Origin of the sequence: Psychrobacter glacincola, from assembly GCF_904846075.1 — a bacterium.
GTDB classification, from domain to species: Bacteria; Pseudomonadota; Gammaproteobacteria; order Pseudomonadales; family Moraxellaceae; genus Psychrobacter; species Psychrobacter glacincola_C.
In genome coordinates this window covers 979,507-1,037,177 of sequence record NZ_CAJGZH010000002.1, presented here as the reverse complement: position 1 = coordinate 1,037,177, position 57,671 = coordinate 979,507, and the positions used below count along the sequence as shown (strand labels likewise).

Genomic DNA, 57,671 nt, shown 5'->3' with positions numbered 1-57,671 from the left:
ACAGATGCTATTACAAGCGCAAGAGTAGAGTGCTTCATCAATGTCCTCGGCAATAGGTATAAAATAAGTAATGACAGTATAAAAAGTTTATCAATAAATCTAAGCGTATTGAATATAAAAATGAGTATTGATTCTAATGATCTTTACTTTTTTGGCTAAATTTGTTCTTAATAATATGAATTTAGCCAAACATCACTATTAGAACCTCTAATAGCGATATAAGTATCAAGTATCGGTGTAAGAATCATAAGCATCAAAGCTGTAGCCAAACCACAACCTTGATTAGTAAAGTTAACGAGTAATTATAAACTATCGGGATAACCCCACAGTCAAGTAGTTGAGCGCAGGATTTATGGTTAGAAATCGTAATATCAGCTTTTGTGAATGCATTAAATGCTGTCATGGCAAGCGCCATCTTCATTAACAGCTAATGTACAGTCATACAATGGTCAGTGAGAAATAATTGTAAACTTTTGTGAAAATAGCATAACCATATAGATTGTAAGGTCTTTAATGAATGATAAATAAGGTTTGCCAACAAAACAAAAACTTTAGCAACTATTAACTGTGACCATTAACACAATTACTCATTAATGGTCTTTATCAACAGCTAATGGCTGCTAGCCGCAAGTATTGACAGCTGTTATGACGATACTGACTACAGCAAGCGCGCGCTAGCCAATTCAGTCAATTGATATAAGCCTGTGCGATAACGATTGTCAGGTAGCGTACTCAATGCTTGTTGCGCCAGCTTGGTTTCTTCCCAAGCTCGCTGCTTACAGTAATCTAATGATCCTGAGCGGCGCACTAACTCAATAAGCTGCTCAGCGTTCGGTGTCTTTCCAGTTTGTACAGCGACACGCAACTGCTCATAGCCTTCGATGTCGCTGTCTTTTAACAGCTCAAGCGCTTTTATGGTCGGTAGGGTAGGTTTACCTTCAGCAAGGTCGTCTCCTAGGTTTTTTCCCATTACCTCACTATCACCACTATAGTCGAGCACATCATCGATAATTTGAAAAGCATTGCCAAAGTGCTGACCAAAATCGCCTAAAGCCTGCATATGCTCTATTCTGTCTTGTAAAATTGCAGCGCCTTGAGTCGCCATCATAAACAGCCGCGAGGTTTTACCATCAATAATGCGCAAGTAATCCTCTTCTGTCGCGGCAGGGTTGTGCTGATGCTGGAGCTGCAATACTTCGCCTTCAGCGATATCGCAGGTGCCATCTGAGAATACTTGCAACAGTGGCAAGCTTTGGAAACCAACTAATAAATTAAAGGCGCGAGCAATCAGATAGTCACCGACCAGTACCGCGGTGGCATTATCCCACGTGGCATTAGCAGTCGGCTTACCACGGCGCTGTCCTGACTCATCAATCACATCATCATGAACCAAGGTCGCTGTATGCAGCATTTCAGTAATAGCGGCTAGATGCATGGCTTTTTCTGAGGGCTTGTCCTCAAACATGCGTGCACATAACAAGGTAATCAGCGGGCGCATACGTTTGCCACCAGCATTGATTACATGCTGCGAGACGCTCATTACCAGCTGAACTTTGGAATTAAGACTACCGAATACTTGCTTGTCCATAATCTCAAAATCATCCGCCACGATACTTTGAATATCCGCATAATTAGGCGTTGATTGAGTCATTGAATCTGTTTTATGTGAAGGGATGCTGGTCATAATAAATAGTCATATTAATAAGAATAAAGAGAATTTTTTATAGCCTTAGTTTTATAGATAGGTAAGGCATTATTTTCTATAATAGCATAGCTATGCTTTTAGATTGTGGGTTAAAACGTGCCTAAAACATCGCGCCTATCTTTTAGATAAGATTTACTATATATAGAAATTGACATAAAAACTGTAAAAATTGGCTGAAATGTCACTAGAATTAATGGTCATTTATCGGCGACGTTTAAGGTCATTTAAGAGATGTATAAAAGGCTGTAAGTCGCTGATTATATAAGTTATAATAGCCGCTATTATTATATAGTGTTTTTTTGTTGGGGTAGCATCTTAGATGCGCTCCTAATCAGCAGTAGATATAATAAAAAGTGAGGTGGTTATTCGTGTAACTGCCTTACAAAAACCAGTCAAACAAGTGAGATAGACGGCTTGCTTTTATGAGCAAAAAGCCGTAAAATCTTGCCTTTAATTTTTCCCTGTCGTGTTCGTCGTAAAAGCGTTGGTATAACATCAGCCACGGCACACGGGTTAAACGGAGTCATACAATGTACGCAGTAATCAAAACTGGTGGTAAACAGCACCGTGTAGTTGTCGATGAGTTGCTTAAAGTTGAACTACTAAAAGCAGAAACTGGCGCAACAATTAAATTCGAAGATGTATTGATGATTGTTGACGGCGAAACTGTCAAAATCGGTCAGCCTATCGTTGAAGGTGCTAGCGTTGAAGTTGAAGTGGTTGAACATGGTCGCGGCGAAAAAATCCGTATCGTTAAGCATAACCGTCGTAAGCATTATCACAAAGAGCAAGGTCACCGCCAATGGTATACCTTGTTAAAAATCAAAGCTATTAATGCCTAATTATCCACTTAGCAATTACTGCTAAATAGTGCACTAAATGCTTAAGAGTTATCGCATCAGCGATAAGTCAAATTAACAAGGAGATTTTCCCATGGCACATAAGAAAGCTGCCGGTTCAAGCCGTAATGGTCGTGATTCAAACCCAAAAATGCTAGGCGTTAAAATCTTTGGTGGCCAAGCTATCACAGCTGGTAACATCATCGTTCGTCAACGTGGTACAGAATTCCACGCAGGCGAAGGCGTTGGCATGGGTCGTGACCATACTTTATTTGCACTGAATGACGGTGTGGTAAAGTTTGCGACCAAAGGTAAGTTCAACCGTCGTTATGTAATGGTTGAAAGCGCATAATTGCCCATCTAGGTTGTTTTAGTCAAAGACTAAAATAATCCGATGACTAAAAAGCCTCTATTACCGTTTGGTAGTAGGGGCTTTTTTTTAGTTATTTTCGTAGTGGTTATGGATACTAAATTGGCTTAATGCTGCTAAACAATCTTAGTAAATAACGTTAGGAAATAATGAATAGGTAAAAAACTCACCATCCATGCGGTTTATTATTGTGTAGCCACTTATGATCGCAAAAATGGTCAAAAGAGTAGTTACAAGCGTGTATGGCAGCGGTAGTAAAGATTGCAAATCATGACTAGGCGTGTAATAAAAAAACTGGCACACTGTTGTCATTGTTTATAAGCACCCGTTTTATGGTTGCTAGATAAACATTTATGGAAAACAAAAAAATTAATAAGATGTCTTATTTTTAAGCGACAATTTTTAAGCGATTATGCATTTTTAGAGAGGATTTATGATGACTTTATTAACCAACAAAACAACTTTAAAACAAAAAATGATGAGCGGTGCTTTAGCTGGTGTATTAATGACATCGCTTGGTGTTGCAGCCCCGATGATGGTATTGACACAATCAGCTACTGCTGCACCAGCTGATAATTTGACCGCTGCCAAACGTTTAAACAAGCTGCTGACAAATACCAAAAGCATGACGGCTAACTTTAGTCAAACGACGAAAGGTGCCAACAGTGGTACTTTTACGGGTACGATGAGTGTACAACGCCCAAATAATTTCCGCTGGGAAACAAAGTCGCCGTCACAGCAACTGATCGTCGCTAATGGTAACTCCATGTGGGTTTATGACAAGGATTTAGAGCAAGCGACTAAGCAAAACGTTGACAGCCAAGTTGGCAATACGCCAGCACTGCTGTTATCAGGCGACCCAAGCCAAATTGACAAGAATTTCAAAATTACCCAGCCATATGATAATAAAAATTACTACGTGCTGTACCCAAAATCAGACAGTGCCAGTTTTAAGAGCTTATCAATGAGTTTTAGTGGTGGGAAGCCAGTAATGATGGTGCTAAATGACAGCCTTGGTCAAACCACTTCCATCAAATTCAGTGGTATCAAACTAAACCCAAGCATCAGTAGCAGTCAGTTTAAGTTTACACCACCAAAAGGCGTTGATGTTATCAATCAATAATAGGTCGTTAGCGAGAGCCAATTATTAAAGGCTAATCAACGACTTTATTGATTAAATAAAAAAGACAGATCCTATGCGGTCTGTCTTTTTTTGAATGAAGATTCTCTAGAGAATAATGCTAAATCTCTTCTATACTATGTTTTAATTGCTTAATGATTTTTAAAGGCTTCACGCTCTAAAGGCTTAAGACATCGCTTTGATGGCGCTTACATCTGGCATCGGTGGTAACTCGCTCAACTCACTCAGTCCAAAGGCATCTAAAAATTGTGGCGTGGTATGTAGCAATGCTGGGCGACCCAATGTTTCCTTGTAGCCCTTCTCTTCAATCCAGCCTTTATCGAAAAGCTGGCGCAATATATTGCTCGATAGCGTGACACCGCGCACGTGCTCTATGTCGCTACGAGTCACTGGCTGCTTGTAAGCAATCACACTAAGCGTCTCAAGTAAGGCTTGGCTCAAGCGTTCTTGGCGCTGCGGGAAGACGCGTTGAATTAAAGCACTATAGTTATTCGCGACTTGCAGTCGATAACCGCTGGCAGTTTCGTGCAAGCTTAGCACGCCCATATCCAAGCGCTGTCTTAGTAGCGCCAAAGCCTGTGTTAGCTCTTTAGCCGTTAAAGAAAGGTGTTTTCTTAAGACAGTGGCGGTTAGGGGCGCTTCTGACGCATGTAATAGCACTTCAATATGCTTGCTTAAGTCTTCTAGATGCTGTCGCTGCTCATCGGTCAATGACAGTAAAGCGCTAGATAATGAGGATGGTTTGTCATGATCTTGCTTGGTATTGTCAGTATCTGTCATTAGAAAGCGACTCTTTTTAAATGATAATGTGTATCGATATTTATAGGAATAGACAGGTCGATAATAACTATGCCAACCACTGCAACGTTAAGGGTTTAATATGACTGTCTTCAGCATCATTATTGTCAGTGGTAGGGTGACTTTCTAAATCAGCATTTATAATACCAACCAACTGTCGTTTTATCAGCTCTAGTATGGCGACGAAGCTGACAACCACACCTATTTTACCTTGTGTTTTATCTAGTAGCTCATAAAAAGAGTGCTCACCATCCGTACTGAGCTGTCGGCTAATACTGGCAATACGATCAGCAAGGGGAACAGCGTCGACTTTAATGGTATGCATTTGATAATCGGGCTGCAGTTGCATTTTAAATAAGCTGTCAATCAAAAGGTTTGGCGAATAGCTAGGTAGTTCCGCATTCATGACGTCTTGACCGGGCATACTGACCATGGCTAAAAACACATCACGCTCAAGACGCACCAGATTATCTAAGCGTTGACTGGCTACTTTGATTTGCGCATATTCTTCAAGGCGCTCAATCAGTTCTGCTTTTGGATCACGCTCATCGCTCGGAGTTTCAGGCTTGGGCAGCAATAGCTCGGTTTTAATGGCAATCAACGTGGACGCCATCAACAGATAATCGCCTGCCAATTCAAAATGCTCGGTATCTAATTCGCTGATGTAAGCCAAATACTGCTCCGTTATGGGTAGTATCGGCATTTGGGTCAGATCAACATTATTTTTTTTGACCAAATATAGCAAGAAATCTAATGGTCCGGCAAACTGCTCAAGCCAAATGGCAAAGGCTTGCGGCGGCACATAGAGATCTTCTGGTAGATGTTGTACGGATGTCTGGTAAATGCGCAAAGACATATCATTAATAAATGAGCCGTCTTGTGCGCGCTTAGTATCTAAAGAATCAGAGGCTTGAGGTACAGTTAGAAGAAGAGCGGCTTTTGGTAAAGCCGCTTGTTCATTTTTTAGCTTAGTCTGCACGCTTAATATCCATCTTGGCTAACATAATCAAATGATTATTTAATTTTGGCAAGTGGACGTATACCAATCGCACGACGAGTCTTGTCTAGTTGCTTACGGCTATGACGACGGGCTTTATCTGCACCCATTTGTAAGATTTCTTCTAGCTCCTTTGGGTTAGCCATAAGATGCTCATAACGTGCGCGGAAGGGTGCTATTTCCGTATTTATTTTCTCAAACAGGGCTTGCTTGGCATCGCCCCAGCCGATACCAGCGGCGAACTGCGCGCGCATATCAGCAATTTCTGTAGGAGTAGCAAAGGCTTTGTAAATCTCAAAAATAGCCGAATCGTCAGGATCTTTTGGCTCAGCAGGCAGTTGTGAGTTGGTCACAATTTTCATGATGGCTTTATGCATCTGTTTTTCTGCGCTAACTTGTGGATTAGAATCACCAAATAGCGGAATGGTATTGCCATAGCTCTTGCTCATTTTGCGACCATCCAAACCCGTTAGTAATGGGATATCGTCATCTACAACGGCAGATGGTAAGGTAAAGAGCGTTTTATAGCGATGATTAAAGGTACCAGCAATATCACGCGCCATTTCGACATGCTGAATTTGGTCGCGACCAACAGGTACATGTGTGGCATTAAACATCAAGATATCTGCTGCCATGAGTACAGGGTAGCTAAACAATCCCATATTAATACCTTGATCAGGATCGACGTCTTCTTTTTTCATATTAATATCAACAGCTGCTTTATAAGCATGAGCACGATTCATTAAACCTTTGGCACATGAGCAGTTCAAAATCCAAGCAAGCTCTGGTATTTCCGGCACATCTGATTGACGGTAAAAAGTGACGCGCTCAGGATCCAGACCACAGGCAAGCCAAGTCGCTGCAATGGCTTTGGTCGATTCATGAATAATAGCAGGATCATAACAGCCGATAATGCCATGGTAATCTGCTAAAAAAAAGAATGCTTCGTCATCACTGTTTTGGATAGACTGAATGGCTGGACGAATCGCGCCAACGTAATTTCCTAAATGCAAGGTACCCGTCGGTTTGATGCCCGTCAAAATGCGCTTGGCTTGCGTTGAGTGATCAGGAGCTTGGTTGTCAGAACTTTGGTTATCAGAAATATGAGTGTTATTCATGGTAAATCCATTATTTGGTTCATCAAGGTTTTATTTATAAAAGTTTTGTTTTTCAATTTGTTATAAATTCATTGTTATTTATATGTAGGTAATATAAAAAATATAAGCTGCAAAGTATAGCAAATTTTCTGGCGATCTTTCGTAGCAATACACGCTTACTTATAGATATCAGTACGACCATCAGGACCATTTTTGAAACGACGATGGAACCACATCCACTGAGTGGGATCAATACGAATCAACCCCTCTAGCAACTCATTGACTCGCGTCGCATCAGCCAATTCATCGTTACTTGGATAGTTTTGAATTTCTGGGGTAATCGTTAGATGATAGTGCGGGCGTTTGCCTTTGGGTAAACTGTCTGGTGTCTGCCGGTAAGTATGCAGCGCCATTAATGCGGGTGGATGTGCCTTGTCGCCTAGCTTTGCCATGCGCCGTGATGCTGTAATAGTCGCTGCTGGCACACCAAAGAATGGTGCCATGACGCCTTGTTTTAGACCATAATCTTGGTCAGGTGAGTACCAAATCACGTGACCAGCTTTAATTGACTCAACAAAACTGCGCATGTCACGACTGGCTATTTGCTTGCTAAGAATACTGGCACGACCATTATAAACAAACCAATCAAGTAGCGCGTTATTCTGCGGTCGATACATCCCATCCATCGGAAAAAATTGCGTACAGAGCATGCCGCCCAGATCAAGCATCGTATAATGAGCGCCCAGTAAAATGACAGGACGACCCTCATTCTGTGCATTGACAACGTGCTGTAATCCCGAAATTGAAACGGTACGAGTAAAAACATTTGGACGATACCAAGCACATAAAGTTTCAAACACACCAATGCCCTGATTGACAAAGACTTGTTTTGCCATCAATTCGCGCTCGACGTCTGGCTTTTCTGGAAAAGCCAGTTTCAAGTTGATAAGCGTATCACGCCGACGTGAGCCTGCTATTTTATAGATAAATATGCCAAGCTGACGTCCCAGCCAAAACTGCCAACGTAGCGGCAAATATATGATGGGTAAGATCATTGCTGCCAATAGCCAAATGCCCCAATATTTAGGCAACAAAAACTGCCATTGAAAAGGCTTTTTTTCGATGGGTGCTGTGCGCTTATGATTTTGGGTAATCGTTGGCATGCCAGCAGGTATCGCTGGGGACTTAGCAGGCTGCTGCGTACTTGGCGGTGGCAGGCTGCTTTTGGTAGGTGGTTTGCTGGGGTCGTATTGTTCAGGCGCTTTCATAAAATTGTTACTAATAATGAAAAGTTATCATCATGATGGGGTAGTCAGCATTGCTTTGCAAGGTGGTTTACGCACAAAATCACGAGCAAATGCAAAAGTCATCAGCCATAAAAAAACCTTATAAGCTGCGGACAGCTTATAAGGTTTTGCAAATCTACTCTTTTCTTTAAGATTGTGACTGTCGCTCTGAGATAAAGACAACAGCCACAAAAAGATAAGAGATAGCTTTGATTAACGTTTCGAGAATTGTGGACGCTTACGTGCTTTACGTAGACCCAATTTCTTACGTTCAACTTGACGTGAGTCACGAGTAACAAAGCCAGCTGCTTTTAGTGCAGGTTTGTTGGCTTCGTTTAGCTCAATCAATGCACGCGTGATGCCGTGACGGATTGCGCCAGCTTGACCACTAATACCGCCACCTTTTACAGTGATGTAAAGGTCATAAGCAGTAGGTGAGTCAAGTAATTCTAGAGGCTGACGAACAACCATACGTGAAGTTTCACGGCTAAAATACTCATCAAGTGGCTTACCGTTAACAACGATGCTACCAGTACCTTTAGCTAAAAAGACACGAGCAGTAGACGTCTTGCGGCGACCAGTTCCGTAATTGCGTTCCATAAGTATATCCTTAGATGTCTAGTTCTTTAGGTTGCTGTGCAGTATGTGGATGTTCAGTACCCGCATATAGCTTCAGCTTCTTGATCATCGCATAGCCAAGAGGGCCCTTTGGAAGCATACCCTTAACTGCTTTGTGTAGAACATCTTCAGGCTTATGTGCAAGCAACTTACTGAAGTTGGTTTCCTTGATACCACCTGGGTAGCCACTGTGACGATAGTATTTTTTATCTTGCGCTTTTTTACCCGTTACCGTGATTTTATCAGCATTGATGACAACAATGAAGTCACCAGTGTCAACGTGCGGCGTAAAAGAAGGCTTATGCTTGCCACGTAAGCGACTAGCGATTTGAGTGGCTAAGCGACCAAGGGTTTTGCCGTCAGCATCTACGACATACCAGTCATGGGTCACTTCAGCTGGTTTTGCACTAAGTGTTTTCATGATAAAACCTTAAAATTAGAATTCGTTGAGAGTTTAGCTGGGAACGGGGCTCTCAAAAAACAGACTGCACATTATAAGCAGTAGTGCCTACGCTTGCAAGCTGCATTGGGGTTTATTTTCGCCTTATATACATTAAACTGCAGCGTTGGCCAGTTTTTAGCGGTTCTAAACATTTGTAAAATTTGTTAACGGCTTTCATTAACTAGGCAATTATGACGATGATAAACGATAAAGTCCAGCAACAACTTGTCCAACCTTGGTCTGTTTCACACATTCAAAGCGGATTATTTGCTGAATAGTACCTGATTGGATATCTGGATTTTTATTAAGCGTCTCTTCCAGTTGCTTCAATTGGCTCTCTAAATCTTTATCCGCTTCTAGATAAATCAGGGTTTCACTATCAATTAACGACTGGGTAATCAGTGCTATTAAAATAGGTTGCCACAGATCTTGAGCATACGGTGGATCGATGAATACAATATTGAAAGGGCGCGGAACAATCTGCTCTTGCATCAATACTCTTTCTGCGGTGCCTTGGATAATTTGATGGGTATCAGCGCTCAGATGCAACTGTTCAGCACTTTGACGCAGCATATTATTTTGCGCAGGATTTATTTCGATAAAGGTGGCGTGCGCGGCACCACGAGACAGTGCTTCAAAACCTAAGACACCGCTACCAGCACAGCTATCAAGCACATAAGCGCCATGAATATCAGGAAGTAGCCAGCTAAACAGCGTCTCTCGCAAGCGATCTGGGGTAGGACGTAGACCCTCTGCGTCGATAAAACGTACAACACGGCGTTTAAACTGACCACCAATGATCCGCACGTCGCCCGCAGCTATATTTTTGCTCTTATGATTGTTCCTATGCTCGCGGCTGCTTATAGATTTTTTCATAATATTTATATTTACCGTATCTCGTTTAGCGTACTTTTACTCAGAGGTCGTGGTGGCTGTGGCTGCTTCCACCTCTGCCTTTTCTTCTAGCGCTTTTTCTTCTTTTTCACGCTGGGCATCACGCATCAATTTTTCAAAAGCTTTTTGGCGCTTGATGACTTTTAGTTGATCAGCCGTTGGTGGCAAGATAGGGTCGTTTTTGCGCTGTAATATCCAGTAGTCAAATAGTGCGCGACCGATAGGTGCAGCTACCACGCTACCACCGCCACCATTTTCGACCAGTACTGCAAGCGCAATCTCAGGATTTTCTACGGGTGCAAAACCATTGAACCACGCGTGATCCCAATGGCGTTTGTCTATGGCAGATTTATCATAGCGTTTGCCTTGCGCAATGGACTTGACTTGCGCAGTACCCGTTTTACCCGCAATACGATAGCGCGGCGTATAAATCCCACGTCCGGTACCTGCCTTGACGGTTTCTTCCATCGCATCGTGCATACGTAGCCAGTCAGACGGTTTGCCGTTATATTCGATTTTACCATCAGGTTTGGTGATTACGTTAACTTGTGCTGCACCATCGCTACTTTTTAGTAGATGCGGAGTAATGTGATAGCCTTTGTTCGCTGTCATGGCGGTTGCATTTGCAATCTGTAATGGTGTGGCTAAGAAATAACCCTGCCCGATACTGACTGAGATGGTTTCGCCCGGCAACCAGCCTTTATCATAGGTATCTTTTTTCCATTTTGGTGACGGCATAATTCCTGATTTTTCATTGGGCAAATCAATACCTGTTGGTTCACCAAATCCAAAACGTGCCATCCAATCATGTAGGCGCTGAATACCCATCTCATAAGCCAATTTATAATAATAGGTATCCACTGACATCACGATAGATTTTTTAAGATCTACCGTACCGTGACCACCACGCTTCCAGTCACGGAATCGATGTGAGTCTCCTGGTAAGCTAAAGTAACCGGGATCATAGATAGTGGTTTCCCAATTGCGCAGCCCATAATGAATGCCGCCTAAGCCTTCAAAAGGTTTAATCGTAGAGCCGGGTGGGTATGTCCCTTGTAGCGCACGATTATAGAGCGGCTGATCCAAATCTTCACGCAGATTGCCATAATCTTTAAAGGAGATGCCTGAGATGAAAGGGTTGGGGTCATAGCTTGGATTACTGACAAACGCCAATACATCACCATTTTTTGGATCGATTGCCACGATAGCGCCGCGACGACCGTCTAGCTGCTGCTGGGCGACTTGCTGTAAGCCATAATCCAAGCTCAGCGTAATGTCATTACCAGCTACGGGTGGTTTAGTGTCTAATTGACGCAAAATATTGCCAAGAGCATCGGTTTCTACCGACTGATAACCCGGTTGCCCTAGCAATATATCCTCGTAATAATCTTCGATACCGATTTTACCGATAAGGTCAGTGCCAGCGTAGCGATCTTTGTCAATGCGTTTGGTTTCTTTATCATTGATACGCCCAACATAGCCGATGACGTGTGCAAATAGCTCGTCATAAGGGTATGAACGTGTCAGCTTGCTTTGAATGGTCACACCGCGAAAAAAGGGTTTACGCTCACTAAACTGCGCCAATTGGGCATCGGTTAAGTCAATTTTAATGGTCACAGGATCGTTTTTGCTTTTACTCAGTCGCGCTAAAATATCGGTAATATTCTCATCTGTTAGCTCAAAAATAGGCGCAAGCAAATTTAGCGTACGCTCTGGATTTTCGACTTCATCAGGGCTTAACATGGCCGTAAATACGGGCTGGTTGTCTGCCAATATGATCCCATTGCGATCATAAATATAGCCGCGGCTGGGCGGTGCAGAGATCAGTTTAATACGGTTATTGTCTGCTTGCGTCGTATACTTATCGTGCGCATAGACTTGCAGGTAACCATAACGCACGATCAAGCCACTCAATCCAATGAATATCAGAATTCCAAGGATAATAATACGACTGGTGAAAACACGATTGACCTGTTCAGTATTGGGGGTTAGCGGTTTATTCATAGAAAGTAAGAGCCCAAACGGTCAGTGAGTCAATAAAAGAGAGTAAAAGGGCAGGGTCGTTCACCAAAGTGCGGCGAGCATAAAGGATAATAATAAGAATTTCAATTACATGGACTGATATGAGTTGAAATAATAATCCCTCAATCTATATACAGCGATGTGCGGTCATACAATCACAAATTATAACAGAACAAATGAGCCGCCGCAGTACACCGCCATTTATTTTGTGGTCGTTATTATCTAAAGCGCCTGTAGATGATATTAATATTGTTACTATCGAAAGTAATAGTAAAACGTGTCATCCCTAGTCACAACTTACCTAGGCTCGACGTGTGCTAATGAATGGCAAGTATGCTAAAATCAGGCGATTTATTTGATAATAATTATCATGGGCAGAGCGGCTTTTTGTTAAGCGTTCTAATTTGCTAATCCTTTTTAATTAGCGACGACAATTAACCTGTCAGGGGCAAGATAAGTCATGGATGCAACTTCATTGTGGCAGACAATAGCTGAACACCCAGAGTTTTTTGCCATGCTGACTATTCCGCCTGTGACCGCATTTGTCACATGGATACACGTGTGGATGGCGCTTAAAATGCTGTTCTATCCGATTAAGTTTCGGGGTATTCGTATTCCAAACTTCCCGTTTTTTGGGTTGCCGGGTATTGGCTGGCAAGGTATCGTCCCACGAAAGGCTGGCAAGATATCAGGCGTTATCGTGGATCAAACGCTGTCAAAGCTTGGCTCGCTTGATGAGTTTTTTCAGGCGATGGAGCCTGAGCAGATGGCGGTATTTATCACGGATACCGTGGACAAAAACCTTGAAGCATTGATTGATGAAATTATGCTGGACCATTCGCCAGCGCTGTGGGGTAATCTGCCTTATGCGTTGAAGCGCCGTGTCTACGCTCAAGCGCATCAAGAGCTGCCTAATATCATGCAGTCTTTGGTGACTGACTTGACTCATAACGTCGAAGACTTGGTTGATATGCGCAAAATGATTGTTAACACGATGGAAAGTGATCGTCGTTTAATGGTCAATATGTTTTTGAAGGTTGGTCAAAAAGAGATCGATTTTATTTGGCATATCAGTGCTTTGATTGGTTTGGTCTTCGGTATTATCCAAATGTTTATATTTTTGGCGGTACCGCAGCATTGGACAGTGCCGTTTTTTGCCGCGATTTGGGGCTTTCTTACCAATTGGATTGCTATTTGGATGGTGTTTAATCCTGTAGAGCCGCGATTTATTCCTTATGTGAAGTTTTTTGCCGTCCAGAGTCGCTTTCCCTTTATTAGACCGCAATTACCACATATCGCCCAGTATCGTTTGCAAGGCGGTTTTATGAAACGCCAAGAGGAAGTTTCTGAGGTTTTTGCTGAGATTGTCGTAAAAGATTTGGTGACGCTTGAGAACATCATGAATGAGATGATGTATGGCGACCGTGCTGCGCAAACGCGTGAGTTGATGAAGTCGCATTTATATAAAGTGCTAGAGTCGCCAGTGATTAGTACGACACTGCGCCTAGGCTTGGGTCGCCGCGAATATGGACAGCTAAAAAACACCATCATTGATAAGTCAATTGTTGCGACAATGGTGCCATTGCGAGATCCTGAGCTCAATGAAAGCCGTGCCAGTAAAATTTTTGGGCTGTTTCGTGACCGTATTCGCGCGCTGACGCCAGATGAGTTTCAGAACTTATTACGTCCCGCTTTTCGTGAAGATGAGATGACGTTAATCGTGTTGGGTGGTTTGACAGGGTTTTTAGCAGGCTGGTTGCATCTGGTTTTAGTGTTTTTTCCTGCGATTCAGTAATGACGCATTTTTTATGTCTTTATACACATCGCATACAGAGTGGATACAGAAACGTGACAAGTTGACGCTAATGTACCTTGCTGTAAGCGCCCTCAGCTGCAATGGCTAATGGCGCTTTTATTATAAATAATACTAATAAAGACCAGCAGTATAAATACTCGTAGTAACGATTACTGGATACTTTCGAATATCCTAAAAAACCAATCCCTAAAATAAACAATGACCGTATTAAGGTAAACAAGGTTAGACCGTATGTTAATCACAGAATTGGGTTATTTTGCCTTGCTAGCCGCCTTTATATTGGCGATTTTGCAGGTGGTATTACCAACCGTCGGTATCATGCGTGACCACGTTGCATGGCAGCGTTTGGCACCAAGTCTGGCGTGGGCACAATTTGCTGCCATGATCACATCATTTGCCGCGCTGATGGCAGGCTTTTATTACAATGACTTCAGCCTCGTCTATGTCACTCAGCATTCTAATACGCTGTTGCCTTGGTATTATAAGCTGTCGGCAACTTGGGGTGGTCATGAGGGTTCATTGCTGCTTTGGATGACCATCATGGCTACTTGGTGTGCGCTGGTCTCTTACTTTAGCCGTGGTTTGCCACTGTCTATGCGTGCGCGAGTGTTGGTAATTTTGGCTGGCGTGCAGATGATGATGCTAGCGATGCTGATTTTTACCTCGTCGCCATTTGATCGTACATTGCCAAACTTACCTGTCGATGGTGCGGATCTAAATCCTGTGCTACAAGATTTTGGTTTGATTATTCATCCACCGATGCTGTATATGGGCTATGTGGGTTTGGTCGTGCCGTTTGCCTTTTGTATGGCGGCATTGTGGGAAGGTCGTTTAGATGCAGTGTGGACACGCTGGTCGCGTCCGTGGGCATTGGCGGCTTGGGGCTTTTTGACCGTTGGTATCGCACTAGGCTCATGGTGGGCCTATTACGAGCTTGGCTGGGGTGGTTGGTGGTTCTGGGATCCAGTAGAGAACGCTTCATTGATGCCATGGCTGGCTGGTACAGCGCTGCTACATTCGCTTGCCGTTACAGAAAAACGTGGTGTCTTTAAAGCATGGACGATTATGCTGGCGATTTTTGCTTTTGCACTCAGTCTATTGGGCACCTTTCTCGTGCGTTCTGGCGTTATTACCTCGGTGCATTCGTTTGCCGCAGACCCAACGCGTGGTCTGGTCATTTTAGTCATTCTCGGTGTGATCATCGGCGGTGGCTTGTTGATGTTTGCAGTACGTGGTTGGCGTTTAACGGTCGAAAGTCAGTATCAACTGATCTCACGCGAGTCATTTTTAGTCATTAACAACGTTATTATTTTGATTTCGACTTTGGTCGTACTACTCGGCACGCTCTATCCTATCATTGCTGACTCCTTTAATTTAGGTCAGGTGTCTGTCGGCCCTCCTTACTTTAATGCGCTATTTGTACCGCTCACGTGGCTGATATTAGTGGCAATGGGTATGGGCTCGAACATTCGCTGGAAAAAAGACAGCCGTCCGCTATTGGGCGCTGGTATGGTCATTGCAGCCAGTAGTTTAGTGCTTGCAGCAGTTATCACGTATTTTGTGAGCCCGTCTGCGATGCTTAATATTGGCGTTACCTTGGCGGTCAGTTTTTGGGTACTGCTATGGATGGTGGTTGATTTTAAAGACAAAACCAAAAACGCACCCAATTTTGTTAAAGGGTTACGCCAGTTACGTCTGAGCTATTGGGGTCAACAGACCGCTCATATCGGTGTCATTATTGCCGTCATCGGCGTCGCATTTACCAGTACGTTAAGTATTGAACGTGATGTCGCGCTTGGACCAAACGATAGTGTTCATGTTCAAGGCTATGACTTTACCGTTAAAGGCTTTCGTGAAGTCAAAGGCAGTAACTTTGATGCCACCCAAGCTGAGGTTGAAATCAGCAAAGATGGCCGTGCTGTGACTACACTGTATCCTGAAAAACGTAATTACATCATTAGTATGATGCCAGTCACAGAAGCCGCGATTGATGCTAGCCTCATGCGTGATGTTTATGTAGCACTGGGCGAACCTATCGCCGAAGATAGCAACGAATGGGCAGTACGTATTTATGTGAAACCGCTTATCCGCTGGATATGGCTAGGCGCTCTGATTATGGCGTTTGGTGCAGTACTGAGTATTCTTGATCATCGCTATCGTATTAAGAAAACCAAGACACCTGCACAAATTGCGGCGAATAAAGCAGGCTTTACCACCGTCGCCGATTTGGATGCGTCAGCATTAAAGACAGGGGATAATTAATATGAACACATCAAAGCAATCCCCTGAGCAAAATGTAAAGCAAGATAAGGTAGGTGGCACGAAAACCATGAACAAAAAGCAACTTAAGCTATGGTTTTTGATTCCACTGATCGTTTTCATTGGCTTAATCATCATGCTATATCTGCGTTTGGGTAAGCCGACGGATATCGTTACCAATACGGCACTTGAGCGCCCAGTTCCCGCTTTTGAGCTGCCTTTATTATCAGATACCAGTCGTATCATGACCAATGAGAATCTGCCTGATAAGCCCTTTTTGATGAACATTTGGGGCTCTTGGTGCCCAACTTGTATTATTGAGCATCCTTTTCTTATGCAACTAGAGGAGCGCGGTGTCAATCTGGTCGGGGTCAACTATAAAGATGATATTGGTGATGCCCTAGGCTACTTAAACCGAGGTGGCGATCCGTTCTCGATGTCCATTCAGGATTTATCTGGTCAGTTTGCTTTGGACTTAGGTTTGACGGGTGCACCTGAGACTTTCGTAGTCGATGGTAATGGTATTATTCGTCAGCACATCATTGGTGAGATCAATGAAAGCAACTGGCAAAGCCGTATTACGCCCTGCTTGATGGTGCTCAATGAAGCCAATAATAACAACGTCAGTCCAGATCCGACTCAGGTTGCGGAGGCGTGTAAATGATAGCCAATAAAATAACAGCTGTTACGTTAAAAGTAGCGAGCTTATTGATAGCTTGTTTAATAAGTATGGCAAGCTATGCTGCTATTGAGGTCTATGACTTTGATTCTGTGCAGCAAGAAGCCCAATATCGTGGTCTCATCGAAGAGCTGCGTTGCCCAAAATGTCAAAACCAAAATCTTGCAGGATCGGATGCGCCCATTGCTCAAGATTTAAAGCAAAAAACGTATGATTTGATAAAAGATGGTCGTAGTGATGGCGAGATTCGTGCTTATATGCAGGAACGTTATGGCGATTTCATCACTTATAAGCCGCCTGTCCGTCCATCAACGTGGATTTTGTGGTTTTTTCCGCCACTATTACTCATCAGTTTACTCATAGGCTGGTTCTGGCAAAGCAAACGACGTCAGCTTGTCGCTAGTGGTGAAAGCGGGGTAACGGTCAATAGTACGGCTGCTGCTCTATCTGCTGCCGAAAAAGCCGAGATTGATCGTCTGTTATCCCGTGCTTCGAGCGATGACAAAAACGACCATGATATTACAAGCCTCAAGGACAAAAAATGACCATATTCTCTACTGTGGGCTTATTTATTGCTCTAAGCTTACTCATCGCCCTAATACTCGCTGTTATTACTATCATGCCTTGGCTGCGAGCATCACGCTCGCCAGAAAAGCCTATGGACAATCAGCTGTTGGATATCAACGTTGCTGTGTTCCGTGAGCGTCTAGCAGAACTAAAAACAGATAAAGACAATGGCACGATCGATGACAGCCATTACCAGAACCAAAAACTGGAGCTTGAACGCCAGTTATTGGATGCTCAGCGTGAAGTCACACCGATGGTCGCGCCTGGTATCAAAAGCCGATTGATCATTACTGTCTGGGTGCCAGTCCTCGCGGCGATGGCGTATTTGATGGTCGGCGATCGTACGCCTGTGTTCGAGCTTTGGGCAGCTGAAGACAAAGTGGGTCAAGTGGCTGATGACTTGTTAACGGGTAAGATTGATCAGCCGCCTGCTTGGGCGATTGAAGATGGTCAACAGCTGATTAGTGCCATGCAGACCAATGTCTATCGTCACGCTGATGATCCAGATCGCTGGATGCGTTTATCAGAATTATTCTTATCATTAGAAGCGACGGATTCCGCAATTGAAGCCTTGTCGCGTGCTTATCGTTTGTCACCAGACAATGAAGAGATTGCAACCACTTATGCACAGATTAGCTTCTTTGCCAATAAAGGCCAATTAGACGCTAATAGTCGCCGAGTGCTACAAGACGTGTTGGCTAAAAATCCAGATCATGAGGGCGCGCAAATGCTCATGGCAATGGGTGAGGCACGGAGTAGTAATTTCGATCAAGCACAAGGCTGGATTAAGCGTCTACGTGACAGTATTGCGGCTAAATCTGGTGATCATACCAAAGCATTGGCGAGTCTAGATGAGCTAAGTGCTAATGTCACCGCTCAGCAACAGCAAGCCTCTGAAGGTGTTGAAGTGACTGTTAAAATTAATGCTAGCCTGCTGCCGTTAGTCAAAGCCGATGATGTGTTGTTTGTCGCCATACGTGATGTCAATGGTGGACCACCATTTGCTGCCAAACGTTTGCCGATCAGTGTTATCAAGCAAGGTGAAGCCAGCATTAGCCTAAGCGATTTGGATGCCATGATGCCTGAACGTACTTTGAAATCGGCGAGAGCGGATAAAGTTCAGTTGGCTGTCATCGCTCGTATCAGCCATAGTGGTACTGCCAGTGCAGAGTCAGGGGATTTGTCAGGTAATCCAGTGGTGATTAGTGCGGAACAAAATCAGGTCAATGTTGAAATTAATCAACAAATTCCATAGTATTTATATCTGTTGTTGTCAGCACCTCTGACGTAAGCGCTGTTGTCCGATACAGCAGCGCGCAACAGCATTATATGAACAGATAAGTCATGACAACTTATCACTGTAAATAATGAAAATACTTGAGCTTTGCCAAGCCACAAGGTAAGGTAGCTTGGCAAACAACCAATCCCTGAGTTTTATTAGTCCCAAAATCCTATCTATTAAGGAGAATCGTGTAATGATGCGTATTATTTTGCTAGGTCCACCAGGCGCCGGTAAAGGTACCCAAGCCCAGTTTATTTCTAAAGAATATGATATCCCGCAGATCTCAACTGGCGATATGCTGCGTGCAGCAATCAAAGAAGGCAGCGAGCTTGGCAAAAAAGCCAAAGACATCATGAATGCTGGTGGTTTGGTTTCTGATGACCTCATTATTAACCTAGTGAAAGAACGTATCGCTAAGCCTGATTGTGCCAATGGTTGTATTTTGGATGGTTTTCCGCGTACGATTCCACAGGCTCAAGCACTTGCAGATGCTGACGTTGCTATCGATCATGTAATCGAAATCAGCGTGCCGGATGACGAGATTGTCAAGCGTTTATCTGGTCGTCGCCAACATCCTGGTTCAGGTCGCGTTTATCACGTTGATCACAATCCACCCAAGGTTGAGGGTATCGACGATGTTACGGGCGAAGCATTAATCCAGCGTGAAGATGATAAAGAATCTACCATTCGTGATCGTCTAGCGACTTATCATGAGCAAACATCAGCGCTTGTTGGTTTTTATCAAGACAAGGCCAAAGAAGGTGCCGATGCCCCTAATTATGATAAGTTTGATGGCACGCAAGGCATCGATGAGGTTAAGCAACAAATTTTATCAGCGTTAAAAGGCTAATCATCGATTTTGAATAATTGATGATGAGATTGAAGACCCTGTTTATTAGCAGGGTTTTTTTATGTCTGATGGTTTTAACTGTATGTCTCACAATATTACTCAGTAGAACTCTCATTGCTCAACGATTTTTTTGAATAAGCGCTTAAACAGCATCCACAAAAAAGCCGCTCACTCGTGATGAGTAAACGGCTTTTTTATTAAAATATACTGCGAATAAAGCTAGCACATTTTTTCTTAAAACTTATGCATTACCTTCAGCATCAACTTGTGCTTGTTGCTGGCTTTGCGCGTAAGCTTGGTCAAAGTTGACAGGGGCTAGCAATAACTGCGGGAAGCTACCACGCGTTACGATGTCGCTGATGACTTCACGAGCATACGGGAACAAAACGTTCGGGCAGTATGCACCTAAGATTTGACCGATTTGGTCTTCTGGGATGTCTTTTAATAAGAAGATACCTGCTTGATGCACTTCAGCGATAAATGCCGCTTCTTCCGCATTTTTTGCTGTAACGCTCACCGTTAAGATGACTTGATAATGATCGTCATCCAGTTTTTCAGCGTTGCTAGACAAATTGATATCAAGCTCTGGGTTCCACTCTTTGGTGAACACACTAGCGCCTGGGACTTCAAGTGACATGTCTTTTACGTAGATACGCTCTAGTGCCAATTGTGGTTGTGCTTGTTCTTCAGCCATGATAAATCCTCTAAAAGTTGATCAAGTAGTTGGACAAACTGTCATTTTAATAAAAGTTCATTGTAATATAAATCGAGACAAAATCTGGATGTTTTTATTACTCTCTTTTATCTTTGCCGCTGTCTATCATTGCACAGGCAAAGACAGACAGCAACGAAAAGTAGCAGATTAACCTGCTAATAGCTCGTCAAGTTTGCCTTGTTGGTTCATTTGATTGAGCTCATCAAAACCACCGACAAAGGTCTCACCGACGAAAATTTGTGGCACAGTGCGATAGTTATTGGTTTTTTTCATTAATTCTTGACGCTCTTCGCGGCTCATATCGTGCATGCCAATTTCTTCGTAGTCAACGCCTTTAGTTTTTAAGAGTTGTTTGGCGTTTGAGCAATATGGGCAGATAGGCGTCGTATAAACTTTAACAGCGACAGTCATGGTAAATCCTTATTTATAAGTTTAGAAGGTAACCGTTTTATTATAAAAAGTATTATAAATAATTATTTGATAAAAATTCTTATAATCCGTTACCAGCAAGTAAATTGAAGATAGATTCGGTAATGCTCGTTATTAAAGTGGGGATGAGTAGAGCAAATTCAAGATGTTTGAGTATAAAAGCGCTGACGGTAGCATAAATGCCACAAACAAAAAAACACCTATCGATAAGGTGTCTTTTTTATTTGTGAATATTCAACGCGCCTCAATCATATACCAATTGATACGGGCTAAATATTTTTTAAACAGCAGTATAGCGGACTACTTATGTAGACTTGGTTTGGCTTTGCCTTTATTTTTAGGCTTTGCGTCTTTTAAACCAACCAATGGCATGCCCGCTGCTTGCCAGCCGCCGATACCACCTTCTAAGCGATAGACACTGTCCTTGCCGATCATCTGAATCGCCGCGCCTGCTTGCACACCCATATCACAAATGATAATCACTGGCTGCTCAATTGCACGGATTTCTTCTAAGCGGTCTTTAAGCTCAGTGAACGGTATGTTACGGCTGCCTTGGATGTAACCGGTCTCAAACTTCTTTTTGGCACGAATATCGATTAGCTGCGCGTTTTGCGAGTTAACCATCATACCTAAGGTATTGGGCGATATTTTTCTGCCACTACGTTTGTTTTCAATCGTAAAAAATAGCACGGCAAGTACGGCTAATATACCAAATAAAAACGGGTGGTTGCCCACAAATTCCAGCGCACGATCCAAACCATACCTCCAAAAAAATAAGTGTTCGGTTAAGCTGAGAAGACAGCCTAACGATACTGAACAAGGCGCTATTATACCGATTAGACCATCCATAGTAAACGGGCGATGGTCAACCAAGCGATTAACGAGTTATAAGGCAGCGATTACAATTAATAAGGCGGATACCAATAATGCCAATATTAATAGGGCTTAGTATCGGCCTCTTCTCTTAGGGTAACGAGGTTTTCCACACGGCGCTGCAATACCACGCCGTCAGCAACCGCTTGCCATAGGGCGCAGCCTTTGCTGTTGTGAGTATGACGACAATCACGGAACTGACAGTTGCCAGATAACGGTGCAAGCTCCACAAATCCTGAAATGATATCATCGGGTGTGAGATGCCAAATGCCGTATTCGCGGATACCTGGCGTATCGACGATACCGCCTTGGGTCAAGTCGGCTGGATTAAATGGTAATAAGCGACTGGTGGTGGTGGTGTGTTGACCAAGTTTTGAGTTATCAGAGATGATATTGACGCTTTGTGCCGATTCAGGTAGTAGTGCATTGATTAAACTGCTTTTACCGACACCAGATTGTCCCGCAAAAATAACCAGTTTTTTATCGATATAACGTTTTAATTCATCCAGCCCTTCTTGCTCATCACTATCCGCAACGTTTTCAGGGCAGTCGACTGAGGTGAGAACGCTCTCATAACCGAGAGAAGCATATTGTGCCAATAATTCTTTGGTATCGACGCCGTTTTCTTCTGCCAATAAATCGGCTTTATTAAGCACCAACAGCGGCTTTACGCCAGCATGATGACAGACGACCAAATAACGATCGATGAGGGTTGGCGCGGCAGCAGGTAGCGGCGCAAATACAATCGCCAAAATATCGACATTGGCGGCGACAGGTTTAAGTTTATGATAACGATCAGGACGCGAGACCAGAGAGGTACGCGGCTTGACCGATTCAATACGTCCAAAGCCCGTGTTAGGATCGGCACTCCAGCGTACTTGGTCGCCAGCAGCTAGCATCGGTAAGTTAGTACGCACATGACAACGCCAAATATCGCCTAATGCCAGCTCTTGCCAAAACGGCTCAGGATCATCGGGGGCAATCTCCGGCTGCACGGGTATCACCGCAGGCAAGCTGGTCACTTGTACTTCCAACTGCTTGCCATAATGCGCCATGACTACGCCATCCATCAAACTGTCATCGATGCTGTCTTGACTTGCCAGCTGTTGTTTGTCGATGCGACGAATCTGTTGCTTAGTCAGTTTGCGTTGCCGAATTAATGCCATGGGTTTTAAACCTATTAAAAAAATATTGCTAAGTGTAGCGTGAAAGTTTGATAACATACAGCCTAAAGCGCCTGCTGCAGACAGAGATTTTGTAACGTTTTAAGGGTTATAAATCAGTAGATGCAACGTTTTGCTACTTATGCATGAACATTGATAGGCGATTTATCTAATTAATATTGCTCCAAAGTTGTTCTAAACTTTATTGACCATAGGATATTTTATGAGTACCGGTGACCACCCCAACAAGATTAAAATTAGAAACCAAGGCAAAAAAGGGCTGGTATGGATTGACCTAGAAATGACCGGGCTGGATACCTTGAATGACGAGATTATCGAGATTGCTACCGTTGTCACTGATGAAGATTTAAATGTCCTAGCCGAAGGGCCAGTGTTCGCTATAAAAGTATCGGATCAAACGTTAAATAAAATGGATGATTGGAATACCAAGCAGCATGGTCAGTCAGGATTGGTCGACCGTGTCCGCCGTAGTACCGTGACATTGGCAGAGGCCGAAGCTGAGACGATTAAGTTTCTCAATAAATGGGTCGATAGTGGTAAGTCGCCAATGTGTGGCAATTCTATCTGTCAAGATCGCCGCTTTATGGCGCGTCAAATGCCGGAATTAGAAAAATTCTTCCATTATCGCAATCTGGATGTGTCGTCAATCAAAGAGCTTTGCTTCCGCTGGCGTCCTGATATTCTCAGAAACTTTGAAAAAGGCGGCAGTCATTTAGCATTAGATGATATTCGTGATTCTATTCGTGAGCTAAAGCATTATCGTCAGCATTTCTTTAAATTAATACCGTAAAGTAAGAGTTGAGCGACCAATAGTTTGACACTTAGATTCGCGTCAATCATGCAGTGTCATTTATATAAAAAGAGGTCTGTTGATAATTCAACAGACCTTTTTTATTGTTCAGAGGCGCTCAAAAAAAACGACATTAAATGAGCGACTTAAACTCAATCAATCTAAATTCAGCAGCAATACTATTAAAACTGTCATTTGAATGCTCGTCGCCTGTCACTGTGCCGACCACCGCACTGACTTTTGGCTGGCGGGTGTCTTTATCTAACAATCGCCAGTCGCCAAGCACGTAGCGTTTTTTATCATGAGTCGCGTGATAAATAGCTGGACGATGAGTATGTCCGTGCAGTAAAGCATCGCTATCGCTGATGGCTTGCAGCACAGCATCATCATTGACATCCATGATACGTGCTGCTTTATTGGCATTATTCTGCTGGCTTTTTTGCCGCATTTTATCGGCGATAGCCAAACGCTTTTCTAAAGATTTGTTGAGCAAATACCACTGGGTTAACCGATTACGCATGATTTTGCGAAAAAACTGATACTTTTTATCATCAGTACACAGCGCATCACCGTGCTCTAAGCGATAGCTTTGCTTACCGACAGTCAAAGTATACGGCTCATAAATAAGCTCGCCACCAAATAGATTGCAGAATGGCTGACCTAATAAAAAATCACGGTTGCCATGCATGACCAAAATCTCGCAGCCAGCTATGCGCAGTTTTTTTAATTTAACGATAAGCGGAGTGAGCCAATGACTTTGTCGTTCCTCGTCGGATAAAGACAAATAAAAATCATCACCGAGCCAAACTTCAAACCAATCACCTAAGATAAATAAGCGCTTGAGCGCAGGCAGAGCAAGGCAATCATCAAGCAGCGCCAAAAAAGCCTGCACTAAGGCAGGCTCTTCAGGCGATAAATGCAAATCGCTAATCAATACTTGCCGCACCTCATGAGGGCGGGTGGTAATTAGGTGGTCAAAACTTTGCATTTATCCTTATCCTCGTAATTTTAAACAGCAACGACTCATAAGCTTTTACAGACTTATCGCTACTGAGTAATAACTATTGAAGAATGATTACTGAGAGACAGTTATTTAGTAATAATAGTCGCTGAATTGATAACCACTGGCTCTTTTGGCACATCAGCATGCATGCCGAAACGACCAGTAGGTACGCCGCGCATTTTTTCGATGACATCCATACCGCTTGTTACTTTACCAAATACGGTGTAGCCCCAACCTTGCATATTTTTGCCAGAGTGGTTTAGGAAGTCGTTGTCTTTTACGTTAACGAAAAACTGGCTGGTTGCTGAATGCGGATCTTGCGTACGCGCCATCGCAATCGTACCAGCGTCGTTTTTTAGACCGTTGTCTGCTTCGTTTTCAACAGGGGCATTGGTCGCTTTTTCATTCATTTCAGCGTCCATTCCGCCGCCTTGAATCATAAAGCCGTCAATGATGCGATGGAAAATCGTACCGTCATAATGACCAGATTTTACATAGTTTAAAAAGTTTTCAACGGTTTTTGGTGCTTTTTCTTCATTGAGTTCGATAACGATCGCACCCATATTGGTGTCTAGTTCTACTACTGGTGGCATGTCTACCATGTGATATTCCTCTTTGATTGCAGCGCCTAAAATGACGCTGTTAAGTGGTGGCTAAAAAGTTGGTGATTAAAAAGTTATGGCTAGTCTAACGGCTTTTTTATCTCGTGTCATGTATCAGGCTGTTAATGCCTTTGCAAAAGCTGATAGAATAACGCAACTTTAGCTTTTTATTATCATTTTTAATAACTTGTTTTTAATGATTTGGTTTGAATTTTCCATGCTGCGTGATGGCACGTAGCATGAACTGACAATTTGCGTTAGGAGCAATGCCCGATGAGTGAACACTCAAGCAACAATGCACAAAAAGACGAACAAAAAAACGATTTTATTCGCAATATCATTCGTGACGATGTCAAGGCACAAAAATACCCACAAATCGTGACGCGCTTTCCGCCAGAGCCAAACGGCTACTTGCACTTGGGGCACGTAAAATCTATCTGCCTAAACTTTGGCGTGGCCGAAGAGTTTGGTGGTGTTTGTAACCTGCGTTTTGATGACACCAACCCAACCGCAGAAAAGCAAGACTTCATCGATAATATCGAAAATGATGTCAAATGGCTTGGATTTGAGTGGGCAGGAGAGGCGCACCATGCGTCAGGCTACTTCGACCAGTTGTATGCATGGGCTGTGCAGTTGATTGAACAGGGTGATGCCTATGTAGACTTGCAGTCACCTGAGCAAATTAAAGAAAACCGAGGCTCATTCAATGAGGCTGGCACAGCGTCACCACATCGTTCTGCCAGTGTTGAAGAAAACTTGACCCTCTTTAACGGCATGAAAGAAGGCAAGTTTGCGGAAGGCAAAGCCGTGTTACGTGCCAAGATTGATATGGCAAGCCCAAATATGAACATGCGTGACCCTGTCATCTATCGCGTCATGCATCAAGCGCATCACCAAACGGGTGATAAATGGTGCATTTATCCTATGTATGATTTTGCCCATCCGCTCTCTGATGCACTCGAAGGCATTACCCATTCATTATGTACGCTGGAGTTTGAAGATCATCGTCCATTTTATGATTGGGTCATTGACAAAATTGGCTTTGATGTACCACCGCACCAGTATGAATTTAGCCGCTTAAATGTCGATCATACCTTGACCAGCAAGCGTAAGCTTAAACAGTTGGTTGACGAAAATATCGTTAGTGGTTGGGATGATCCGCGTATGCCGACGATAGCTGGCATGCGTCGCCGTGGTTATACACCAGAGGGTTTACGTGATTTCTGTGAGCGTGTTGGTGTAACCAAAGTCGACAGCGTCGTTGACTTTCGCTTATTAGAATTCAGCATTCGCCAATCATTAGAGACGACCACAGGTCGTGGTATGGCGGTACTTAAGCCATTAAAAGTGACCATTACCAACTTTGCCGAAGCGGTCAGCAGTTGGGAGTCGCAAAAAGCGGACAGCGTCAATGCTCGCTTTGATGATGCTTCGCAAACCTTATGGCTGACGCAGCCGAACCATCCTAATGTCGATATGGGCGAGCGTGAAATCCCTTTCACTGAAGCCCTTTATATCGATCAAGGCGATTACGAGATTGAGCCGCCAGCAGGGTATAAGCGTCTATCGCCAGAAAAGCCAGAAATCCGTTTGCGTAATACCTATGTATTGGCAGTGACTGAGCACATTACGGATGAAGCGGGCAATGTGGTCGAACTAAAAGCGACGATTGATCCGACGACATTGGGTCAAAATCCTGAAGGTCGTAAGGTTAAAGGCGTGATTCATTGGGTATCAGCTAGCCAAGGCATTCCAGCAACGGTGCGCATGTATGAGCAGTTATTTAGTGTTGAAGACCCAAGTGGCGTCGCTGACGTCCATCAAGCATTGAATCCTAACTCGTTGACTGAACTCAATGCCGTGGTGGAACCGTCATTGGTGAATGCGGACGCTGGCACACGCTTCCAGTTTGAGCGTGAAGGTTACTTTATCTCTGATAGCGAAGACCATAGCACTGACAAACCAGTCTTTAACCAAATCGTCAGCTTGCGTGACAGCTATAAGCCAGCTTAATTTATCACTATTAACGGCATTAGCGCTTATTTGAAAAGCTACTGAACAATAGTAGTTTGCAAGCTTGCCCATTTCTAGTACGCTAGGGATGGGCTTTTTTGTGCATGATTATAAAGTGATTGATCGTAAGACTTGAGGAAATAATAATGGCAAAATTTTTAAACAGCAGTGGCACGACTTACCATTTAGAAGAATTGATTAAAAGTGCGTCTGATAGGTTGATTATCATCAGTCCCTATCTAAAGCTGAATGAGCGTATTAAAGAGCTATTAGAAGACCGTAATCGCCTAAAAATCGATATTCGCATTGTCTATGGCAAGAATGATTTGCACCCAGAAGAAATAAACTGGCTCAAAAATCTGACATTTATTCGTACCAGCTTTTGCAAAAATTTGCATGCGAAGTGCTACCTCAATGAAAACGAATGCATCATTACCAGTTTGAACCTTTATGAATTTAGTCAAGTCAATAATAATGAAATGGGCGTGCTGATTTATCGTAATGAAGATGCCAAACTATATGCCGATACTTATGAGGAGGCACAGCGCATTATTCGTATCAGCGATGAAGTGCGCATGTCGCTTGAAAAAGTGACCGAATCTGATGGTAGGACTGATAATACTGCTACTAACAGTCATACAATGCCCAGCAATAGTGCTAATACAACGGTCGCACCTACTGCTACAGAAGTGGCAACGCCTAATTATTCTAAATTAACGACGGCGAAGCTTGCCAAAGAGCTGGGTTTTAAGACCCAAGAGTTAAATGATAAGTTACTTGCAGCGGGCTATTTACAAGAGCAAGAAGGTGAGCTTACATTAACAGATGCTGGGCGTGCAGCAGGTGGTACCAGTAAAAAAGGTAAATTCGGTGATTTTTGTTTATGGGATTCTGGAATGGTGATTTGATTCATTCGTTAAGTCTATGCTAAGTTACCTAGTAATAAACAGAATAACCGCATTACAATCCTTCATAAGACAGTCATAACCAGTTTGCTAAGATAAAATAGAATTTTTGCTGACGTGCTTTGAGTTATTGTGTAATATCTGACAGGGCACGTTGATAATAAGAAGTACGTTGATAATAATAGAGCGCGTGAATATCTTTGGATATTAGTGCTCATCACTAACATAGCTAAGGAATTAAGCATGGCACATTTACGTTTAGGCGATATCGCACCGAATTTTGACGCTGCAACCACGGAAGGTGACATCAACTTTCACGAGTGGGCAGGCGATAATTGGGTCGTTTTTTTCTCCCATCCAGCTGATTTTACGCCAGTATGTACGACTGAGCTTGGCCGTGCTGCGGCACTGAATGGCGAATTTCAAAAGCGTGGTGTCAAGCCAATCTGTATCTCTGTTGATGGTATCGATGACCATCATGCGTGGGCAAAAGACATTGGTGAGACTCAAGGTACTGAGCTAAATTTTCCAATCATTGCTGATCCGAACAAAGAAGTCGCTGAGCTATATGACATGATGCATCCAAATGCAGATAGCACGCATACGGTACGCAGTGTCTTCATTATTGATCCAAATAAAAAAATCCGCTTAACGCTGACTTATCCTGCGAGCTGTGGTCGTAATTTTGACGAGATTATCCGTGTCATTGATGCTCTGCAACTGTCTGATGAATATAATATTGCGACGCCAGTTGACTGGAAAGACGGTGATGATGTCATCATTCCACCAAGTGTTAAAAACGAAGATATTGCGGCCAAATACCCTAAAGGTTATACAGAAATTAAGCCTTATTTACGTACCACGCCTGCACCCAATAAATAAGTAGCATGATTGGATGAATGCAATGAAGCCTCATGACGTAACGTTGTGGGGCTTTTTGTTGTTTAGTCTCTGATCAAAAAAGCAAGCCTAATAAGGCTTTGCTATGATGAGCAGAGTAGGATATAACTGTTGTATAAAGGATGGTCAGTCTTCATTTATCATCAACAGCGTAATAACCATAATAAAACTAGATAGCGTTGCCTCGCTTTTACCCAATCTTACAAGGAGTTTGCCATGAAAAAACTATACGTCACCCGTACTGCACCCAATCCACGTAAAGCCCTTATTTTGTTAGCATCAAAAGGTATCGATGTCGATGATATGGATGATGTGGACGTGATTGATATTGATTTTGCTGCCAATGAGCAAATGTCAGACAAGTTCACCAAAATAAATCCAATGCAGACCGTGCCAGTTCTAACACTAGGTGATGGCACTGTACTCAATGATTCACAGGCTGTATGTGAGTATCTCGACCGTGTCTATGGTGAGCGCTCGGTGATGGGCAATGATGTGATACAACGTGCGCAAGTGTGCGCTATGCGCCGCATTGCTGAGTTTGAGGTATTATATAACTTTATGCTGGCTTTTCAGCACAGTCATCCGTCCAAAGCCCAACGCGTTGAGCAAGTCCCAGAGTTTGTCGCGCCATCTGTTGCACGGGCTGTTAAAGCCCTTGCTTATTTTGAAAATATTTTAGAAGGTCGTGAGTATTTGGTCGGGGATCAATTAAGCTTTGCTGATATCGTCCTATATCTCGGTTTAGATTTTGGTAAAGTCCTTAACGTAAATCCGAATGAGCAGGGCGAAAATCTTGCGCGTTTTTATCAAATGATGAATGAGCGTTTCAGTATTAAAAATATGGCAAAAGCCAAAATTGCTCATACAAACGAGTAAGACTAGCGAGTAAGACTAGCGCGAAAAATTAAAAATGCGACATCACTGATGGTCTTGAATAATTGATGAAATTTTCAATTATCTGAGACCATTGATTTTTTATGGTACTTTTAAATATTAAAATAGCAGTTACGATGAATTCATAAAAATAAACACTTTGTTACAACCATAGTAATCAACGGCGCTATAGTGGTGAATTGTGACGCTTTAATTAAGTGGATATCATCAGCCCCTTATTGTTAAATATTTAACCTGATTTTTTAAATACTTTGACTTAAAAAAGGGATAACCACAAGGTATAACTGCTATGACCTCATCTGTTAAAAAACGGCCAATTCGATTCACTTTACTACCAAGTTTGTTGGCACTAAGCTTGGCATTAAGTGCTTGCCAAGATGCTTCTTTACCCAATGAAAGTGACGTACAAGAAGGTAATCAGACAAGCGCTGATGCAATAAATGATGATGGCATAGATATGAATGCTGATGCAGTAACGGATGATACTCAGATGGATAAGATGAGCGATGAAGAGAAAATGATTTCCAATCTTTCACGTTATCGTTGGACATTGATGTCTGTAATGGACAAAGGCGCACAGCCATTAAACATGCTGACGGATATTAAAGACCAAGTGCGTTTGTCTTTTAATCAATACCAAGGTGAGAATACGTTAAGTTATAGCGTTGGTTGTAATACCATGAGCGCCGGTTACCAATTGCAAGGTCATACTTTGACTGTTGAAGAGGGTATGAGTACGAAAATGTCTTGTGGCGAGCTTGATAAGGCTGAAAATAGTTTAAGTCAGCTGATGCAAGGTGAAAGCCAGTTAACATTAGTGAGAGCTAACAGTGCCAAAGATGGCGACGCTAAAGACAACAACTCTCAGGATGATAGTCTCAAGAGTGATAAGCCAATATTAACCCAAGTCACCAGTGATGGAGCAACGTTGATTTGGGAAGGCAGGCTTACCTCACAAGCCAAGTATAATAGTAAAGGTGAGACCGTATTCTGGGCAGTAAGCTCGAAAATGATACCTTGCACCGATAATGGCTTAGAGATGTGTCTACAAGTGAAACCCATTACCTATGATGACCAAGGTATTAAAATGAGCGAAGGCAAGTGGGCAGTCTTTACGGGTGAAATCGATGGCTATCAGCATGATGGCATGCACGATGAAGTATTACGTTTACAGCGTTACCCATTAGACAGTGACGATAGCAATAGTATAGAAGGCGAAGAATATGCTTATGTGTTGGATGCAGTGATTGAAAGTGCCGTCGCAGAGTAGTCGATTTAAGCAGTTGCATTTTTATAGTAAAGCGATTTTACAGTAAAACTATAGTGTAAATAGCTTAGACAGTTCGAAAAACACGCGGCATTTAGACGCGTGTTTTTTTATGCTTGTTTTATAAGCGTTCTTAACGCAAATTGCCTAAATCTTCTTCTGTCAAACGCCAGCGGCCTTTTTTCTTAGACGCACCGCGCCCACGCATGGCGCTGTTTAATATTAATTTATTCATGGAATGGCTTGAATGCGCATGACAGATGGCGCAGGCAAGACCATCGGCGGCATCTTGCTGTGGCACGACATCCAAATATAGTATGCGGCAGACCATCTCTTGCACTTGCTCTTTGGCCGCTGCGCCATAACCGCAAACGGCTTGCTTAATCTGGCGAGCGGTATATTCTGATACTTCTAAGTCTAGAGCAACCATGGCGGCAATAGCAGCACCTCGCGCTTGCCCAAGTTTCAACGCTGAGTCAGGGTTTTCTGCCATAAACACTTGCTCGATAGCCGTATAAATAGGCTCATCTGCATATTTCAAATGATGCTGTGTGATGCGCGTTAAGCCATTAAAAATCCGCTTTAGACGTTCAGGCATCTCTTTGGTGTCGGTACGTATGGTACCTGCATCGATATAGGTGAGTTTGTCGCCTGTTTGTTGCACGATGCCATAACCGGTCATGCGCGAACCAGGATCAATCCCGATAATAATTGCCATAATATCCCATCTTGCTTACATTTTATTTTATATTCAATCCTATATAAATCAGATACGGTGTCAGACTCGCTCAGCCTATTACTCGTAGTACTTTTACTCATCTTCCTTGTATCCAAATTATATTGTACCGACTATATGGCTTAAAAATCAGCCTTAAGTTTGATAGTATAGCAATCAATCCCCATATACATCATATGTTAGCCATTTTAATTTTCATGGCGCTTAATTTTTTAGATTTTATCTTATAGGACGACACTTTATGGGTCAGATAGTTGGTATTGCCATTGTTTGGTTTATTATCGAAATGCTACTTTGGTATTTGCTTGCTCAGTTTATGAGTGGTTGGTGGGTATTTATGTGGTTTATTATCGCCGCAGTCATCGGTATCTCCCTCTTGCGTAAAGGGATGGCTGCCCTCAATCCAATGGCGCAGCAAATGAAAGCAGGTGGCATGATGAACCCATCGATGCGTCCGCAAGAATCAACCATGATGAAAAGTGTGGCCATGGCAGCGGCTGGTATTCTGCTACTCATTCCAGGTGTGCTGAGCGATTTGCTCGCATTATTGGTGATATTGCCACCCGTGCAAAAGAAGCTCAAAGACTTTGCTAATAATTATGTCATGAATAATCAGCAAAAAATGATGGAAATGATGGCCAAGCAAATGGGTGGACAGATGGGCGGCGGACAAAATCCGTTTGGTGGCATGGGCGGTCAAAACCCATTCGGCGGCGCAGGTGGTATGAATAATCAGAACCCATTTGGTCAACAACAAAACCCGTTTGGTGATGGGTTTAAACAGCATACAACGATTGATGGGACAGCAAAAACCATTCCCAAGGATGTGAAAAAAATCACCAAATCTGCCAATGATGAATAGTAGAATTAATCGGCAAGCATAGAAAAAGCCCCTTTTATCAATGATAAAAGGGGCTTTTTAATGGTTATTACTAAGTGGTAGATTATAAGTAAACCTAACGAATATAAATAAAATAATAATTAACCGAATAGAACAACCGAAGTGCCGCTGTAAGATGGTGACCCATGAACCGTGAAGTTCAGGGCGGATGCGTCACTGCCTCTGCAGGTTTCCTGATACACCGCAAGCGGTGCAGGCATACACAATGAAGCAATAGGTACCACATCCTGGTAAAGCATTATCGGCTCAGGGAATAAACATCTACTAGCCAACACTTCAGAATATAATTATCTTAACGAATGGTTTGAATGATTGCAAGTATGATTTACAGATTGATACGTAGATTTAGAGAGTGGCATTATTGCTATTAAGTTTTAACTGCCTTTTCTACTGTATAGATGTGCTTTAAATAAGTATGCTTTAAACGCTTAAGAGTGGGCGTAAAATGACGATTTTTCAGCTATTTTAAGATGTGTGTTAATATAGAGGGCTTTAAACATCCTAATATAGCATTATAGGCGTTCATTCACTTGAGGAGCGGTAATCCATGACCAATACCCAGCAACAATCAGCATTTATCGATGATAATCAGGCTCAGCTCAATAGTAAGCAGGATGGCGATCAAAATAAAAAAGTGCCGCATGTCTTAATGATATTAGATGGTTTTGGGCATCGTGAAGACGATAAGGATAATGCGATTGCTGCCGCCAGTATGCCAAATTTGGATAGGATTTATCAGCAATATCCGCATGGATTGATATCTGCTTCTGGAGAAGATGTTGGTTTGCCAGATGGGCAGTTTGGCAATTCAGAAGTTGGGCACATGAACTTAGGTGCGGGTCGCGTTCTGTATCAAGATTCGACTCGTATCTCAAGTGAAGTGGCCAATCGTGAGTTTTATAAAAACGAAGCCTTAGTCAAGGCGGTTAAAGCCGCGAACGAGTTGGGTGGTAACGTCCATATCATGGGTTTACTGTCAGATGGTGGTGTACATTCGCATCAAGATCACATCGAAGCAATGTGCCACTCGGCGTTAGTGCACGGCGCCAAAAATGTCTTTGTTCATTGCTTCTTGGATGGACGCGACACCCCACCTAAATCGGCGGATAAGTATATTAATCGTCTGCGGGATCATATCAATAAGCTTAATGCTCATTATGAAGGCGGCCGCGTACAGATTGCCAGTATCATTGGGCGCTATTATGCAATGGATCGTGACAATCGCTGGGATCGTGTGCAAAAAGCCTATGAGCTTATCACTGAAGGTAAAGCCGATCGTCTGTCTACGCGTGCAGATGGCGCAGTACAAGCTGCTTATAAGGCACGCGAAACCGATGAATTTATTAACCCGACCGTAGTGATTGGCCGTGATGAAGTGCCATATACCGTTGATGACAATGACGCGCTTATCTTTATGAACTTCCGTGCTGACCGTGCCCGTGAGTTGGCGCAAGCCTTTGTATTACCAGATCATGAGTTTTCAGGGTTTGCCCGCAATAAGCAGCCAAAACTTGCCGCATTTGTGATGCTGACCAAATATTCTGACGTTTTAGCAGACAATCCCAAAACTAGCGTTGCTTATTATCCCACGTCGTTGACCAATACACTTGGCGAGTATTTGCAAGACAATGGTAAAACTCAGCTGCGTATCGCTGAAACTGAAAAATACGCGCATGTGACGTTTTTCTTTAGCGGTGGTCGTGAAGAAGAGTATGATGGCGAAACACGTATTCTCGTACCCTCTCCAGATGTGGCGACTTATGATCTGAAACCAGAGATGAGTGCGCCTGAAGTGACCGATAAATTAGTGGCTGCCATTGAATCAGGCAAATATGACGTGTTAATTGTCAACTATGCCAATGGTGATATGGTAGGTCATACAGGGATTTTTGATGCGGCCGTAAAAGCAGTAGAGGCACTAGATGTCTGTGTTGGCCGTATTGAGTCAGCGGTACGCGCTGCTGGCGGTGATATGCTTATCACGGCAGATCATGGCAACTGTGAGCAGATGCAAGATTACGAAAGTGGTCAAGTACATACTCAACATACCACTGAACATGTACCGCTCATTTACGTGGGTGAGAAAAAGCTACAAGTACGTAGCCGTGGTAAGTTGAGCGATGTCGCACCGACTATTTTGGCGCTGATGGATATTGAGCAGCCTGCTGAAATGACGGGCGAAAGCTTACTGGTTCCAGCGTTGTAAGTCAGGCATTTAATACTATTATATTGACAACTTACTAGCGTTGTTAGAAGTAATAGAAAGAGGAGAGATATTTATTGTCTCTCCTTTTTTTGATCTGTTTTTTAAGAGATATTTGGCTGACTTTATTATCTTTAAATGTTTGGATAGTGAGAAAAATAAGGGTAAGCATGATATTTCGCCTGCTAAACAAACTTGACACCGCTACTCATCATTTGATGAAATCATATCAGTTATCGTGAATGTTACTTGCAATACTCTCCTAGTCTTAGACTGGCTCTTGATGCTATCTTATGAGATAAATATTTATCCATATATCTATAAAAATAATTCTATTATTAAACGAGTTCTCTTATGCGTTCTATTTATTTTATGCGCTTACCAGTGACGAAGCGATTGGGCAAACAAGCAATGAAGGTATTCACTGCGCCGACTATTTTTAAACCTGCATTGATGATAGGTCTGCTTGGGCTCAGCACTGCTAGTATGTACGCACAAGCAGCGAGGTCACCAGCTAATGCGACCATCAATAATCCCACCGCCAGTCTACAACTGATTAGCTTAAATAACGATGAGATAGCCACAGAAGATGACGCTAATAATTTATCAGATGTCGCTGATATGCTTGAGTCGGCCGACCAAGTTGACGATTCGATAGACAGTGTCGCAGATGAGAGTGCCTTGACCGATGACACGAACGAGATCGATGTCAGTATTCCACCTGAGGTTGCGCAAGTATCATTGAATGCCATTTCTCCAGAAACGCTCAAGACGTTTGTTGCGGTAGTAGATTTGGTACGCCGTGAATATGTAGATGCGGTCAACGATGAAGAGCTGTTCAATAATGCGTTGAGTGGTATGTTGACTAAGCTAGATAGTCATGCTGAATTTTTAGATGCTGAGGCTTATGAAAATCTGCGTGCCTTTACCGAAGGTGATGTGGGTGATGTGGGTATCAAAGTCAATTATCAGCCTACAGATGGCTATTGGGTGATTACAGAGGTTATTGATGCATCGCCTGCAGATAAAAAGGGCATTGCGGTTGGCGATTATTTACATCAAGTCGGTGATTTCAAGCTTGATGAAGATAAAGAAAGTAACGATATTGAGCAGCTTTTGACAGGGATTGCGGGGACGCAAGTAGATGTTGTCACCTCAAAAGCTGGTCGCCGCAAACATACCACCACCTTGCAGCGTAATAACAGTCACCCTCAAACGGTCGAGGCAAGTCTCATTGACGGTATCGCTGTTATTAAGTTGCCTGCCTTTCAAAATAATAGCCGTGAAAAGCTCTTGGAAGGCTTGATAGATCTAGACGCACCTATTACAGGTATCTTGCTCGATATGCGTGATAATCCAGGTGGGGTGCTAACGTCGGCGGTGAGCGTGGCCAGTTTGTTTATGAGCGACACTGATGTGGTACAAGTAAAAGGTCGTCAAAGTGACACGCGTACGCTATCCACTCAAGGTCTGGCGATACTTGAATCATTGCCAGTGGTGGTGCTGCAAAATCGCTATTCGGCGTCAGCGGCAGAGGTGCTGGCCAGTAGCTTACAAGCACAAAAACGTGCCACAATCGTTGGTGAAATTAGCTATGGTAAAGGGTCTGTACAGTCGGTCATCCCACTGAATGATGAGCAGGCTGTCAAACTCACCGTCGCTAACTATATGACAGCGTCAGGCAATAAGATCGATGGAATCGGGGTAGAGCCTGATATGACCTTGTCAGGAAGTGAAAGTACATGGGAGCAGCAAGCGCTTGCTTTACTAAAAACAAAAGCACTTGATTCGGGTATTCGTTTTGTCCGAAAACCTGCCAAAGTTGATCAAGCGGTGGCAGGCAATAGGGTTCAGTAAGGCTCACTTAAAGACAGGCTATCACGATGTATTAACGTTAAAATATCATTTGTCATTATTCAAAAATGGCGAATGCTATGGCTCAAATTGATCCTCAGCTATCTCTAGTTTTTTCATGCGATAGCGTAAAGAGCGAAAAGTGGTGCCTAGTAGCTCAGCTGCTTGCGTTTTATTCCAAGCCGTTTGTTTTAGCGCGGTAATAATCAACTGTCTTTCTTGTTCTTGTAGGTAGTGTTCTAACCCTTGAGAGGGTAACTGACCATCCTTTAATTTGCTTAGAATTGCTTTTTCATCACTTCCTTGCAGAATAGATCGATGGGTGACAGATTCTTCATGATTATGACGGGCCGTATGGTTTGGGCTTTCTGCATGATGGCTTTCTGAACGCTGTATCATAGAAGGGTAGTGCTGAGCGTTAGTACGATAAGGGTGCAAGTTGGTTGTCACTTGCTGGACCTGTGGCGCTATTGTCTCATCCATAGATTGAATGACTTTTTCTCTATTTTCTATCGATTGAGCGATCATTTGTTTGTTTGTTTGACGCTCAGAATATTGAGTATTATTGACAACCGCTGGCTCACTCTTCTGATCTTGAGAGACTGCGCGGTGATGGGTTATATCAATATCAGGCAAACCCAAGTGGCTGATGTCAATGTGCGGTGTCTCTGCTAGGGTTACTGCACGTTCAAGTACGTTACGCAGTTCACGAACGTTGCCCGCAAAGTTATGATCTTGCAAACGCTCGCATGCCTCAACAGTGAGTATCGGTGGGTTCTCTAACTGCCATTCATCAGCAATTAATGCTAAAAAGTGCTTGGCTAATACAGGGATATCATCACGACGTGCATTGAGCGTCGGCAGTTTTAACTCAATCACATTGATACGGTAGTACAAATCTTGTCGAAACGCACCGTCTTGTACCAATTGGTTTAGATTTTTGTGGGTGGCGGACAAGATGCGAATATCTACGGGAACCTCTTTGGTATCACCAATGGCTCTCACCGTTTTTTCTTGAATGGCGCGCAGTAGTTTTACCTGCATGGCTAAAGGCAAGTCTGCCACTTCGTCTAAAAATAACGTGCCGCCATTGGCTTGCTGAAACAGCCCTTGCTTGTCAGCGACAGCTCCTGTAAAGCTGCCTTTTTTATGACCAAAGAACTCTGACTCCATTAGCTCTGATGGTATTTCCACAGTTTACTGGTACAAAGCTACCATCACGGCGTGGGCTTAAGTCATGAATCAATCGGGCAACCACTTCTTTACCAGTACCCGAAGCGCCTGACAAAAATACAGGTGCTTGTGAGCGTGCCAATTTTAAAATAGTATTTTTCAGTGGGTGCATCACCGCAGAATCACCAATGAGTCTACTGTCCAGCAGTTTTTGTTCGGGTGAGCATTCGGCTGTGGCTTTTGCTTCATTGTCTTGATGAATAACTTTTAAAGCATTTTCCACCAGTTGACGTAGGCGCGGTAACTCAAGAGGTTTATTCACAAAGTCGAAAGCACCAAGTTTCAAGGCTTCAATGGCAAGATCCATACTGCCGTGAGCAGTAATCACGGCAATGGGCGTACTAGAGCTATTACTGATTTCTTTTACCAACTCTAGTCCTGACCCATCAGGCAGCTTTAAATCGGTCAGGCAAAAATCGTAATCATTGTCTTGCCAGTATGATCTTGCTTGTGACAGAGTATATGCTACATCACTTTTAATGCCCATTTTGGTCAAAGTAATTTGCATCAATCGGCACAGATCCACTTCGTCATCAACGACTAGCGCGGTTGTTGTCATACATCATCTCATCGTATTCAATAGCTATAAAATGGTAAAAACCAAGAGGCCTTAATGGCAAAGTATTCTATGTAATGTTAATACTTGGTAACGTTAATATTTATAAAATAGTGGTATTAACATTATGTTCAGTTTTATTTACATGAGTATCAGCACCAATAGCAGGTGCTATCAAGCGAAAACAGGTTTTCTCATGTTCAGGAATATAAAGCAAGCGAGTTTGGTTGGCCTCACAAAAAGCTTGTGATAAATACAGCCCCAAGCCTGTCCCTGCTTGGTCTGTCGTAAAAAAAGGATTAAATAAATGTTCTAAGTCTTTGGTGCTAACCCCACGACCAGCATCCAAGATATCAATTATAACATCGTTATCCGCACAATAAATCTCGATTTCCACATAGGCATGAGGGTGGGCGTAGCTACTGTAGCGCAAGCCATTGTTAATTAAATTGATTAAGACTTGTTCTAGTTGATGTGTGTCGAATGATATGGTCGGTTGTGTTTTTACGTGTAGAAAAACATCGTGTCCTTGAAAGTAATTCTCTAAAAATGTTGGCATCCAGTCTGCCAATATAATCGCTTGCTGGTTTGCAGTTTGCTGGCGAGACAATTTTAGTACATCTTCGATAATGCGATTCACGCGTTTTGTTTGTGAAAATATTATTTGATAAAGCTCATGATTCGCTGCCATATCATCACTTGAAATAGTCGGCGTTATCGTATTATCTGCTGTATCGACTTCTAGATTGGCTTCTATAACATCTTCCATTAATAATTGGCTGGCTTGTGATATCGCTGCCAAAGGATTCCTTATTTCATGGGCGATGCTCGCCGTCAATTGCCCTAAAGAAGCCAGTTTCAATTGTTGGGCGCTGGCTTGCTCGCGGCGTAAATCCTCTAACATTATCAATTTACTGTCATCTTTCAATGGAATGATTTGTACGCGCAGTTTACCGAATATGGAAGCGTTTGCGACTGCAGGCAAATCATAAATAAAGGTGCGTGATTGGCCTACCGCTACTGACAAACAGGCTTTAAATAGCTGAGTATGTTGTTGGCCAAGCTGCTGCTGAAAGTTAGATAAGAGTGCACTGCGAGTATTGTTTCGAGTATCTTTTGTATCAATAGAGGTGCTGTGCAATGATGCGGAAGGGCTGTGTGAAAGGCTAAGTAATTGGTGAGCGGCAAGGTTTGCTAAAACGATATGCTGTTTATCGATGACGATGACACCATTAACCATTTGCGTGATGACTTCTTGGTTGATAACGTTTAATCGTTCAACTTCTTTAGCGTGACTCGCTGCTACTTTTTCAAGTTGTACCAAACGCTGTGAGATGGACCAGCTCAAACCACCAACCGCCAAAAAGCTGGCTGACATGAGCAATGCGTCCCCTAAATTTGCTAAGCTCATGCTATTGGCAATGGCATAAAAGAATTGCTGATAAATGACAAAAATAATAGCGAGTAAGGTAATAATTAAGGCTTGTGAGCCGTGTAGCAACATAAAACTCGCTGCGACGACCACCATATATAGCATGGTCAACTGTAAATCAGGCGCACCCGCTGTATATAGTAATAAGCTTAATATAATGACGTCTAATACTAAACCAAAGGCCAACTGTCGCCGCATTTGCTGATTAACGACATAAAACAAGCCAAGTAAAATAAGGCTAAGCAGGAAATAAAAGCTAAGCGTTGTTTGTTGTAAAAAGCTTGGTAGAGAGAGGCTGTTGTCAGAGTGAGCGGTGATATACACCATCAGTAAAGAAAACAGACTAACAGCAAAGCGGTAACTGCTATAAATAAGCCCCAACCTGCGCAATTGAGGTGGAGATAGCGTGTCATCACGATGCAAATAGTGAGTAACAGCAGAGATGATATTAGTAGCAGGCTTCATAGATTGACCGCAATAAGGGAACAGTTGCTAGGGCGTGTCCTCATTTTAAAATAGAGATAAAATGAGATAAATTACAATCAAACAAGGAAGATATCGCCATTAATATCAGGATATTTGATAAAATTTAGCCATTTTCAGCTCATGTAGATGTCCATCAATTGAACTGAGGACATGCCCTAATGAGTTATGGCTGAATTAGACCATGACGAATGGCCAAATGTGTTAACTTCACATCGCTATCAACCCCAACTTTCTCATAAATACGATAGCGGTAAGTGTTGATGGTTTTGACACTCACAAATAGCTGATCGGCGATTTGCTGCGGGCTTTGACAGTTAACGACCATCATTGCCACCTGTTTTTCGCGATCACTCAGTAAGTCAAAAGGTGAGTTGGCATTATCTGACAGCAAAACATCAGCCAGTTGCTCAGCGACATCTTGGCTAAAATAACGACCACCTTGATAGATTTTTTTGACAGCGCGAATCATCTCATCGAGTGGCGTGCCTTTAGTGATGTAACCGTTGACGCCAGCTTTGATGAGCATAGAAGGGTAAGGCTGCGCTGACATACTGCTGACGGCCAATATTTTGATACCCATATCCAGCTGAATTAAGCGTTTGGTTGCTTCAAGCCCACCAATATTAGGCATATTGACATCAAGCAAAACCACATCAGGGCGCAATTGTTTGGCCAATTTGATGGCCATGTCACCGCTGTCCGCTTCGCCGATTACTTCGATATCGATACTATCTGACAACATGCGGCTAATACCCATTCTCACCAAATCATGATCATCTACTACCAGTACTTTAATCATAACGATACTCTTTGTTGTTTGTCAGAATGAAGGCTTTTATTGACGCTAAATGACAAAAAATAAAATCATTAGAGTCGTTTTTTTAGTTTTTGAAAAAAATAAAATATTGCTAATCTTTTAGATAGATACCATTGTTTAATATAACAAAAAACGAATAATTACAGTGTTCAAAGTTGAGATATATTGCTGAAATGTGAGTCAATGTTTCTGTAATATAAAGTGGTTGTAGTAAAATTTGAATTACACCAAAATAAATTATTAAATCAGCTTGATACATTAAACTTAAATGCAAACCATGATACACTAAAAATACAAAAACTCTATACGAGTACTTATAAACCCATTCATAAACGCTACGTACGTTGTTGCTATTGGTTAGTATGTAACTGATTCTCTAATTAACAGCATCGTGACAGCAGGAGGCATAATGAAGCAACTACCATTAACCAAACAGCAATTAATCGCTGCTATGATTTCATTGAGTTTGGGCAGTGTTGCACAAGCCGCACTTACTATTAATGGTAGCGCTGACACTAGCTCTAGTGCTCGCATGAGTTGGGGCGGTGCTGATAGTTTGTCTGAAGCACGCAATATTATGTACAAATCCAAAGGCTCAGCTATCAAGAAAGTCGATAGTGGCAATGGTACGACCAGTATCACCAACGCCAATAGCTTCGGTAGTAGTAATAACAGTTACAATAGCAGTAATAGCTACAATACAACGTATCGTGGCTCATTTGGTAGCAGTAACATGATACCGATCAGCACTGATTCGCGTAGTGTTGCGGTCATCGATGCTGAAACGGGCGAATCTATTTATGAAAAAGATGCTGACATTGCACGTCCAATGGCCAGTATCTCTAAAGTGATGACGGCCATGGTCGTATTGGATGCTGGTCTCGATATGCGTGAAGAGCTCACACTCGATCCAGAAGATTTCGTCGGCCCTAAGCGAGCCAGCTCTAACCTTAAATCAGGCGATCGTTTGAATCGTGCTGAGATGTTGCTCATGGCATTGATGAAATCAGAAAATCCAGCAGCAAAGAGTTTAGCGCGTAATTATCCAGGTGGCTATACCGCCTTTATACGTGCCATGAATCGCAAAGCTCAAGATCTGGGTATGACCACTGCTTTTTTTGGTGATCCAACGGGTCTTGATAAGCGCAATGTCGCTTCATCAAATGACTTGGTTAAAATGGTTCGCGCGGCGGGTAACTATGATGTGATTCGCCGTTTCTCGACCACCAAGAGCTATGACTTTTATGTGTCTAACTACTCAAGTGGTAACCGTACTTATAAAGCCAATAACACCAGTAGCTTGGTTCGTGCCGGTGATTATCCAATTGGTATCTCAAAAACAGGTTTCATCAATGAAGCTGGTCGTTGTGTAGTCATGGAAACGCGTGTGAATAACCGCCCAGCAATTATCGTCATCTTAGGAGCGAACAGCTCAGCCACACGTTGGGGTGATGCCAAAAATATTCTAAACAGTCTAGCGACACGCCGCACGGTGTAATTTTACTGTTTTAGCATTTATAAAAAGGCTGTTATTGGATATAACAGCCTTTTTATTGTGTTGAATTTAAGGTGTGTCTTTAATTTAACCAATGGACTTATACATGGGCTAAAAAATTATCTCATTTTTATCTCCATTTTTAAAATGAGGACACACTCTAGGAAAAATAATATGACTCAAACACCGACTGTTATATCAACGCCAAAGCTATATTTACTGACCAATGACGATGAGTTTGCGCTGCTGTATCGCAAATTAGAAGCAGCACTAGCAACAGGATTCATTGCGCTGTTACAAATTCGTCGCAAGCAGATATTGGCGCTACCTGATGGTGAGTCTCGTCTATACGAAGAGGCTAGACAAATAGTTGAGTTGGCGAAAGCGTACAACGTACCAGTCGTCATCAATGACAATATTAAACTGGCTGCCAAGCTCGGCGTTGGTGTGCATTTGGGTCAACAAGATGGCGAAGTTGCCGATGCTAAGCACGAACTACATGCAAACCAAATGATCGGACGCACTTGTCATGGCAAGGTGGAATTGGTTGAAGAAGCAAAAAATGAGGGCGTAAGCTATGCCGCTATGGGTGCGATTTTTACCTCAAATACAAAACCTAACGCCAATATTATCTCGCGCCAGCAGCTCATAGATGGCTGTCAGCAAAATATAGCGATATGTGTCATAGGTGGCTTGACGGCAGAAAATATCACCGAACTGGCAGGTTTGCCGATTACTTACGTGGCGGTCGTTGGCGATATTATGGATTTACCTGTGGATCAAATCGCTGCGCGCTGTAAACAATGGCAGCAGGCATTCTCTCAATGGAAAACGCCTGCTTGACCACTGGAACTTTGGTTTAGAAGGGATGTTTTAGAGTAAAAATGAGTCGTTATTCAGCATGTTCCATACATAGGGTAGCGTAAGGTAGTGCTTGTAAGCGCTGTTCTTCAATTTGCTCACCGCAGACTTCACATTTACCATAAGTCCCGTTTTCAATACGACTTAGTGCATTTTCGACATAAATCAAACTTTGACGGGCTTCAACCATCAAATTTGTACGCATGTCGTTTTGACGATAAGAGATGGCTTGGTCTTCCCAATGCTCATTGAGGTCGTCTTGCGGGTTTTGGATATGATCTTCAATTTTATCGATACGAGTCTCATATTCTTCTTTAAGTGTTAGTAGGTTTTGTTTGGCAGCTTGGAGGTCGATACTCATTGGGTTCTCCTAATGGATTATTTTTATTGTAGGTATTATTTATTATCAGTGCTAATAGCATCTTAAACAGCTTTATTACTAAGTGCCACCACGAAATGTTACTGATTTTTATTAAAATTTAGCCATTTGTATTATTTTTATCCTCATTTTCAAAATGAGGACACGCCCGAGTAAAATTTAATAGTGCGTTCTTTATGAGCACTTGCTAGAAAACTGCTAGAATACACCGCCTCAAATTCTTGCTTGGTTGCTTTTATACAGCCATAGACAAGAGCAGCCGATTTGATAAATATTTTCAGTAATGAGTAAAGAGCCAACCGATAGATTAACAAGAGATGATGCATAGGAGCAGGTAATGAATTTTTTGCGTATGAGTGAGCTGAGCTTAACGGATAAAGTGGTGTTGATTCGTGAAGATCTCAATGTGCCTATTAAAAACGGTAAAGTCGCCAGTGATGCACGCCTGCAAGCCAGCTTGCCTACGATTAAGATGGCGTTAGAAAAAGGCGCGGCCGTTATAGTTTGTTCACACTTAGGTCGTCCAACTGAAGGCAGTCCTGAGTCGATATATTCGCTAGCACCAGTTGCTGAGTATTTAAGCGATAAATTAGCCACAGAGTTATCAAAGCCCGTTAGCTTAAACAATGACTACCTTACTAAAGGCGTGGCAATTCAAGCAGGCGAGGTCATGCTATTAGAAAACGTGCGCTTTAATCAGGGCGAAAAGAAAAACGATGCGGATTTAGCACAGAAATACGCTGATTTATGCGATGTATTCGTGATGGATGCATTTGGCACCGCACATCGTGCGCAGGCCTCAACAGAAGGCATTACCCAAGCTATGCATCGAGCAGGAAAAACAGCTTGTGCAGGACCTTTATTGGCGGCTGAGCTTGATGCGTTAAGCTTGGCACTTGAGACCCCAGCACAGCCAATGTTGGCAATCGTTGGTGGTTCCAAAGTATCGACAAAGCTAGAAGTGCTGCACAGTTTGTCTGAATTATGCTCGCAGATTATCGTTGGTGGCGGTATTGCAAACACCTTCCTAGCGGCGCAAGGTCATAGCGTTGGTGCGTCACTGTATGAAGCGGACTTGGTTGAGACAGCTCGTGACATTATGACTAAGACTGAAATTTTATTGCCTGAGTATGTTGTCGTTGCTGATAAAAATGAGATTGATTTTGCTGACTTCACGGGCTCATTACAACAAGCCACTGCGACCATCAAATCTGTCGATGCGATTGGCGAAAATGACATGATATTGGACATCGCTCCAGAAAGTGCTAAGCAATTAGCGGATGCTATTATCAACGCAAAAACCATTTTATGGAATGGTCCGGTCGGTGTTTTTGAAGTCGATGCTTTTGGTCAGGGCACACAAATCATAGCAAGTGCCGTTAAAAACAGCGAAGGATTTTCGATCGCTGGTGGTGGTGATACGCTTGCTGCAATTGATAAATATCAAGTGGCAGATGGCGTTAGCTACATGTCAACAGGTGGTGGCGCATTTTTAGAGTTTGTAGAAGGCAAGGTATTGCCTGCGGTTGCTGCTCTACAGATTGATGCGTAACGCTTTAACGATATTTAGCAGATGAGTAACATTAGCCGTACAATTTAGCCTCACCATCTCATGTACGCTGTATCAATAATATTTTGGCTACTATTCTTATGTTATTGTTTTAAGAGAAATAAGAATCAGTGGCCACTCATTATTATTAAGTAGTAATTATTTGTTTCTATACTGAAAATTATGATTGCATGTCTAATTTGCACTCTATAAAATAGCGCAAATCATGTATTTGACATGCTTTATTTATGAGGGATTTATTATGTTAAAACGCCATTTATTACTTGCTAGCGTACTTGCTGGTACTTTTGCAATCACTGCATGTAGCCAACAAACAGAAGAGAACGCCGAAGCTGCTGTTGAGTCTGCTGGTGATGATGTTGCTGCTAACGCTGATACTGCCGCTGCTGAAACAGAAGCCGCTGCTGCTGAAGCTGAAGTTGCTGCAAAAGATGCTGGTACTGAAGTTGCCGAAGGCGCTGAAACTGCCGGTGTTGCTGCTACAGATGCACTAAAAAACACTGGTGAAGCAGTTGTGGTAGGCGCAAATGAAGCCGTTGCCAAAACTGCTGAAGTGGTTGCCGATGGCGCATCTGCTGTTGAGAATAAAGCCAGTGAAAACGCAGTAGAAGCAGAACAACAGTACTAATCATCAATACATAAGCAACTGAACCTAAGCCATTGATCTACTAATTTGTTGATTGATGAATAGCTTATTAAGCTGTTGGTTGCAGATATTGATTGCTGTATAAGCCCTCAAAATATTTAAAAAGCTTTGGTGATAGCCAAGGCTTTTTTGTATTTAAAATCATAATCTAGAGGTTAGGGTGTGTCCTCATCTTTAGCGCATTTAAATATCCATTGATTGAATTGAGGGCAGGCCTTAGTCAGTCAAAAATATGATGCACAAGGTTTATCCGTTTTTTCAATTAGCTGCGTATCATATGGAACTTATCAAATTGTTTTATGAAACTCGCTATCATTCTGTTTTATGAATCAAGCAAAGAAAGAAATAGTCGGTTAACCGCTACGAAGCGCTGGCAATTTTTGCTATAATCACGGCGTAATAATTACGATCAAAAAACACCAGTTTTTTGCTGGTCTGACTATTATCAGGCTAGGGTTTTAGGGCAATTGTTGCAACATCGTATTTTTAAGAATGATTTCTTAATATCATATTCAAAATTTAATCAGAGAGCGTCTTATGGCTTTAATATCGTTACGTCAACTTCTAGATCATGCCGCCGAAAATAACTACGGTGTCCCTGCTTACAATGTCAATAATTTAGAGCAGATGCGTGCAATCATGATGGCAGCCGACGCCTGTGATTCTCCTGTTATCGTACAGGCTAGTGCTGGTGCACGCAGTTATGCAGGCTCTGCATTTTTGCGTCATCTGATTATTGCTGCTATCGAAGAGTGGCCACATATTCCAGTCGTTATGCATCAAGATCATGGTATGTCACCAGCGATTTGCCAACGCTCAATTCAGCTTGGCTTCTCATCAGTGATGATGGACGGCTCGCTCGGTGAAGACGGTAAAACGCCAATGGATTATGATTACAATGCCAGCGTGACTCGCGAAGTTGTCAAGATGGCACACGCGTGCGGTGTTTCTGTAGAAGGCGAAATCGGTTGTTTGGGCAGTCTTGAGACTGGTATGGCAGGCGAAGAAGACGGCTCTGGCGCAGAAGGCGTATTAGATCACGAGCAGCTCTTGACCAGTGCTGACGAAGCAGAACAGTTCGTTAAAGACACCAACGTCGATGCGTTAGCCATTGCTATCGGTACCAGTCATGGTGCTTACAAATTCACCCGTCCACCGACAGGCGACATCCTATCGATTGAGCGTGTAAAAGAGATTCATGCCCGTATTCCTAACACCCATTTGGTCATGCATGGCTCGTCATCAGTGCCGCAAGAGTGGCTGAAAGTCATCAATGAAAATGGTGGTAATATCGGTGAGACTTATGGTGTACCGGTTGAGCAAATCGTTGAAGCGATTAAGCATGGTGTGCGTAAGGTAAATATCGATACCGATTTGCGTTTGGCATCAACGGGCGCTATTCGTAAATTCCTTGCAGAAAACCCAAGTGAATTTGACCCACGTAAATACTTTAAAGCGTCTATGGTTGCAATGTCAGATATCTGTACCAATCGTTTCGAAGCCTTTGGTTCTGCGGGTCAGGCACATAAAATTCGCCCAATTAGCCTTGAAGGTATGGTCGATTTTTATAAATAAGCATGTCGGTGAGATATGCTTATTTAGTAGCATTTATCATTAAATAGCAGCTCAGTTCATTTTTTATATCAGCTCTAATAGAGGTAGTGGATTATGATTGGATTGATTAGTGGTCAAGTGCAGTATTTGATGGCACCGACTGCCTGTGTCATGACTACCTCTGGTGTCGGCTACGACATAGAGCTGCCGCTACCGTCATTTTGCCAGTTGCGTCTCAATGAGCAGGCGAGCATTTGGACGCACTTTCATGTGCGCGAAGATGCGCAGCTGCTTTATGGCTTTATCGATCGCAAAGAGCGTGATGTCTTTCGTCAATTGATCAAGATCAATGGCGTTGGCGCAAAAATGGCATTAGCAATGCTATCTGCGATGTCAGCTGCTGAGCTAAAGATGCATGTCGAGCAAGAGTCAGAGACAGCATTGACCCGTATTCCGGGTATCGGTAAAAAAACAGCGCAGCGCTTATTGATTGAGCTAAAAGATAAGCTGAAAAATATCGAAGTCGATAGCAGTCATTTAGAGTTTGCCATGCAACCTGCTGAGGTGTTTCACGAGGGTAGCATCATTGCTGAGGTAGAAGGCGCGTTGATTAGCTTGGGCTATAAAGAAAGAGAGGCACAGCAAGCGATTAAAGCCGCTAAGAGTAATGGTAATACCTTTGCCGATACGCAAGGTTTACTAAAAGCCACATTGCAACAGTTGTCAGGATTTTGATTCATTCAGCTCACTACCATTAATAAGTATCAATAAGCCTAAAACGAAAATAAGCGACATTCATTGTCGCTTATTTTCGTTTTAGGCTGTGCTTTATTTAGTAGCTGCTTTATGATGTTTTGCATGACTTATACGTAGCGTTTGGTTATGCTATTTATACCTATTCTTTAAAAATAATGATTTAATATAATGATAAAACCTATGATGCAAGATCGTTTAATTAATCCATTCGAAGGGGCAGGCGATGCGCCTGATTCTAATATTCGACCGGCATTACTGGCTGAATATATTGGTCAGCCAGTGGTACGTGAGCAGATGGAAGTATTTATTGGCGCAGCGCGTGGTCGGGGTGAGGCATTAGATCATACTTTGATTTTTGGTCCGCCTGGTCTTGGAAAAACGACGCTTGCCAATATTATTGCTCGTGAAATGGGTGGTAATTTGCGTTCAACCTCAGGGCCTGTGCTTGAGCGCCCCGGTGATTTGGCAGCTATGTTGACCAATCTAGAAGAGGGTGATGTGCTATTTATCGATGAAATTCATCGATTGAGTTCCGTTATTGAAGAGATACTGTACCCCGCCATGGAAGATTTTCAGCTGGATATTATGATTGGTGAAGGACCTGCGGCACGCTCTATCAAGCTGGATTTACCGCCGTTTACCTTAGTCGCGGCAACCACGCGAGCAGGATTATTGACCTCACCACTGCGTGATCGTTTCGGCATTGTGCAGCGGCTCGAATTTTATAATATTGCTGACCTGACCACGATTGTGAGTCGTGCCGCACGTTTGATGCGTGTACCGATGAGTGAAGATGGCGCGGTGGAGATTGCTCGCCGTGCGCGTGGTACGCCAAGGATTGCCAATCGTTTATTACGCCGTGTACGTGATTATGCTGAAGTGAGAGGCGACGGTAGTATCAATGGCGCGATTGCTGGCAGTGCGCTCGATATGCTGGCAGTTGATAGACGTGGTCTTGATCATTTGGACAGACGTTATATTGAGATATTGCACGAACGCTTTGATGGCGGTCCAGCTGGCGTTGAAGCGGTAGCAGCAGCAATGGCTGAAGATCGCGGTACGCTTGAGGATGTGATTGAGCCATATCTTATTCAGCAAGGCTATGTATTGCGTACCGCACGTGGACGCGTACTGACCCAGATGGCGATTGACCAGATGTTATGAAATTAGCCTAAAAAATGCCCCTACGTTTAATACTCTAGTTAAACGTAGGAGCATTTTTTAGGCTTTGATCTCTTATAAGCACCATTCGACAGTTAAACAGCGGGTAAAGGCTCAGGCCATATTTTACCTGGATTTAAGATATTTTTAGGGTCAAGGGCTGATTTAATTGCTTGCATAAGCACTAAGGCATTACCGTGCTCTTGCTGCATATATTTTTGTTTGCCTTGCCCGATGCCATGCTCACCTGTACAAGTGCCATCCATTTCAATAGCGCGGGTAGCTAAGCGGCTGATAATGCCGTCAGCAGTAGCGATTTCTTCAGGGTTATCGGTATCGACTAATAACAAAACATGAAAATTACCATCGCCAACATGACCGACGATAGGCCCAATCATGCCCGACGCTTCGATATCTTTTGCTGTTGCACTGACGCATTCTGCTAATCGTGAAATTGGCACGCAGGCATCGGTCGATAAGGCACTGGCTTCAGGTCGTAGGGCAGAGCTGGCATGATAGGCGTTATGCCGTGCTTGCCACAGACGTTTGCGCTCGGCTTCATTGGTATCCCAAGCAAAATCTGTACCACCGAACTCTTCGATAATATCCGTAAACATTTGAGCTTGTTCGGCGACGCTGGCATCTGTACCATGAAACTCTACAAATAGGGTAGGCGTCTCATCCAGATCAAGATTGGCATATTGATTACAGGCTTTAATTTGCATGGCATCAAGTAACTCAATGCGCGCAATCGGCAAGCACATTTGAATGGTCAGCATCACTGCCTGACAGGCATCTTCAATCGTTGGGAAATGGCAAATACCGCTACCAATGCATTCGCTGATGCCGAATAGTTTAAGCGTCACCTCAGTAACAATACCAAGTGTACCTTCTGAGCCGATCATTAATCTAGTCAAGTCATAACCCGCTGCAGATTTTTTGGCACGGGTACCAGTGCGGACAATCTCTCCACTAGCGGTGACTATCTCAAGCGCGAGTACCACATCTTTCATCGTGCCATAACGTACCGCATTGGTGCCTGAAGCGCGAGTGGCGACCATACCGCCGATACTGGCATTGGCACCCGGATCTATTGGAAAAAACAGTCCTGTATCACGTAAGTAGTGATTGAGCTGCTCACGTGTGACGCCTGGTTGTACGGTCACCGTCAGATCTTCATTATGTACCTGCAATATTCCATCCATCGCATGCATATCGATGCATAATCCGCCATATGGCGCATTTAATTGACCTTCTAAGGATGAGCCAATACCAAATGCAATCACTGGCATTTGATACTGATTGCAAATCTCCACCGCAGCTGCTACCTCGTGCTTATCTTGTACTGTCAAGACGGCATCGGGTGGCTGATTGGCAAGCCACGTCATCGTATGCCCATGCTGCTCACGTACCGTTATATTGGTAGTAAGTTGTTTACCGAAACGAGTTTGTAAGGCAGCAATAGCCTCGCTGTGGTCTTTTTTAGCAATTGATATTTTAGCGGTAGACATGGGTGACTCCTATACAGGGCGTCTTTTTTAACGACACAATGAGAAATGAGGCAATGTAAAAACTAAGCTCTCACTCACTTTAAATGTCACTAAAAAGCAATGAAAGTGAGTGAGAGCTTATTGAATAAAAATTAGATAGTAATGGCTATTAACCAATACTTATTTTTATTAAAAATAACAGAGCGTTAGGCTAAAATACGCCAAACGACAACCAAAATAGCCAATATATAAAAGATAGGCGAGAGCCAGCCAACAACCTGTGTTGCAATGGCGATGAAAATGGCAAAACCTGACAGTGCTAGCCAATCTCGGCGGCGATCATTAAGCATATCCGCACGAATTTGTTGTATTTCTCGCAGTTGACTGTCTTGGCGTGATCCTTGTGAGGCAAGGCTTTGTAAGCTTTGATCCAGTAGCTTTGGAATATCAGTCGTCGATAATAAAATCTCTGGCAACTGTTGGCGTAAGTGTTGCAAGTTACGCATCGGATCGAGCTGCTCTTTAATCCAGCTGCTTAAAATCGGCTTGGCAAGTGACCAGATATCAAGGTCAGGATACAAGTCGCGACCAAGTCCTTCGACATGAACCAAGGTCTTCAATAGCAGCATAAGTTGCGGTGGAATACTCATATGATGACGGCGAGCGATATCTAAAATTTGCATTAAGACACCAGCAAAGTCGATATCATTAATAGATTTTTGTAGCATAGGTCCAACCGTGCGTTTCATATCGCGCATCAGGGCATGCTTGTCTGTATTTGGTGGAATCCAACCGGCACGGCTGACGATATCAACCATCGCCGTAAAGTTGTTATTCATCACCGCCAACAGCATGCGCGCGACGATAAGCTGATCGTCTTTTGATAGCGTGCCCATGATGGCACAATCAAGTCCGATATAGCGTGGTTCATGACCTAAGTCAACCGCTGCCATATCTGCGGTGAGTGTTTTAACCGGCGGTGTCTCTACAAACACATTACCCGGATGCATATCGGCATGGAAGAAGTTGTCGCGGAATACTTGGGTAAAAAATATCGTTAAGCCTTTTTCTGCTAGTGCTGCTCGGTCGTAACCTAGCTTATCAAACACTGCAACTTGCGAGATAGGAACGCCTTGGATACGCTCCATGACCATCACATTTTTGGCAGAATCATAGACTTCTGGTACATACATCAATGCCGAACCCAAGAAGTTGTTACGCATCTGAGTGGTATTGTCTGCCTCTAAGGTCAAATCCAACTCGTTTAACATCACTTGGCGATAGTCTTCGACAATATCGACGATATGGATCGCACGTGCCGCTTCAATACGCGCAGATGCCCAATTGGCCAGCTCACGTAGTAGCTCAAAATCAGCAATGATGGTGGTACGAATATCAGGACGCACCACTTTTACCACCACTTCACGACCATCATGCAGCGCAGCAGTATGTACTTGGGCAATAGAAGCCGCCGCTAGAGGTTTGACATCAAAGCGTGCGAACAAGGTACCAATCGATTGACCAAGACCGTGTTTAGGGTCTTGGATTTGGGTAATGGCCACATCAGAATCGAAAGGTTTGACTTTGTCTTGTAGCTGAACCAATTGCTCGATAATCTCAGGCGGCACTAAATCGCGACGCGTTGACAGCAGTTGGCCAAGCTTTAAAAACAGCGTGCCCATGTCTTCAAGCGCATATTTAATCGCATTGGGTTGGTGTTTTTTACCCCACGCCGCTGGATGCAAACGAATTAAACGCGCCAAAGGTTGCAGCTGTGGCGCGTCTTCGATAGAAAGATGAGTATCGATGCGATAAGTTGCGGCGATACGCCAAAGCTCAAGTAAACGGGCGCGATGAGATAATAGCATGAGGTATGGGTACTCTAAAGAAAGTCGAAAATAGGGTGGGCACTGCACTTATTTATAAACTGTGCTGTCGATAATAGGATTTAGCGATCATCGATGACAACAATTATTGATGAAATGAGTTATTGAGAAAACGTGCCTGTTCATCTTTGATAGCAGCAAGTTTGGCCTCTTCACGTTCGACATCAGCCCGCAGCTTTAACAGTTGCTGCTTAAGATCGTTTACTTCTGCTGCCTCGGTAGGATCAGGAGCACTATTACCTGCCACCTCATTAGCCCAGTCGCTGACATCGTCAAAAGCGCGTTTAGCACTATGACGCCAGCTACCTTTTAGCTGTGATATAAGTAGATGTAACTGACTGGCCATCGGCTTACCAATAAATGGCTCAAGCTGTCCTGCAACATCTGGGTCGAAACCTGCGACCAGTTGTTTGAGCTGCATGAGTACCTTGTAATCACCCGCGATAGGCAGGTTGCCCTCAGTGCCACGCATCAGATTCAGCAGTTGCGCTGGGTTATCTACAGTAATGGTACAGTCTGGGCGACTATGACCAATCCGTGCGCGCTCCATAGTGGCTTGTTGGTGCTCGTTCATCGCGCCACTTTGCTCAAACACGCTGTCTGTTGTCACCGGCTCAAAACGCAAACGCTCATGAGTGAATAAAATATCCAAACGAATCTCAGGCATGGCCATATTGAGTCGCAACACTTTGCCAGCAAGCGGTGCCAATCCTGATTTGGTAATTTCATCACTCGCAATAGCAAGGTTAATCAGCTTTTCGGCACCCGCCAAAAGTAGAACAGTCAGCATAAGGCTCTCGCATAGTCAGTTGAGCGCCTTAAAAGAGCGCATCATTTGTAAAGGTCAGTTGCCACCACTTTACGTGATGGCATGTCTATTACGATGGTTTTTAACTTAATCTTACGCTTTAAAGCCGCGATGGACAGCGACAATACCAGCCGTTAAGTTATGATAATCACAATTTTCAAAGCCCGCTTGCTGCATCATTTGTTTCAACGTCTGTTGATCAGGATGCATACGAATCGATTCGGCCAAGTATTGATAACTCTCAGAATCATTGGCAATCAGCTTGCCCATAATAGGTAAGGCGGTAAATGAGTATAAATCATAGGCTTTAGACAATGGCTCAAATACAGGTTTTGAGAACTCCAAAATTAATAAACGACCACCTGGCTTCAGCACGCGATACATCGATTTGAGCGCTGCGTCTTTGTCCGTGACATTACGTAGACCAAAGCTGATAGTGACCAAATCAAAGCTATTGTCATCGAATGGCGCGAGTGTTTCTGCATTGGCAAGTACAAAATCGACGTTATTGCAGCCAGCATTGATTAAGCGTTCACGACCGACTTCTAACATGGCGGCATTGATATCTGATAACACCACATGGCCATTTCTACCGACTTCACGGCTAAAGACTTTGGCCAAATCACCCGTACCGCCAGCGATATCAAGCACATGTTGACCCGCACGCACGCCTGATAAGCTAATGGCATAACGCTTCCATAGGCGATGAATACCAAATGACATTAAGTCGTTCATGATGTCGTATTTTTTGGCAACTGAGGTAAATACGTCCGCAACGCGTGCTTGCTTTTCAGCCTTGTTGACAGTCTTGTAGCCAAAATGCGTTTCTTCATTACCATCGGTATCAGGCGTATGCGGATTATTGATATCATCACGCTGATTAAAAAGTGTTTGTTTGGCGGTTTGTGTTTGTGCAGATGCATTATCTACAGTGTTGCTGCTGGTAGTATGGTTTGGCATAGTGGTTTGCTGGCCTTGTGGCGTTCCCGTTGGTAGGTCTTGGACTTGTGTAAAGTCATTTCTCTTGCTGTTTTCGACGCCAGCATCAATACCCGTATTAAGCGTGGTATTAGTTTCATAGCTTTGACGTGCTTGCACTTGTGACGTAATATTTTGATTGTGGGTGATGCTATCTCTGACCAATTTATCTTGTAAATGACCATTGATGGTAGGTTTTTGATCGAGATGAGCGTTGTTGTTATTGGTGTTATCGGTCATAGCATTATCCTGTGATTCACTTTTATGATTATTGGTTTGCAAGGTATAAAATAGCAGCTAACCAAGCAAATGATGCGTCTATCATACACCAAACGTCATTGGCTTACCGCCATTATCCGTCTCATGAACACGGTCAATAATCTCAAGCTCACGCTCACAAAACGGTTCAATAAAGCCGCTGACACTTTTTAATGGTTTCATCGCTTTAAAGCCTGAATCTATAAATTCATACAAAGGTCGATAGTTGTAACGGTAGGCGGTGCCTTTAGCCAAGGCAAAGGCTTTTTGCAACATAAAAGAGTTTATATATTTATCAGTACGATAGCACACCTCTTTTAAGTGACCAATTTGGATACGTCTGGTGTCGGCTTCGTTGACTACGCGATAGGCGGTCAGCATGTTGTCTTCATTAACAGCCAAATCTTGAGACAATAGCCATTCTGCTAGATGTAAATCCAGCTCTATCGCTAAGATAGCGGCTTGTATCGCCATGCTGCCGGTTTCTAAAGCCGCTGCTGGCGCAAAACGCTCGACTTTTTGTGCTTTAGGCACAATACGTTCTAACTGTCTGGCCAACAATTTAAACTCATCGCCGCCATACAATTGTGTCAAAAAATAATCTGCCATTAATTGATTTTGAGGTTGTTCAAACAAGTCTTTATGAGTGTTCTGAATACGATCTCGTTGCCAAGCTTGCACCTCGCTGAGTTTATCGTTTAATGGTAAATTTTCATGATAAGGCAGTGCCCAAAAACGGTTCAAATGTTGTTGTAAATCGGCTAAAGAGGCCATGGTCAGTAAACCTGCATAAAAGTAAAGAGGGTTAAAAGGTTGCGAATAAAAGGCTCAGGATAAACCGTGTTTTATACTTTTGGTTTTTGTATTTATAGAGCGTGATTACAGCATGTGTCTGAGATTGTGTTCACCTTAAAAGAAAATAAAGCAGAATACAAATGTCAAACTGTTACATAGCAGCGTTATTTACCGAATTGCTGCAATGCTATGATGACACTAACACGCTTTCAATCATAGGATGATGACAGTTATGAGACAAAATAATAAGACGACTGAATCCACCGCACCACAAGCGCTAAGTGCACGATTTAGTGAGCAGATTGTCGATGAACGCTTAACTCCCAATCCCCTGAGCCAGTTTTCTATGGACAAAAATGCACTGAGATTGGCACTGGTCACCGCCCAATATGCTCTACGAGCAACGCGGCAACAGACGCCACCAACCCTCAATAAACCAACAGGGCTATTGGTATTGGTCAATGGTATGGAGCAGGCAGGCAAGGGCACTGCTGTCAAGCAATTGCGCCAATGGGTAGATCCTCGACTACTTAAAGTTGAGGCAACCGTTGGTGATTGTCCCTTAGCGTATCAGCCGATTTGGCAGGCACATACTAAGGCATTACCCCGTCATGGCGATGTGATGGTTTATTTTGGCAACTGGTATGCGGACTTGCTTTATAACGTCATGCGTATGGCAACGTCAGACAATGACAAGTCTGCCAAAGACAAAGCGTTACCGATTGCGCAATGGCAAGCATATTTACAGCAGCAGCTTATCAAGCTACAAGCATTCGAACAAGACCTAGCTGCCAATCAAACCCGACTGCTTAAATGCTGGTTCCATGTGGATATTGAAACGTTGCAAGCGCGACTGAATGACGATGAAGCCGATCCGCAGTTTTTATACCAAATTGACTGGAATAGTAAAAAAGTTATCGAAACCTTTAATCAAGTGGCTACCGTTCTGCTACGCCAGCAAGATGATTGGATCATCATTGATGGTGATGACAAGTCAGATGCGGCTGACCATTTTTGCCATGAAGTGCTACAAGCGATGCAAACCGCGCTAATGAGTAGTAAAAGAAATACAGTAAACACCTCTGATAAATCGAAGGCTAAGAAGCAAGCTCAGCAAGCACTCAAATCAGCAAGGTTTGAACCTGTAAAAATTCCTAAATGTTTAAAAGATATCGATGAGGCAGAGATTGATAAGTCGGACTACCGTGATGCGTTGGTAGAAAAACAAGTTCGCCTTGCCCAGTTGCTGCGTGCGCGCAAAGGGCGTCATATCGTTTTTGCCTTTGAAGGAATGGACGCTGCTGGCAAAGGTGGCGCAATCAAAAGGTTGGTTGCGCCGCTCGACCCACGCGAGTATCAAATTTATAATATCAGTGCGCCAATGTTATATGAGCTGCAACATCCTTATCTATGGCGTTTTTGGACCAAACTTCCGAACGAGCAAACCGACCGTATTAGCCGTATTGCCATTTTTGATCGGACTTGGTATGGGCGCGTTTTGGTTGAGCGCATTGAGGGTTTTGCCACGGATGAGGAATGGCAGCGTGCTTACGATGAAATCAATCGTTTTGAGGCG

General features: G+C 43.2%; 51 protein-coding genes, 1 other RNA gene and 1 pseudogene (2 of these 53 only partly in view). 26 read left to right on the top strand and 27 right to left on the bottom strand.

The window, feature by feature from the left end; genetic code table 11:
* Together JMW85_RS10495 and JMW85_RS10490 are read right to left on the bottom strand one after the other, a co-directional pair.
* Positions 1-38 carry the 5' end (the start) of an efflux RND transporter periplasmic adaptor subunit gene (locus tag JMW85_RS10495; protein WP_201581704.1) on the bottom strand. 1,360 nt of this gene lie to the left of the window's left edge, so only the first 38 of its 1,398 coding nucleotides appear in the window; its start codon is at positions 36-38; the stop codon falls past the left edge of the window.
* Positions 39-658: 620 nt separating this feature from the next.
* Positions 659-1,684, bottom strand: coding sequence for a polyprenyl synthetase family protein (locus JMW85_RS10490; protein WP_227675969.1), 1,026 nt, complete (start codon positions 1,682-1,684; stop codon positions 659-661).
* Between the two features lie 551 nt (positions 1,685-2,235).
* Here JMW85_RS10490 and rplU point away from each other — a divergent pair.
* The 3 genes from rplU (at position 2,236) to lolA (ending at position 4,037) form a co-directional block, all read left to right on the top strand.
* A complete protein-coding gene (rplU, locus tag JMW85_RS10485; RefSeq protein ID WP_010199185.1) occupies positions 2,236-2,547 on the top strand; it encodes a 50S ribosomal protein L21 in 312 nt (103 codons plus the stop codon).
* Positions 2,548-2,638: 91 nt separating this feature from the next.
* On the top strand, positions 2,639-2,896 hold the full coding sequence (rpmA, locus tag JMW85_RS10480) for a 50S ribosomal protein L27 (protein WP_055123782.1): 258 nt from the start codon (positions 2,639-2,641) through the stop codon (positions 2,894-2,896).
* Between the two features lie 454 nt (positions 2,897-3,350).
* Positions 3,351-4,037, top strand: a complete 687-nt coding sequence (gene lolA, locus JMW85_RS10475; protein WP_201581828.1) for an outer membrane lipoprotein chaperone LolA — start codon at positions 3,351-3,353, stop codon at positions 4,035-4,037.
* A 183-nt stretch (positions 4,038-4,220) separates the two neighbouring features.
* Here lolA and scpB read toward each other — a convergent pair whose 3' ends face one another.
* From scpB to mrdA, 8 genes are all read right to left on the bottom strand, one after another.
* The gene (gene scpB / locus JMW85_RS10470) at positions 4,221-4,766 is read right to left on the bottom strand and encodes an SMC-Scp complex subunit ScpB (protein ID WP_374220458.1); all 546 of its coding nucleotides are present in this window, start codon (positions 4,764-4,766) and stop codon (positions 4,221-4,223) included.
* A gap of 136 nt (positions 4,767-4,902) precedes the next feature.
* Positions 4,903-5,709: a segregation and condensation protein A gene (locus tag JMW85_RS10465; protein WP_227681823.1), complete on the bottom strand. Its 807-nt coding sequence runs from the start codon at positions 5,707-5,709 to the stop codon at positions 4,903-4,905.
* A 158-nt stretch (positions 5,710-5,867) separates the two neighbouring features.
* Positions 5,868-6,968, bottom strand: a complete 1,101-nt coding sequence (locus tag JMW85_RS10460; protein WP_201581702.1) for a tryptophan--tRNA ligase — start codon at positions 6,966-6,968, stop codon at positions 5,868-5,870.
* A gap of 155 nt (positions 6,969-7,123) precedes the next feature.
* Entirely contained in the window at positions 7,124-8,215 is a 1,092-nt protein-coding gene (locus JMW85_RS10455) for an LpxL/LpxP family acyltransferase (protein ID WP_201581701.1), read from the bottom strand.
* A 231-nt stretch (positions 8,216-8,446) separates the two neighbouring features.
* Positions 8,447-8,833, bottom strand: a complete 387-nt coding sequence (gene rpsI / locus JMW85_RS10450) for a 30S ribosomal protein S9 (protein ID WP_045451158.1) — start codon at positions 8,831-8,833, stop codon at positions 8,447-8,449.
* 10 nt (positions 8,834-8,843) lie between these two features.
* The gene (gene rplM / locus JMW85_RS10445; RefSeq protein ID WP_045447009.1) at positions 8,844-9,272 is read right to left on the bottom strand and encodes a 50S ribosomal protein L13; all 429 of its coding nucleotides are present in this window, start codon (positions 9,270-9,272) and stop codon (positions 8,844-8,846) included.
* A gap of 210 nt (positions 9,273-9,482) precedes the next feature.
* Positions 9,483-10,169 carry a 16S rRNA (guanine(966)-N(2))-methyltransferase RsmD gene (rsmD, locus tag JMW85_RS10440; RefSeq protein WP_201581700.1) on the bottom strand — a complete coding sequence of 229 codons (687 nt, stop codon included), beginning with the start codon at positions 10,167-10,169 and terminating at the stop codon, positions 9,483-9,485.
* A gap of 36 nt (positions 10,170-10,205) precedes the next feature.
* A complete protein-coding gene (mrdA, locus tag JMW85_RS10435) occupies positions 10,206-12,191 on the bottom strand; it encodes a penicillin-binding protein 2 (RefSeq protein WP_087815528.1) in 1,986 nt (661 codons plus the stop codon).
* 478 nt (positions 12,192-12,669) lie between these two features.
* Here mrdA and JMW85_RS10430 point away from each other — a divergent pair, with 478 nt between their 5' ends.
* From JMW85_RS10430 to adk, 6 genes are all read left to right on the top strand, one after another.
* A complete protein-coding gene (locus JMW85_RS10430; RefSeq protein ID WP_201581699.1) occupies positions 12,670-14,004 on the top strand; it encodes a hypothetical protein in 1,335 nt (444 codons plus the stop codon).
* 252 nt (positions 14,005-14,256) lie between these two features.
* Positions 14,257-16,287, top strand: a complete 2,031-nt coding sequence (locus JMW85_RS10425; RefSeq protein ID WP_055123789.1) for a heme lyase CcmF/NrfE family subunit — start codon at positions 14,257-14,259, stop codon at positions 16,285-16,287.
* A 1-nt stretch (position 16,288) separates the two neighbouring features.
* On the top strand, positions 16,289-16,948 hold the full coding sequence (locus JMW85_RS10420; protein ID WP_201581698.1) for a DsbE family thiol:disulfide interchange protein: 660 nt from the start codon (positions 16,289-16,291) through the stop codon (positions 16,946-16,948).
* Positions 16,945-17,508 carry a cytochrome c-type biogenesis protein gene (locus JMW85_RS10415; protein WP_087815522.1) on the top strand — a complete coding sequence of 188 codons (564 nt, stop codon included), beginning with the start codon at positions 16,945-16,947 and terminating at the stop codon, positions 17,506-17,508. The genes JMW85_RS10420 and JMW85_RS10415 overlap by 4 nt, the downstream gene beginning before the upstream one ends.
* Positions 17,505-18,785 (top strand): c-type cytochrome biogenesis protein CcmI, encoded by a 1,281-nt coding sequence (gene ccmI, locus JMW85_RS10410; RefSeq protein ID WP_201581697.1) that lies wholly within the window; start codon positions 17,505-17,507, stop codon positions 18,783-18,785. Before JMW85_RS10415 ends, ccmI begins: the two co-directional genes overlap by 4 nt.
* A 220-nt stretch (positions 18,786-19,005) precedes the next feature.
* The gene (gene adk, locus JMW85_RS10405; RefSeq protein ID WP_045447000.1) at positions 19,006-19,662 is read left to right on the top strand and encodes an adenylate kinase; all 657 of its coding nucleotides are present in this window, start codon (positions 19,006-19,008) and stop codon (positions 19,660-19,662) included.
* Between the two features lie 241 nt (positions 19,663-19,903).
* Here the strand turns inward: adk and secB are convergent, their stop codons facing one another.
* The 4 genes from secB to rsgA all read right to left on the bottom strand — a co-directional run bounded on the left by secB (position 19,904) and on the right by rsgA (position 22,845).
* Complete coding sequence (gene secB, locus JMW85_RS10400) at positions 19,904-20,356, bottom strand: protein-export chaperone SecB (protein WP_045446997.1); 453 nt, start codon at positions 20,354-20,356, stop codon at positions 19,904-19,906.
* A 168-nt stretch (positions 20,357-20,524) separates the two neighbouring features.
* Entirely contained in the window at positions 20,525-20,788 is a 264-nt protein-coding gene (grxC, locus tag JMW85_RS10395; RefSeq protein WP_045446994.1) for a glutaredoxin 3, read from the bottom strand.
* Positions 20,789-21,106: 318 nt separating this feature from the next.
* Positions 21,107-21,562 carry a rhodanese-like domain-containing protein gene (locus tag JMW85_RS10390; RefSeq protein ID WP_045446990.1) on the bottom strand — a complete coding sequence of 152 codons (456 nt, stop codon included), beginning with the start codon at positions 21,560-21,562 and terminating at the stop codon, positions 21,107-21,109.
* A 179-nt stretch (positions 21,563-21,741) separates the two neighbouring features.
* Entirely contained in the window at positions 21,742-22,845 is a 1,104-nt protein-coding gene (gene rsgA / locus JMW85_RS10385) for a ribosome small subunit-dependent GTPase A (protein WP_055123794.1), read from the bottom strand.
* 220 nt (positions 22,846-23,065) lie between these two features.
* On the opposite strand from rsgA, the gene orn reads away from it, so the two are divergent.
* Positions 23,066-23,653: an oligoribonuclease gene (gene orn / locus JMW85_RS10380; RefSeq protein WP_045446983.1), complete on the top strand. Its 588-nt coding sequence runs from the start codon at positions 23,066-23,068 to the stop codon at positions 23,651-23,653.
* A gap of 133 nt (positions 23,654-23,786) precedes the next feature.
* Here the strand turns inward: orn and JMW85_RS10375 are convergent, their stop codons facing one another.
* A complete protein-coding gene (locus JMW85_RS10375) occupies positions 23,787-24,641 on the bottom strand; it encodes a UDP-2,3-diacylglucosamine diphosphatase (RefSeq protein ID WP_201581696.1) in 855 nt (284 codons plus the stop codon).
* 101 nt (positions 24,642-24,742) lie between these two features.
* Positions 24,743-25,258 carry a peptidylprolyl isomerase gene (locus tag JMW85_RS10370; protein WP_045446977.1) on the bottom strand — a complete coding sequence of 172 codons (516 nt, stop codon included), beginning with the start codon at positions 25,256-25,258 and terminating at the stop codon, positions 24,743-24,745.
* A 273-nt stretch (positions 25,259-25,531) separates the two neighbouring features.
* On the opposite strand from JMW85_RS10370, the gene JMW85_RS10365 reads away from it, so the two are divergent.
* The 5 genes from JMW85_RS10365 to JMW85_RS10345 all read left to right on the top strand — a co-directional run bounded on the left by JMW85_RS10365 (position 25,532) and on the right by JMW85_RS10345 (position 31,243).
* A complete protein-coding gene (locus JMW85_RS10365; RefSeq protein WP_201581695.1) occupies positions 25,532-27,271 on the top strand; it encodes a glutamine--tRNA ligase/YqeY domain fusion protein in 1,740 nt (579 codons plus the stop codon).
* A 146-nt stretch (positions 27,272-27,417) separates the two neighbouring features.
* The gene (locus JMW85_RS10360) at positions 27,418-28,179 is read left to right on the top strand and encodes a phospholipase D family protein (RefSeq protein WP_201581694.1); all 762 of its coding nucleotides are present in this window, start codon (positions 27,418-27,420) and stop codon (positions 28,177-28,179) included.
* A gap of 240 nt (positions 28,180-28,419) precedes the next feature.
* Complete coding sequence (locus tag JMW85_RS10355; protein ID WP_201581693.1) at positions 28,420-29,058, top strand: peroxiredoxin; 639 nt, start codon at positions 28,420-28,422, stop codon at positions 29,056-29,058.
* 234 nt (positions 29,059-29,292) lie between these two features.
* Positions 29,293-29,955, top strand: coding sequence for a glutathione S-transferase family protein (locus JMW85_RS10350; RefSeq protein WP_201581692.1), 663 nt, complete (start codon positions 29,293-29,295; stop codon positions 29,953-29,955).
* Between the two features lie 307 nt (positions 29,956-30,262).
* Positions 30,263-31,243 carry an META domain-containing protein gene (locus tag JMW85_RS10345; protein WP_201581691.1) on the top strand — a complete coding sequence of 327 codons (981 nt, stop codon included), beginning with the start codon at positions 30,263-30,265 and terminating at the stop codon, positions 31,241-31,243.
* Between the two features lie 130 nt (positions 31,244-31,373).
* Here the strand turns inward: JMW85_RS10345 and ruvC are convergent, their stop codons facing one another.
* Positions 31,374-31,958: a crossover junction endodeoxyribonuclease RuvC gene (gene ruvC, locus JMW85_RS10340; protein WP_201581690.1), complete on the bottom strand. Its 585-nt coding sequence runs from the start codon at positions 31,956-31,958 to the stop codon at positions 31,374-31,376.
* A 259-nt stretch (positions 31,959-32,217) separates the two neighbouring features.
* On the opposite strand from ruvC, the gene JMW85_RS10335 reads away from it, so the two are divergent.
* Complete coding sequence (locus JMW85_RS10335; protein WP_055123798.1) at positions 32,218-32,838, top strand: FxsA family protein; 621 nt, start codon at positions 32,218-32,220, stop codon at positions 32,836-32,838.
* Positions 32,839-32,967: 129 nt separating this feature from the next.
* Here JMW85_RS10335 and ssrS read toward each other — a convergent pair.
* Positions 32,968-33,163: non-coding RNA, 6S RNA (ssrS, locus tag JMW85_RS10330), on the bottom strand.
* 261 nt (positions 33,164-33,424) lie between these two features.
* Here ssrS and gpmI point away from each other — a divergent pair.
* Positions 33,425-35,083 (top strand): 2,3-bisphosphoglycerate-independent phosphoglycerate mutase, encoded by a 1,659-nt coding sequence (gpmI, locus tag JMW85_RS10325; RefSeq protein WP_201581689.1) that lies wholly within the window; start codon positions 33,425-33,427, stop codon positions 35,081-35,083.
* A gap of 351 nt (positions 35,084-35,434) precedes the next feature.
* Positions 35,435-36,937: a S41 family peptidase gene (locus JMW85_RS10320; protein ID WP_201581688.1), complete on the top strand. Its 1,503-nt coding sequence runs from the start codon at positions 35,435-35,437 to the stop codon at positions 36,935-36,937.
* Positions 36,938-37,012: 75 nt separating this feature from the next.
* On the opposite strand, the pseudogene JMW85_RS10315 reads toward JMW85_RS10320, so the two are convergent.
* The 3 genes and pseudogenes from JMW85_RS10315 to JMW85_RS10305 all read right to left on the bottom strand — a co-directional run bounded on the left by JMW85_RS10315 (position 37,013) and on the right by JMW85_RS10305 (position 41,440).
* Positions 37,013-38,726, bottom strand: a pseudogene (locus JMW85_RS10315) (sigma 54-interacting transcriptional regulator).
* Positions 38,727-38,826: 100 nt separating this feature from the next.
* The gene (locus JMW85_RS10310) at positions 38,827-40,620 is read right to left on the bottom strand and encodes a sensor histidine kinase (RefSeq protein ID WP_201581687.1); all 1,794 of its coding nucleotides are present in this window, start codon (positions 40,618-40,620) and stop codon (positions 38,827-38,829) included.
* A gap of 184 nt (positions 40,621-40,804) precedes the next feature.
* Entirely contained in the window at positions 40,805-41,440 is a 636-nt protein-coding gene (locus tag JMW85_RS10305) for a response regulator (RefSeq protein ID WP_055123802.1), read from the bottom strand.
* A gap of 427 nt (positions 41,441-41,867) precedes the next feature.
* Between JMW85_RS10305 and JMW85_RS10300 the strand changes: the two genes are divergently transcribed.
* Together JMW85_RS10300 and JMW85_RS10295 are read left to right on the top strand one after the other, a co-directional pair.
* Positions 41,868-42,956: a serine hydrolase gene (locus JMW85_RS10300; RefSeq protein ID WP_045451193.1), complete on the top strand. Its 1,089-nt coding sequence runs from the start codon at positions 41,868-41,870 to the stop codon at positions 42,954-42,956.
* Between the two features lie 171 nt (positions 42,957-43,127).
* The gene (locus tag JMW85_RS10295; RefSeq protein WP_201581686.1) at positions 43,128-43,796 is read left to right on the top strand and encodes a thiamine phosphate synthase; all 669 of its coding nucleotides are present in this window, start codon (positions 43,128-43,130) and stop codon (positions 43,794-43,796) included.
* Between the two features lie 49 nt (positions 43,797-43,845).
* Here JMW85_RS10295 and JMW85_RS10290 read toward each other — a convergent pair whose 3' ends face one another.
* Entirely contained in the window at positions 43,846-44,175 is a 330-nt protein-coding gene (locus JMW85_RS10290) for a TraR/DksA family transcriptional regulator (RefSeq protein WP_045446956.1), read from the bottom strand.
* Positions 44,176-44,530: 355 nt separating this feature from the next.
* Between JMW85_RS10290 and JMW85_RS10285 the strand changes: the two genes are divergently transcribed.
* From JMW85_RS10285 to ruvB, 5 genes are all read left to right on the top strand, one after another.
* Positions 44,531-45,745 carry a phosphoglycerate kinase gene (locus tag JMW85_RS10285; RefSeq protein WP_201581685.1) on the top strand — a complete coding sequence of 405 codons (1,215 nt, stop codon included), beginning with the start codon at positions 44,531-44,533 and terminating at the stop codon, positions 45,743-45,745.
* Positions 45,746-46,004: 259 nt separating this feature from the next.
* Positions 46,005-46,391, top strand: coding sequence for a hypothetical protein (locus JMW85_RS10280; protein ID WP_055123806.1), 387 nt, complete (start codon positions 46,005-46,007; stop codon positions 46,389-46,391).
* 555 nt (positions 46,392-46,946) lie between these two features.
* On the top strand, positions 46,947-47,984 hold the full coding sequence (gene fba / locus JMW85_RS10275) for a class II fructose-bisphosphate aldolase (RefSeq protein ID WP_045446949.1): 1,038 nt from the start codon (positions 46,947-46,949) through the stop codon (positions 47,982-47,984).
* Between the two features lie 93 nt (positions 47,985-48,077).
* A complete protein-coding gene (gene ruvA / locus JMW85_RS10270) occupies positions 48,078-48,698 on the top strand; it encodes a Holliday junction branch migration protein RuvA (protein WP_201581684.1) in 621 nt (206 codons plus the stop codon).
* Between the two features lie 204 nt (positions 48,699-48,902).
* The gene (gene ruvB / locus JMW85_RS10265; protein WP_045447074.1) at positions 48,903-49,883 is read left to right on the top strand and encodes a Holliday junction branch migration DNA helicase RuvB; all 981 of its coding nucleotides are present in this window, start codon (positions 48,903-48,905) and stop codon (positions 49,881-49,883) included.
* Between the two features lie 92 nt (positions 49,884-49,975).
* On the opposite strand, the gene JMW85_RS10260 is transcribed toward ruvB, so the two are convergent.
* The 5 genes from JMW85_RS10260 to JMW85_RS10240 form a co-directional block, all read right to left on the bottom strand.
* A complete protein-coding gene (locus JMW85_RS10260) occupies positions 49,976-51,391 on the bottom strand; it encodes an FAD-binding oxidoreductase (protein ID WP_201581683.1) in 1,416 nt (471 codons plus the stop codon).
* A gap of 185 nt (positions 51,392-51,576) precedes the next feature.
* Positions 51,577-53,238, bottom strand: a complete 1,662-nt coding sequence (locus JMW85_RS10255; protein ID WP_201581682.1) for an ABC1 kinase family protein — start codon at positions 53,236-53,238, stop codon at positions 51,577-51,579.
* A 103-nt stretch (positions 53,239-53,341) separates the two neighbouring features.
* Entirely contained in the window at positions 53,342-54,046 is a 705-nt protein-coding gene (locus tag JMW85_RS10250; RefSeq protein WP_201581681.1) for a ubiquinone biosynthesis accessory factor UbiJ, read from the bottom strand.
* A gap of 111 nt (positions 54,047-54,157) precedes the next feature.
* The gene (ubiE, locus tag JMW85_RS10245) at positions 54,158-55,024 is read right to left on the bottom strand and encodes a bifunctional demethylmenaquinone methyltransferase/2-methoxy-6-polyprenyl-1,4-benzoquinol methylase UbiE (RefSeq protein ID WP_445322390.1); all 867 of its coding nucleotides are present in this window, start codon (positions 55,022-55,024) and stop codon (positions 54,158-54,160) included.
* Positions 55,025-55,363: 339 nt separating this feature from the next.
* Complete coding sequence (locus JMW85_RS10240; RefSeq protein ID WP_201581679.1) at positions 55,364-56,074, bottom strand: FFLEELY motif protein; 711 nt, start codon at positions 56,072-56,074, stop codon at positions 55,364-55,366.
* Positions 56,075-56,327: 253 nt separating this feature from the next.
* On the opposite strand from JMW85_RS10240, the gene JMW85_RS10235 reads away from it, so the two are divergent.
* A protein-coding gene (locus JMW85_RS10235) for an ATPase (protein ID WP_201581678.1) crosses the window boundary here: on the top strand, positions 56,328-57,671 show its 5' portion. It continues 300 nt past the right edge of the window; 1,344 of the gene's 1,644 nt are visible here — the first part of the coding sequence; it begins with the start codon at positions 56,328-56,330; its stop codon lies beyond the right edge, outside the window.

Excerpts from the sequence above, each read along its gene's own strand:
- JMW85_RS10280 (WP_055123806.1), top strand. The coding sequence starts at position 46,005 with ATGTTAAAACGCCATTTATTACTTGCTAGCGTACTTGCTGGTACTTTT.
- ccmI (WP_201581697.1), top strand. The coding sequence starts at position 17,505 with ATGACCATATTCTCTACTGTGGGCTTATTTATTGCTCTAAGCTTACTC.
- adk (WP_045447000.1), top strand. The coding sequence starts at position 19,006 with ATGATGCGTATTATTTTGCTAGGTCCACCAGGCGCCGGTAAAGGTACC.
- JMW85_RS10285 (WP_201581685.1), top strand. The coding sequence starts at position 44,531 with ATGAATTTTTTGCGTATGAGTGAGCTGAGCTTAACGGATAAAGTGGTG.
- ruvC (WP_201581690.1), bottom strand. The coding sequence starts at position 31,958 with ATGGCAATTATTATCGGGATTGATCCTGGTTCGCGCATGACCGGTTAT.
- orn (WP_045446983.1), top strand. The coding sequence starts at position 23,066 with ATGAGTACCGGTGACCACCCCAACAAGATTAAAATTAGAAACCAAGGC.
- JMW85_RS10320 (WP_201581688.1), top strand. The coding sequence starts at position 35,435 with ATGCGTTCTATTTATTTTATGCGCTTACCAGTGACGAAGCGATTGGGC.
- JMW85_RS10310 (WP_201581687.1), bottom strand. The coding sequence starts at position 40,620 with ATGAAGCCTGCTACTAATATCATCTCTGCTGTTACTCACTATTTGCAT.
- rplU (WP_010199185.1), top strand. The coding sequence starts at position 2,236 with ATGTACGCAGTAATCAAAACTGGTGGTAAACAGCACCGTGTAGTTGTC.
- rsmD (WP_201581700.1), bottom strand. The coding sequence starts at position 10,169 with ATGAAAAAATCTATAAGCAGCCGCGAGCATAGGAACAATCATAAGAGC.
- mrdA (WP_087815528.1), bottom strand. The coding sequence starts at position 12,191 with ATGAATAAACCGCTAACCCCCAATACTGAACAGGTCAATCGTGTTTTC.
- ruvA (WP_201581684.1), top strand. The coding sequence starts at position 48,078 with ATGATTGGATTGATTAGTGGTCAAGTGCAGTATTTGATGGCACCGACT.
- grxC (WP_045446994.1), bottom strand. The coding sequence starts at position 20,788 with ATGACTGTCGCTGTTAAAGTTTATACGACGCCTATCTGCCCATATTGC.
- JMW85_RS10415 (WP_087815522.1), top strand. The coding sequence starts at position 16,945 with ATGATAGCCAATAAAATAACAGCTGTTACGTTAAAAGTAGCGAGCTTA.
- JMW85_RS10260 (WP_201581683.1), bottom strand. The coding sequence starts at position 51,391 with ATGTCTACCGCTAAAATATCAATTGCTAAAAAAGACCACAGCGAGGCT.
- fba (WP_045446949.1), top strand. The coding sequence starts at position 46,947 with ATGGCTTTAATATCGTTACGTCAACTTCTAGATCATGCCGCCGAAAAT.
- JMW85_RS10305 (WP_055123802.1), bottom strand. The coding sequence starts at position 41,440 with ATGATTAAAGTACTGGTAGTAGATGATCATGATTTGGTGAGAATGGGT.
- JMW85_RS10455 (WP_201581701.1), bottom strand. The coding sequence starts at position 8,215 with ATGAAAGCGCCTGAACAATACGACCCCAGCAAACCACCTACCAAAAGC.
- JMW85_RS10300 (WP_045451193.1), top strand. The coding sequence starts at position 41,868 with ATGAAGCAACTACCATTAACCAAACAGCAATTAATCGCTGCTATGATT.
- JMW85_RS10365 (WP_201581695.1), top strand. The coding sequence starts at position 25,532 with ATGAGTGAACACTCAAGCAACAATGCACAAAAAGACGAACAAAAAAAC.
- JMW85_RS10250 (WP_201581681.1), bottom strand. The coding sequence starts at position 54,046 with ATGCTGACTGTTCTACTTTTGGCGGGTGCCGAAAAGCTGATTAACCTT.
- JMW85_RS10420 (WP_201581698.1), top strand. The coding sequence starts at position 16,289 with ATGAACACATCAAAGCAATCCCCTGAGCAAAATGTAAAGCAAGATAAG.
- JMW85_RS10375 (WP_201581696.1), bottom strand. The coding sequence starts at position 24,641 with ATGCAAAGTTTTGACCACCTAATTACCACCCGCCCTCATGAGGTGCGG.
- JMW85_RS10355 (WP_201581693.1), top strand. The coding sequence starts at position 28,420 with ATGGCACATTTACGTTTAGGCGATATCGCACCGAATTTTGACGCTGCA.
- JMW85_RS10290 (WP_045446956.1), bottom strand. The coding sequence starts at position 44,175 with ATGAGTATCGACCTCCAAGCTGCCAAACAAAACCTACTAACACTTAAA.
- JMW85_RS10255 (WP_201581682.1), bottom strand. The coding sequence starts at position 53,238 with ATGCTATTATCTCATCGCGCCCGTTTACTTGAGCTTTGGCGTATCGCC.
- rplM (WP_045447009.1), bottom strand. The coding sequence starts at position 9,272 with ATGAAAACACTTAGTGCAAAACCAGCTGAAGTGACCCATGACTGGTAT.
- rpmA (WP_055123782.1), top strand. The coding sequence starts at position 2,639 with ATGGCACATAAGAAAGCTGCCGGTTCAAGCCGTAATGGTCGTGATTCA.
- JMW85_RS10465 (WP_227681823.1), bottom strand. The coding sequence starts at position 5,709 with ATGTCTTTGCGCATTTACCAGACATCCGTACAACATCTACCAGAAGAT.
- rpsI (WP_045451158.1), bottom strand. The coding sequence starts at position 8,833 with ATGGAACGCAATTACGGAACTGGTCGCCGCAAGACGTCTACTGCTCGT.
- rsgA (WP_055123794.1), bottom strand. The coding sequence starts at position 22,845 with ATGGCATTAATTCGGCAACGCAAACTGACTAAGCAACAGATTCGTCGC.
- JMW85_RS10430 (WP_201581699.1), top strand. The coding sequence starts at position 12,670 with ATGGATGCAACTTCATTGTGGCAGACAATAGCTGAACACCCAGAGTTT.
- ruvB (WP_045447074.1), top strand. The coding sequence starts at position 48,903 with ATGCAAGATCGTTTAATTAATCCATTCGAAGGGGCAGGCGATGCGCCT.
- JMW85_RS10490 (WP_227675969.1), bottom strand. The coding sequence starts at position 1,684 with ATGACCAGCATCCCTTCACATAAAACAGATTCAATGACTCAATCAACG.
- JMW85_RS10345 (WP_201581691.1), top strand. The coding sequence starts at position 30,263 with ATGACCTCATCTGTTAAAAAACGGCCAATTCGATTCACTTTACTACCA.
- JMW85_RS10240 (WP_201581679.1), bottom strand. The coding sequence starts at position 56,074 with ATGGCCTCTTTAGCCGATTTACAACAACATTTGAACCGTTTTTGGGCA.
- JMW85_RS10425 (WP_055123789.1), top strand. The coding sequence starts at position 14,257 with ATGTTAATCACAGAATTGGGTTATTTTGCCTTGCTAGCCGCCTTTATA.
- JMW85_RS10370 (WP_045446977.1), bottom strand. The coding sequence starts at position 25,258 with ATGGTAGACATGCCACCAGTAGTAGAACTAGACACCAATATGGGTGCG.
- JMW85_RS10350 (WP_201581692.1), top strand. The coding sequence starts at position 29,293 with ATGAAAAAACTATACGTCACCCGTACTGCACCCAATCCACGTAAAGCC.
- JMW85_RS10335 (WP_055123798.1), top strand. The coding sequence starts at position 32,218 with ATGGGTCAGATAGTTGGTATTGCCATTGTTTGGTTTATTATCGAAATG.
- JMW85_RS10295 (WP_201581686.1), top strand. The coding sequence starts at position 43,128 with ATGACTCAAACACCGACTGTTATATCAACGCCAAAGCTATATTTACTG.
- lolA (WP_201581828.1), top strand. The coding sequence starts at position 3,351 with ATGACTTTATTAACCAACAAAACAACTTTAAAACAAAAAATGATGAGC.
- gpmI (WP_201581689.1), top strand. The coding sequence starts at position 33,425 with ATGACCAATACCCAGCAACAATCAGCATTTATCGATGATAATCAGGCT.
- ubiE (WP_445322390.1), bottom strand. The coding sequence starts at position 55,024 with ATGCCAAACCATACTACCAGCAGCAACACTGTAGATAATGCATCTGCA.
- JMW85_RS10460 (WP_201581702.1), bottom strand. The coding sequence starts at position 6,968 with ATGAATAACACTCATATTTCTGATAACCAAAGTTCTGACAACCAAGCT.
- secB (WP_045446997.1), bottom strand. The coding sequence starts at position 20,356 with ATGGCTGAAGAACAAGCACAACCACAATTGGCACTAGAGCGTATCTAC.
- JMW85_RS10360 (WP_201581694.1), top strand. The coding sequence starts at position 27,418 with ATGGCAAAATTTTTAAACAGCAGTGGCACGACTTACCATTTAGAAGAA.